Genomic DNA, 54,354 nt, shown 5'->3' on the forward strand with positions numbered 1-54,354 from the left:
GCGTCTCCGGCGACGGCCCGGTACTGGTTGTAAGCGGCGTCCTTGGCCCGTAGCAGCTGGCAGGCATCGGCCAGTTGGGTGCGTTCGTCCTTGGTGCCGTCCTTGCGGTAGACGATGACCGGGACCTTCACATGCCCGTCGGCGATGGCTTCCCCGAGGGTGTATTGGAAGACGATCTTGGGGATGTCGGTCGCATCCGGGGTCGCGGTCAGACCCACCAGAGCCACCGGGTGCAGGGCACGAATGGCTTGGGAGAAGGCTTTGGCCTTCTCGTGGTAGATGTGATGCTCATCGGCGATGACGAACAGGTCCTCGGTGTTCTCCAGGTAGGCATAAAGCGCATTGCCGAGGGTCTCGTCGTCCTCCCGCACCCGGCGGCTGACCTTGTCGCTGGGGCGGATCAATTGCTGGACGTTGAAGACGAACACCTTCAGCCGCTCCGGATCCCGCAGCACGGTCCCGACCTCGGCGCGCTGGAAGTTCTCCGGGGTGATGACGAACGGGACGGTCTCCGCCCCGGCGACGTACTTGGCCGAGGCCTCATCGAAGTTGGCCAGGGTCTTGGTCTGGATCGTGCTGTTGGGGGTCACCACCAGGACGTGGCGCACTCCTTGGGCGGCGAGGTAGTCGATGAGCGAGGACATCAGGAACGTCTTGCCGACTCCGGTCGCCAGATCGGCCACCATCTCGGTGAAGGACCCGTCGGCGGCCACGATGGCCTGCACGACCTCGGCCAAGGCCAACCGGTTGGGTTCGCGCAGGTCGAAGCGGGCGGCGATCTCCAGCAGCAGGGCTTCGTCGTAGGTGATCTCGAACATCACTTCACCGTTGCCTTCGGGAACAGGTCTTCGGGGGCCTTGCGCAATCGGGAACCGGGGGACAATTCGCTCAACAACTGCTCGGCCTCCGGCAGCACTCCCTTGGCCACGACCACCGCTTTCTCCCCGTCACCGAGGTGTTCCACCACGGTGCGGACCACCTGCTCATCGGCCACCCCGTCCACGACCGCCAGACGCAACCGGCGCTTGACCCCACAGAACACCGGGTGATCCGGGGTCAAGGAGAACCGCAGCTGGCCGGCCACGGCCTGGGAGAACGCACCATTGGTCGCCGCCTCGGACAGGTACACCTCCCCGTCCTCGTCGTCGACCTCATACATGGACGGGCCCATCCGGGCCACGGTGAACCCGCCCCCGCCAGTCCACTGCGCCGTGGTCTCTTCCCTGGTGCGGGTAGCTGTTCGAAGTGCCTTGACCGTCTGCGGATCAAGACCGCTCATGGACTTGGTCACCCGGCCGAGCAGAGTGGTGAAGAGCTGGGCGTCTTCTGGGGTCATGCCTTCCGGCAAACCGGCAACGTCCACTCGTTCTTTCTGGATGGTGATGCCTCCGGTGTCTTCTCCTCGGACCACCTTGTTCAGGCGTGGCTGGATGAACTTCTCTACCGTGCTCTGCAGAAGTTCGACCGTCACCCACCGACGTCCCATCTTGTGCGCGACTGCTGCAGTAGTGCCTGATCCACCGAAGCAGTCCAACACAAGGTCACCTGGCTGCGTAGCGACTTGGATGATGCGGGAGAGCAACCGCTCCGGCTTGGGGGTGTCAAAAGCAGATTGTCCAGGGAACAGGGCTTTGATCTCCGCCTTGGCTTCCCGGTTGTGGCCGACCATCTCGTTGCTCCACCAGGTGGAGACGGCCAGGCCGGTGGAAGGGACGTAGGACTTCCGGCCCAATCCACCGGTCCCTCCGGAGCGGAGGATAACCATCGGCCAGTCGCCTTGTTCATACCGTTGCCGGGCGATGCCTTGCGCCTCCTCCAAAGGAATGGCCAGCATCACCGCCTGGACACCTTGCCGTACCGCATCTGCAGGCACCCCGCAGAGGGTCGCTCGAGCAGAAGCGTCCTCGATGTCGCGCAACTCATAGGGGGCGTAACCGTTCATTTCACGCAGGATGGTCGCCTGCTCGGTCCACCAGCACCGGCCCCGTGCGGGGTAGTGCAGTTCTCCCGTGATGGGGTGTTGAATCGCGTAGACCATGCCCTGATGCGTCTTGGCGCCTGGTGCGGTGGGGTCACCGTCAAACCAAGGTTTGGCGTCGCCGTCGGGGGAGGAGAACCGGGCGTCTGACTTGGCAGTGCGGGGCAGCCGATTTGGCGCCCACGCTGCGCTGCGGCGGTAGACCAAGATGAAATCCTGGTCGATGGACAGTCCCTTGGCATCGTTCCGGGTGGAATCGGCCTTTTGCCAGACCACTTCGCCAACGAAGTTCTCCGCGCCGAACTCTTCATCCAATAGGCCGCGCATGCGGTGGACCTCTGCATCGTCAAGGTGCACCCAAATGGAGGCATCACCGGACATGAGCGGCTTGAGGTGACGAATCCGGTCGCGCATCATCGTCAGCCACACGGAGTGCTCCAGCGCATCGGCGTAGTGCTCGAACGCCTGATCAGTGTTGAAAGGCGGATCGATGTAGACCAGCTTCACCTTGCCCCGGTACTTCTGCGACCACTCCGGCACGGTGCCCAAAGACCGCAGGGCATCTGCGGATTCCCCCGCGATGAGAAGGTTCTCGCCGGCCCCGGTGGGTCCCTCGAGCTCTCCTACCGTGTCGGTGACCTGGAGGCTCTTGACCTCGCGGGCGCGCGGGTCACTGCGGTCCACCCACTGGTAGTCGTACTTCCCGTGCTCCGCAGGAATTAAGGCTAGATCTTTGCCCATCCACGTCAGCTCAAGACGACCCTTCGGTGACTTCATGCCCACCCTTCAACTCAAACCAATCCCTGACGCGGCATTGGGCCGCGCAAGGGCCACGTTGGAGCAACGTGACCCTCAAATGCTGTAACTGTCTGGTAGTCAGCTTTTCACAAGACCGCTGGCCTCCTGCACGGACCCGGACAGCCCGCTCAGATGCGGGCAGAGAGGTCGGTAAGCACCTCCATGAGGTGCTTGGGATGCATCGGGTCCAACAAGGTCACTCTGGTGCCCTTACCCTCAGTTGTCGGCCTGCAGGCCTGTGCGACGAAGGTGGGAAGGCCGAATCAAGTTGCGGCCTCCTGCCGCCTCATGAGAAGACCGGGCATCGCAGCTCTAAGGTCAAAGACAAATTGACCTCCGGTGACCGTGACTAGTGCGATTCCATGGGCCTAGAGGAATTCAAGATATCCCGCTGGAAGAAGAAACGGTCATCCCTTTCTGGGCGCCTGGGCTCTACACCTTCTGGTGGGGAACTTGAGTATCTCATGCTTGATTTTTCAAATTCGCACAAAAATCAAAATAGTGCACTGACATATTGCACTGACGGGCTTACGGCAAGCATTATGCCGCCAATAATAACCAGGGCTAATCTTGCTTCAGTATGTTTGTCAGCTTGCTCAGGATTAAAGTCTTTAAAAAGGTGAGTAGCTAGGTCTGGAAAGGCGCTTGAAGCAACTAGAAGAGCTCCCAGTGCAGAAGTCCCTAAAAGCCCCATTTCGAGCCCGGAATCCATGGCAAAGGTAAATAGTGTCGCTCCTACCGCGGCCACGGCAGCAAGTGCTGTTGCCAGCATAACCAACCGAAATATCAGGGCTCGACGTTTACTTGTGCCGTTCTCAGGACGGTCAGGAAGTAATGCTTGTTCAATGATTTTCGAGCTATCTGCCGAAGGGTGTCCCAATGGGCTATGCAGGTATTCCGTGTATATGTCCGCTCTTGCTCTTTGCCCCGCGGAATTATTATGCATTCGGGTCATGAAAGACAGGCCAAAGACGATGACGGCTAATGCACTCAGCCACATCAGCGCCTGCACCCCCGGTGCGAAGCTTGATATGGATCCACCCAATGCTGCCAGGAGGGCTAGGGAGGCTACACCCATCGGTGCCAAGTCGGGTAGGTTGCCGATTTCCGCTCGTCGACGCAGGCTGCCTAGTAGTTCGATGCGATCCGCCTCTGTCATCATTCTAAAGCGGACTATGTCTTCGTGTGTTACTGGCCCGGAGCTGTTGTGTCGTTCCCAAGAGTTCAGCGATCCTAGAGTCCTACTGTTTGTGCTCATCCTGCAAATGATATGACAACTTGCAAGAGGTATGGATTCTCGGGGAAGTATTTGGGGCGGGTGCCGGAACGAGGGGCCGTCGTCGTCCCAATAGGCGGTCGGTGGGTACGATCGCCGACCTTAGTCGACTAGCTTCAGGCTCACTAGCGGCATGCTCGCCGATCTTAGGCCCAGAATGTCTCTTGGTCCCAGTCCTTGGGCATCCCCATGGCGTTGCAGGCGTCCATAAATTTGATATTGGCAAACTTGCGGAGTTGTGTTTTTACCGACTTTAGCCATTGTGATTGAGGATCGATGTGCTTTATGAGGTAGGCCATGAGCAAGACGCGGTAGTACAAACCTCGCGCCGCTTCATGGTGATTTACCTCAGGAAGGGGGTTTAGTAGAAAGTGAGGCGCAATGGTCGGGACGTCGTGGGAGTAGCGTCGATTCCATAATCGGGCGTGGTGTGCAGCATGATTCCGTACCGGCTTTATGTGGATTAGCCATCTCTCAAGCTCACCACCACCCTTGATGCCAAGCTCAGATGCCACCTGATTCTGGTCTGATTTGTCCATAAGCTGATACAGGTCTGCCAGTGCGCCGAAGTCCAGCACCTCCGCTGCTACCCAAATCGGCAGAGCACCTTGATGCTTTTGCCTGTAATGGACAATAAAATCCTCTGTTTTGGCAGCGCGGTCCACTAGGGCATTGAACCGCTGCTTCCACGATTCGTGCCTGGTGGGCCCGGGTCGGCGCGTGCCATCGATGTCAGTGACATCAGGCCGGTACAAAATCTTCCGCGGGTGCAGATTCGATCCGTTTAGGTATCCGTACGGGTCAGTCCGACCGAGTGTGTAGGACACCTTAGTCCGGAGCGCCACTTCGATCAGTTCCACTCCCTCCAGAAGAATAGTCCGCAGCTTCCGATCCAAGTCGTAAAGCAGAACTACGTTTTCGAAGTGAGCGCCCTCTTGGAACTGGGCGCTCCGGTACTCGCGAACTGACCCGTGACTTGCACCATCCGGGTGCGGGATGCGGAACGGGTACGTGTAGGCGGAGAAACGGTAGTAGTTGACAATTCGCAAACGCTGCTGGGCTGCGGCCTTGTCAGGGATGGCCATGCCCCGTTCTTCCATGATGTCCACCAGTTCGGCGTACGTTTTGTACGGCTTTTGAGGCGTCATGGCGGGGGGCTCCATCACATCGACTTAAAAGAAATCCGGCCCTTGTGGCACCCCTCCGTTATGCGGAAGGGGAGAACAGTGGGGCCGGCGTTTGTGCGTTAACCATAGCGCATCGAACGTTGCGCACCGACAAGATGACACGCCGGGGGATCCGGTACGTCACCCACGACGAAGGCTACCCACCACTTCCATCCACCTACTCCGTTGACGCTGGGCCGCATGGCGCGTCTCGCATCCCAAGGGATGCGAGACGTCTCGTCCGGGAAATTTGCGCCCGCATGTTTCCGCGGTTCCGCGCGTCTCGCATCTATGTGCTTTATCCGTACCCCTAGAATCGGATACTCAACGTTAGTTGCGAGACAGATGAGGTAGACATGGGGAAGCTCATCGGGTACGCCCGAGTGTCGACGCGGCAGCAGGACGCCGACCGCCAAGTGCATGACCTGCGGAATGCGGGCGTGCGGCGCGATGACCTCTACGTCGATCATGGAGTGTCTGGAGGCCGTGCTTCGCGTCCGCAGTTCGACAAGGCCGTGGCGGCGCTCGAGGAGGGGGACACATTGGTGATCACCACGCTGGACCGGTTGGGGCGGTCGACGCAGAACATGCTGGCCTTCGCCGAGGCGTTGCGGGGCAGAGGTGCCGGGCTGCGGGTACTCAACTTGGGTGGGGGAGACGTGGATACCCACACCCCGATGGGCTCGATGGTCTTCACTGTGATGGCCGCCCTGGCGCAGATGGAGCTGGAGATCAAGCGTGAGCGGATCACCGACTCCGTGGCCAAGCGCCGGGCCGCCGGCAAGGACCTCGGTGGTCGCCGCCAGACCTTCACCGACTCCCAGATCCGCAACGCTCTCCGGCTCATCGAGTCCGGGGAGCCAGTCACCCAGGTCGCCCGAGACCTCGGGATGTCCAGGGCCACCTTCTACCGGCGGATCCGGGAACTGCCGACAGCTCTCCCCAGCTGAGCCAGGTCTGGGGTTCTCCTGCGCTTCGATGAGCGTCCATGAGTGCTTGAACCGGTCACGATGAGGTGTGAGGGTCACCGGTGGGAAGTGCCCCCATGCCTGCCATCGCTGAAAGATTCTGGCGGGGAGTGAGTTGTCCGCTACCTATTGCCGATACTTCTTCAACTGGACGATCATTTGGGCCAGGAAGGCTGTCGGGCGTCTCCGCTATGTCTGTTGCGGCACCAATTGCCAGTCTTGGCCGTGGGTCAATGGATTTCGCGCAGCGAGCCGTCGGTGACGTCGTAGACGAATCCGCGCACGCTGTCCTGGTGCGCGATGAAGGGGTTGGCGGCGATCCGTGCCATCGACTGGCGGACGTCGTCGTCGGGATCGGCGAAGGACTCCGGTGACCACGGCGGGCGGATCCCGGTGTCGGCCTCGATCTGGGCCTTGAAGGCGTCGTCGGTGAAGGTGAGCATGCCGCAGTCGGTGTGGTGGATCAGGATGATCTCCCGGGTGCCCAGCAGCCGCTGGCTGATCACCAGGGAGCGGATCTCGTCGTCGGTGATCACCCCACCGGCGTTGCGGATGACGTGGGCGTCGCCTTCGCTCAATCCGAGCAGTCCGTAGGGGTTGAGCCGGGCGTCCATGCAGGCCACCACCGCTACCGGCAGGGCCGGGGGCATGGGCAGATCGCCCTTGGTGAAGCCGGCGGCATAGGCCTCGGCGTGGTGCAGAAGGTCATCGGTGACGCTCATGGCAGAGGCCTTTCCTCGACGGCTGTGGCGGACTGCATGTCGGCTGTGGTGGGCTGCATGTCGGTGATGGGCTTCGGCTCCAGTGTTCTGGGGTGCTGCGGTCGAACATCTCCGGACCCGCCTGGTCCGTTTTTCAGCCCAGGACCGGCCGTCGCCCGTGAACACCCTTCCCGTCGTTCGGCGTCACCCTCCGTGTCTGGGAAAGCGAGAACAGGTCGCTCTGGAGACACCTACTGATGCAGCAGTCCAGGGCGCCGTCGAGGGTGGTTTCGACCTGGGTTTCTGTGCCGGCGAAGAAGTTGCTCATGGTGGCCTCCGCCTCGCTCACTGTCTCGCCGCTGTCGTCGCGGATCGTGAGGTCCCCGGCCGGTTCCACGTGGGCGTTGCCGGTGTTGGTGATCCCCACCTGAACCACCGAACGGCCGGCCGTGTCGATGTGGCCGGCTCGACCGAACTCGAAGGCCGGTTCGAGCGGCCCGGGGACTTGGACGGTGACGGGCAGGGCTTGGCGGACGATCTGGTTCAGGGCGACCTCCCCGGAGCCTTCCACGGGCTCGGCGCTCTCCAGCACCAGGCTGGTGATGTACTGGCCCGGCTGTGTCTCCTGCGGCACGCTCACGGTCATGGTGCGCTCATTGGCCTGGCCTGCCGGCAATGACAGTTCCTGCGCGGGATAGTCCAGCCAGGTGGTCGTGCCCGTGGGCTTGGTGCCGCTCTCCTTCGCCGCGAAGCCGCCGTTGATGATGGTGTAGGCATCGGCCGGGTAGGTGCTCACGTCCATGGCGGCATCACCGTTGGTGCCCAGCGCCACCGTCAGGTCGCGGCCTTCGCCCGGTTCCATGGTGAGGTCGAAGTAGGACCCGGGGTGGTCCACGGGACGGAGGCTGAGGTTGACCGGCTGCTCGGCCTCTGCGGTGGTGGCGGTGGCACCGGTCGTGGGGGCCAGGATCAGGCCGAGGGCCGCCAGCAGGGGGATGAGACTGCGGCGCAGGGGGGCGGGCATCGATGGACATCCATCGGGGGGACTCGACGGCACGGGTGCCGGAGCGTGGGGCAGTGCGTGAGCACGCCGTGTCCGCCTCCGCCCGGAGACGATCGGTGGGTTCGGGGGTTCGTCTCCGGGGGTAGGTGGCGTGGTGTTCTTCTAGCGCTTGTTCGTGGACATGTCTTCGTAGCGGTCACCGGCGGGGTCCTGGGCCTCGGCGTCGTCGGGGTCGTCGGCAGTGATGAGGATGTTGCCTTCGGAGATCGCCTCCGCGTTGACGTCGTGCTCGATGGTCGTGGCCAGCGGCTTTTCTTTCACGAAGCACAGCAGTACGGCTGCGGCCAGTGCCAGTGGTGTGATCCAGATGAACACCGGGGTCAGGGCGTCGTTGTAGGAGGAGATGATCGGGTTCCTGAGGGCCTCGGGCAGGGAAGCGACCACGGCCGGGGTCAGTGAGTTGGCTCCGCCCGAGGCGTTTTCCAGGGCGGCTGCCGGCAGGCGTTCGGTGAGCAGGTCGGTCAGGCGGGCGGCGAAGACGCTGCCCACGACGGCCGAGCCCAGAGTGGCCCCGATCTGACGGAAGAAGTTGTTCGAGGCGGTGGCGGTGCCGACCTGTCGCAGGGGGAAGGTGTTCTGGACGATCAGGACGAGGATCTGCATGGACAGCCCCAGTCCCAGGCCCATGACCGCGATGTAGGTGCAGACCTGCCACAGCGAGACCTGCGGGGTGAGGGTGGAGAGCAGCCCCAGGCCGGCGGCGACGATGATGCTGCCGGTGACCGGCATCCACTTGTACCGGCCGGTGCGGCTGACCAGTTGCCCGGAGATGACCGAGGCGATGAGCAGAGAACCCATCATGGGGATCATCAGCAGCCCGGACTCGGTGGCGTCGACACCGAAGGCCATCTGCAGGTAGGTGGGCAGGTAGCCGATCGCCCCGAACATCGCGACCCCGATGAACAACCCGGCCACAGTGGTGAGCACAAAGTTCGGCTCGGCGAACAGGCGCATCGGGATGATCGGCTCGGCGGTGCGGCGTTCCTGCGCCACGAACGCGGCCCCGGCCACGACGGTCCCGGCGATCAGCGCGAGGATCACCGGGTCGGTCCAGGCGTATTTGCCGCCGCCCCAGGTGGCGAACAGGACCAGGCAGGTGGTGGCCACAGCCAGCAGGATCATGCCGGGCACGTCCACGCGCGGGCGGCCGGGGTGGCGGGGCAGTTTCAGGAAGAAGAACGCCCCGGCCAGGGCCAGCAGCCCCAGGGGGATGTTGATCCAGAACACCCACCGCCAGCCGGGTCCCTCGGTGAACCAGCCGCCCAGCAGCGGCCCGGCCACGGAAGCGACGGCGAACACCCCGCCCATCACACCCATGTACTTCCCGCGCTCCCGCGCCGGGACGACGTCGGCGATGGCCGCCTGGGAGAGAATCATCAGCCCGCCACCGCCCAGGCCCTGGACCACGCGGGCGGCGATGAGGACTTCGATGGTGCCGGCCAGGGCCCCGATCACGGAGCCGATCATGAACAGCACGATGGCGGCCATCAGCAGGGCCTTGCGGCCCATCAGGTCCCCGAGCTTGCCGTAGACCGGCATCATGATGGTTGAGGCCAGGATGAAGGCGGTGATCACCCAGAGCATCTCGTTGACGCCGTTGAGCTCACCCACGATCGTGGGCAGGGCCGTGCTGAGCACGGTCTGGTTCAGGGCGGCCAGCAGCATGGAGAGCATCAGCCCGATGAACAGCAGCACGATGTGCTGCTTCCCCTCGGCCGGTTCCGGGCGGTGGGCGTCGGTGGGTTCTGCCCGGTGGGCAGGGGCGGGGGTCATGAGAGCTTCCTCTGGACATGGTGGAAAAGGGTGAGGGCCGAAGTCAGGTTCTCGGGTGTTACACCGGAGTCGGTGTCGTAGGCCGGGGAGGCCAGGGCGAAGCGGATCGGGACGCCGGCGATCATGACGAGCATCCGGGCCAGTTCCTGCGCGTCGCATCCTGGGACCTGGGCGGAGCACTGCGGGTCCGCAGCCAGGAGGCCGGCCAGGGCCTGGCGCACGAGCTCTTCGGCCTCGAGCATGTATTCCTTGTGCCGCTGACCCAGATGGGGGTACCTCCGCAGCAGGGCCCGGCGCCGCACGGGGTCACCGGTGGCATCAGCGCTGCGAGCCACCGCGAGCAGCAACCGTGAGGTCTGGCCCAGCAGGTCGCCCTCGGCGGTGAAGCCTTTCAGCAGAGTCGGGTCCAGGGCCGGGGCGCGCAGGCCCAGCACCGCGTCCTCCTTGGTGCGGAAGTAGTTGAAGAACGTCCGTGGGGACACCCCGGCGCTCTGGGTGATGGCGTCCACGGTGGTGCCCTCGATCCCGTGGTCCAGGACCAGCGCGGCGGCCGCCTCGTGGATGGCTGCCCAGGTGTCGGCTCTTCTCCGCTGGCGTAGCGAGGAACTGGATGTCGTACTCACACCCCCCATCATTGCACAACTGCAGAACATGCATTGATGCATCGCAGGGGAAGGGGGGGCGTCGAGACCGCGAGGTGAGTGGCTCGGATCCGCCTTCCGGGAGAGACTCAGAGGCGTGCCACCGTTTCCGGTGGTGCCGGGAGCGGGGGCGTACCCTGTCTGCTGTCAGTAGGCTGAGCCGTTCTCGGGTGGAAGAGGCGGGGAGGAGAAGATCCTCAGGGAGCCATGGGTGCAGATCCGGGACTTCCGGAGGGCCTTCGGGGACACCACCGTGATTGAGGAGGTGTCCTTCGGCGCGGTCGCGGGGCAGACCGTCGGGTCAGAGTCAACGGCAGTCGGGGTGGTCCCCATTGCCTCCACGGGCGGGTCCACAGACCCGGGCCCTGCCGGGCTCGGGGTCCCCGAGCAGAACGGAACAGGAATGGACGGATACACCATGAAGCACGTCACTTTGGGCACCGCAGGACTCGAGGTCTCCCGCCTGGGTCTGGGGTGCATGGGCATGTCGGCGTTCTACACCGGCAGCGGCGCCAACGAGTCCGAGTCGATCGCCACGATCCACCGGGCCCTGGATCTGGGGGTCACGTTCTTCGACACCGCGGAGATGTACGGCCCCTACGCCAACGAGGAACTGCTGGGCAGGGCCTTGGGCTCCCGTCGTTCGGAGGTGGTGGTCGCCACCAAGTTCGGCACTATCTCCCACCGCGCCGGCGACACCCCGGGGTTGGACGGCAGCGCGGAGAACGTGCGGCTGTCGGTGGAGGGCTCCCTGAAGCGGTTGAACACCGACTACATCGACCTGTACTACCAGCACCGCATGGACCCGGACACACCCATCGAGGAGACCATGGGCGCGTTGGCTGAGCTGGTCCAGGAGGGCAAAATCCGTCACATCGGGCTCTCCGAAGCGGCCCCGGCCACGATCCGCCGGGCACACGCGGTGCACCCGGTGACCGCGCTACAGACCGAGTACTCCCTGTGGTCCCGGGACCCGGAACAGGAGATCCTGCCCACGGTGCGGGAACTGGGCATCGGTTTCGTACCGTACTCCCCGCTGGGACGAGGCTTCCTCACCGGCACCATCCGCTCCATCGAGCAGCTGGACGAGGACGACTTCCGCCGCAACAACCCCCGCTTCGCCGGGGAGAACCTCCAGCACAACATCGGGATCGTGGAGCAGGTGGACGCGGTGGCCGCCGAGCTGGGCGCCAAGCCCGGGCAGGTGGCCCTGGCGTGGCTGCTGGCCCAGGGCGATGACATCGCCCCGATCCCCGGCACCAAGCGGGTGAGCTACCTGGAGGAGAACGCCGCCGCGGACGCCCTCGAGCTCACCGACGAGCACCTGGCCGCCCTCGACCAGGTCGCCGCCCCGGCCGGGGACCGCTACGAGGACATGTCCACGATCAACCGGTAGAAATCCGCACGGCTGCACCCGGAGACGCTTCCCGCCGAGTCCCCGGATCGTCTCCGGGTGCAGCCGACGTGTCCATGCCTGGTCGCATGCTCTAGGGCCGGGTTGGGCCTGCAACACCGCATTACCGGTGGGCGGCGGCCTCCTACGGATCGAGAGCGGCGCGTATATGGCCCACGGTGGGTGGGGCGGGTGTGGCGATTCCTGGTCCGGCAGGGTCTGGGAAGAGCTCGATCGAGTCAGCCAGCGGCGGGGCAGATCACCCCGGTGAGCCGCTCGGGCTCTTCCTGCAGCTGCGGGGCCGCCACGTCATCGGACGTCGTTGCGGATCGCTCGAGCCTCTTCAGGATGCCGCGCAGCGTGTGTGGATCACGGAGGTGGATCTCCACGTCGTCCTCCTTCGAAGGGCACGAACTGACGCTCAGGAGCCCCCACCGCTGCGCGATCGCCGGATACCGCGGGCCTACTCGGCCTCGACCTGAAGGGAACCGGTCTGCCGCCGCGGCCTCGGACGAGGCGGTGTCGACGGGTTTGAGCGCCGTGACGATCCCGTCGCGGTGCCGGCGGCTGGCGTAGCGGAAGGAGTTGCGGATCAGGTGCACGACGCACTGCTGCGCCACCGTCGGTTGCCCGGTGATCGTGATGGCCTCCGGCAGGCCCTTGCGCCCGTCGCCGGCTTCCGGTGAGCGTGTCCTGGACACCACGGGTCTTCAGCTGAAGAGGAGACCTGCAGCCAGAACCGGGCGCCCTCGCCCGCCGTCGCCGGCCCAGTTCCCGAGGCTGTCGCGTTCCCCGTGGGTGGTCACGCCCAGGACGACGTAGAAGGGCGTGGTGCGCATCTGCCTGTCGCGGATCAACACCAGCGATCACGTCGACGAAGAGCACCGGATAGAGCGGGTCCAGCGGAGGAGAGGACCATTCGGCCAGTTCGCCGGCGACTTTCCGAAGTGATCCGGTTCAGGGTGTCCTGAGAGAGCTTCGCCCGGCAGATCTCCTCGAAGTGCGCGGCGATCTCCCCGTGATCAATCCGCTGGCCGAGAACGTGGAGCACGATCTGGTCGATCCCGTCCAGGCGCCGCTTGCGCTGGGGCGCGATCACCGGTGTGAGTGTCCCGTCCGGTCCGAAGGGAACCTCGATCTCGACCGGGCCGATCTCGCTCAGCACGGTCATCACCCGGGTCTCGTTGCGCATGTTCGCCGCGATCGGTGTCTGCCCGTGGTCATGACCGGGGTGCTCGGGCAGTTCGGCTTCCCGGGCGGCCTCCAGCACGTTTTTCGTGAGCTGGTTCAGCAGCCCCGCCGGGCTCGATCAGGCTCACGCCCCGCTCCTTCGCGTGGGCGAGAGGCCGTTCGACGAGGTCCTTCTGATTGATGATCTTTCCGGTCACGGGATCGATGCGTGCCCGTCGTCTCGGTCGTGGACTCTGACACGGCCGTCTTCTTTCGGATCAGGCCGGACCCTCACACACCGTTTTCTTGCAGTGTCTCGCCGCCGGCATGTCCTTCCGAACTTCAGCAACCCGCGTCGCGGCTGGTTCCACCCGATCTCGGTCCTTGACGGTGAGCCTCAATACGGTCCTGCCCAGGACCGCCTTATCCCGCGGTCCGGCCGGGTTGGTCGGCGTTGCCCGCCCTCGGCCGTCCCGGAGAGACTGTGCTTACAGCATGGAAGGAGGTGCATGGTGTCTGATGTGGATCGCGATCTGCCGTGGACGGGGTTGCCGCCCGCCCTCGCTCCGCTGCTGAGCGTGCATCTGCCAGTGATCACCGAGCAGCTGCTGGCGGGGGTGCATCACGATGTCCCGGTCTACGCCGCTTTCATGGATGGCGCGCTGGGCCAGGAGATCCGGCACGGGGTCCAGGACGCCCTGGCCAGGTTCCTGGATCTGGCCGGCACCGACCAGCCGGCCCTGCTCGAGGTGGACCAGGTCGTCTACGAGGGGCTGGGCCGGGCCGAGGTGCATCAGGGCCGGCCCATGGACGCCTTGTTCACCGCCTACCGCTCCGGGGGGCGCACGACCCTGCGGGCGATGTCGAAGGTGGCCATGGAAGCCGGGTTCGAGGCCTCGGTGCTGATCGTGTTGGCGGAGTCGGTGTTCGCCTACATCGAGGAGCTCTCCGCGGCCAGCGCCCAGGGCTACGCTGCCGAGCAGTCCGAGCGTGCCGGGGAACGCGACCGGTTGCTGGACATGGTGGCGGAGATGCTCATCCGCGGTCACGCCGAGGAGGAGTCCGTGCGTGCCGCGGTGCTCGCGGCAGGTTGGGTCCTGCCCGAACGGGTCGTGGTGGTGCTCCTGCCCGCCGAGCGGCGCTCGGGGCTGCGGTCCCGGCTGGGACCGGGGGCGCTGCTCACCTCCCGCCCCGGGGACGTCGTGGCGGTCCTCCCCGAACCGCCCACGCCTGCGGCCCGGCGGGAGCTGGGGCGGTCCCTGACCGGGCGGACCGCGGTGGTGGGCCCGGGACGACCCTGGCGGGCGGCCCCGGACTCCCTGCGCCTGGCCGTGGCCGCCCGGGACCTGCTGGAGCACGATGGTGAGGAACCACTGTGGGTCTGCCAGCACCTCACCCGGCTGCTGCTGCACAGCGACCGCGCCCTGGTCGAAGACCTCGCCACCCAGCGGCTGGCCCCGCTGGAGCATCTCCGCCCGGCCCAACAGCAACGACTGGTCTCCACCTTGCTGTCCTGGCTCAAACACCATGGGCAACGCGCGGCGATGGCCGCCGAGCTGGAGATCCACGAGCAGACGGTCGGCTACCGGGTCAATCAGCTGCGCGAGGTCTTTGGGGAGGCGCTCCACGACCCGCAGGCCCGCTTCGAGCTCGAGCTCCTCCTGCGCGCCCGCGCCGACCAGGACCGCGCGTGAGCGAGGACCGTTGAAGCCCCGCCCCTGGGCGGTGATCGGCCGCCGGCGGCGCCGAAGGACCAGGACAGCGACCCGGGATCCGGGGCCGGTCCAGTTTTCAGTGGAACCACTGCAGCAGCCCTGGCACCACGCCAAGCAGTGAACCACTACCGGGCGTTCGGCCATGCCCGCTCAACGCGGCTGTAGTGCTCAGAACCAGCGCACACCCAACCCCGGGAACGCCCAGTGACTCGCGCGGCAGCTGATTCCAGCAGATCCCGGTCTTGAGCACGAACACGACCCCTGTCAGAACCGCGGGGTCATCTGCGCGCCGGCGCCCTGGGTGGCGGTACCGCCGAGGTGGGCATGCTGGTAGCAACGGCTCGGCTCGCTCCCACAGCGAATCCGGCACGGGATTCCCCATCATGCTCACGAGGGTCGCCGAGCACCCCGGGCGCCATCAAGATCTACGGCCAACTCCTGCTGAAATGACCTCTTACGCCCCGCGTAGCGGTTTCAGGGCCTGCGCCCAGGCCACCACCTGATCGAAGAGTGCCTGCAGGGCGCCGGTAGCGCCCTCGGTGGGCTGGAAGGAGAAGTCCTCTCCGAACTCCGAGCCGAAGGGCAGGAACACCTGGGCGCGGACGTCGGCCATCTGCACCTCGGCGGCGATCAGCCGCCAGGCCTCCACGGCGCGGGTGCCCCCGGCGCTGCCGTAGCTGACGAAGCCGATGGCCTTGTTGTTCCACTCCGCGTAGAGGTAGTCCACGGCGTTCTTCAGCGCCGCGGGCACGGAGTGGTTGTACTCGGGGGTGACGAAGACGAAGCCGTCGTAGGAGGCGATCTTCGCCGACCATGCCTTCGTGTGCTCGTTTTTGTACTGGCCCAGGGACGGGGGGAGGGGTTCGTCGAGCAGGGGCAGGTGCTGGTCGGCGATGTCCACGAGCTCGAACCGGGCGTCGGTGCGCGCCGAGGCGTGCTCGTGCACCCAGTCCGCCACGTCCGCGGCGTTGCGGTTCGGGCGGGTGCTGCCGACGACGATCGCGATGCGCACCATAAGAATCTCCTGGGGTCTTGAGGGTTGGTACCACTGCGGCGTCGGTCCCGGGAACCCGCGGAACGACACCCTCCCGTTGAGGCTACCGATTCCCAGCCGGAAGAGAACCCCTCCCGGCTCTGCGCCGCCGAGGTCTTCACCGATGCGCCATGAGTTCGGGGGCCCGCCATGCTGGTCCAGTAGCCACAGGATTCCCGTGTTGTGGTGGGATTCTACGGCGGAGGCGGAATCCTGGTCAGCAGAAGCTTGCAGGCGGAGGCCACCTCGTCGGCGCCCCTGGAGGACAATCCGCGGCGACCGCGGACGCCGTCCCGCGTGGGCCGATGGCCTCGACGATTCACCGACTCCGATCGAGGCCGCCCGCCTGGCGCTCCATGGGGCTCTGGCTGGCGATACCTGAGCCCCCGGTGCAGAGGACTCCGGGCATCTGAGCAGCGGGCTTCAGAACCTGACAGCAACGTTGCCTTTTTACACCTGGGCCCGATGACCCCGGCGTGTGCGTCGTTCGAGTGCATAGCCGAGGCCGGTCAGCCCCAGCATTCCCGCGCTGGCGAACCGCTCGTCGATCCACACTCCTCGAACCCGGGGCACCAGGTGGGGAAATTCCGCTTGGAGGCCCTGGGTGCCGGGAAAGGCGAAGGCCGCGCTCATGGAGGTCCAGAAGACCGCCGGCAACAGGGCGCCCATGGTGGTGTCCCGGTCCGGGTCCGGCCCCTTGCGGTTCAACGCATACAGTCCCCCAGCCCCCAGCAGCGCGGCCACGGCGATGGTCATCGCATCGTGGAACCGGGCATGCGCAGGCCAGTTCGGATTGAACAGGTGCGTGCGGTTCCAGTCCGCGGCGAATCCTCCCACCGTGGTGGCCCCAGCAACGACATTCAGGATTGTGCGCCCTGCTGACATGGCGACACTCTATCGGACCCGTGTCATCTTCCCCGCGTCGCGGGAGGATCCTCAGGCACCGAGGCACCAAGGACTCGCGCCGCGGCAGAGCCGGCCCCGCCCGCCGGTGAGTCGTGGTCGCCGCTGCGGTACCGCTGCGAAGAACTGAGGGAAAACCAGCCCAGTGGAGTGAGGGGGCGTGGGGGTGCCACGAGCAGCGGAGCCGGCCGGATCCGCTCCCTCGGCCTGGAGCGCACCGAGGGCCGGGGCTGCCTGATCCGATGTCACCTCTCGCGCTACCGGCTTGCCCTCGGTGGACTGCAGCTTGGGAGTACGGGGCGAGGCGAAGACCGGTCTGCCCGTTGGGCAATTTTGCTTATTGGGCAGTGTGGTTCACACTATGGGCATGGATCGTGGGTTGCGGGACCTCAAGCGCGAGGCGACGGGGCAGGCGCTGGCCGAGGCGGCATTCGAGCTGACGCGTGAGCGCGGGCTGTCCGGGTTTGTCACCGCGGATGTGGTGGAGCGGGCGGGGTACTCCCGACGCACCTTCGCGAACCACTTCTCCTGCAAGGAGGAGGCAGTCGCTTCGGTCGCCTTCGGTGGTGTCGACGACGCCAGCGCGATTCTGGCCGGCCTGCCCGCCGATCTGCCCCTGCTCGATGCCTTGTTGGCCGTGATGAGGGCGCAGTTCACCGAGGACACGTTGGTCAAGATGCGCGAGCTGATGGCGATGGCACAGCAGTACCCGACCCTGGAGCCCCACGTCCTGCGGGTTCAGCAACGCATGCGCCATACCGCCCAAGAGGTCTTCGGGTCGGTGGCGGGGGACCGGTACCCGGCCATCTACGTGCCGCTGTTGTTCGGTGCCGTGTACGGGGCCGTGATGGCCGCCCTGGAGGGGACCCTCGACGTGCGCTTCGGCGGGGAGAGCGACCTCAGTTCCGCGTCGATGGACTACAACTCGTTCCTCGACATGACCTTCGACTACCTGCGCCGCGGCCTCTAGACGCCGCCGCTTTCGCCCTCAAGGAGAACCAGACCCATGTCCACTTTCTTGTACCGGCTCGGACGAACCGCGTTCGGCAGGCCGTGGCTGTTCATCGCCGGCTGGCTGACAGTCCTCGCGGTGGTCATCGGCACTGTGGCCGTCAACGGGGTGAGCGTGAGCTCCGACATGAAGATCGAGGGCACCGAGGCCCAGAGCGTGCTCGACCGCGTATCCACTGAGCTCCCCGAGGCCTCGGGGGGTCAGGCCAGTGTGGTCTTCACCGTCCCGGACGGTGAGCGTCTGGACACAGCGGAGCGACTGGCAGCGATCAGCGACACCGTCAACGACGTCTACGCCCTCGAAAAGGTCGTCAACCCCCTCGACCTCGCCCCGGCTGCCCCCGGGGAGGGCGCTGCCGGTGCTGGGCAGCAGAACGCCCCGGGCGCCCCTGGGGAAGGTGCTGCCGGTGCTGGGCAGCAGAACGCCCCGGGCACTCCCGCGGCTGGGCCGGAGCAGGGGCAGGCGCCTCCCTACCAGCCGCTGGTGGTGGACGGGGCGCCGGTGCCTGGCGTGCTGGTGTCCTCTGACGGGCAGGTCGCGCTGTTCCAGTTCCAGTTCACGGTCGCTTCGACCTCGTTGACCGACGAGGACGTGACCTCGGTGGTCGAGGTGGTGGAGCGCGCCGAGGAGGGAACGGAGATCTCTGCGCTGCCCAGTGACTCGCTCAAAGCCCTGGAGGTCCCGGTCGGTATGGGCGAGGTGATCGGTCTCGCCGTCGCCGCCCTGGTACTGGTGCTCACGTTGGGCTCGCTGATCGCGGCCGGCCTGCCCCTGATCACCGCGCTGATCGGTGTCGGCATCGGCGTGGGCGGGGCGTACGCGCTCTCGACGGTGGTGGAGATGAACTCCGCCACCCCCGTCCTGGGTTTGATGGTCGGGCTGGCCGTGGGCATCGACTACGCGCTGTTCGTCGTCAACCGGCAGCGACGGCTGATCCTCGACCGGGGACTCACCGCTCAGGAGGCAGCCGGCAGAGCGGTCGGCACCGCGGGCAGCGCCGTCTTCTTCGCCGGGCTGACCGTCATTATCGCCCTGACGGCACTGACCGTCATCGGCATCGCCATGCTGTCCACGATGGCGCTGGTCGCGGCGTCCACGGTGGCCCTGGCCGTGCTCATCGCCCTGACCCTGCTGCCGGCGCTGTTAGGGCTGGTCGGGGAACGGATCTGCTCGGACAAGGCCCGAGCCCGAAGCCGCGCCAAGGTGGAAGCGGAATCACACAGTGTGGCTGACCACTGGGTGAAGGGTGTGATCAGGTTCAGGTGGCCCGTCATCGCGGGCGTGGTCGCGCTGCTGGGCGTGATGGCGATCCCCGCGGCCGACATGAACCTGGGGATCCCTTCCGGGGCGACCGCGAACCAGGACACCGCCGCCCGGCAGAGCTACGAGGCGGTCTCCCAAGGCTTTGGTGAAGGATTCAACGGCCCGCTGCTGGTCACCGCAGAACCCACCGACACCGCAGGCGGCGTCACGCCCGAGCTGACCGCGAAACTGATCGGGGAGTTCCAGGACCGGGACGACATCGTGCTGGCCGCCCCCGTGGGCGTCAACGAGGCCGGAGATCTGGCGGTGTTCAGCGTCATTCCCACCTCCGGCCCCAGCGACGAGGCCACCAGGGACCTGGTGAAGTCCCTGCGCGAGCCCGACAACGCGATCGCCCAGAACAATCAGGTGCAGCTGGGCGTGACCGGGTTCACCGCCATCGGCATCGACATGTCCGACAAGCTCGCCAGCGTCCTTCCGCTCTACCTCGGCATCATCATCGTCCTGTCCGTGCTGATCCTGCTGCTGGTCTTCCGCTCGGTGATCGTTCCGATCAAGGCCACGGCCGGGTTCCTGCTCAGCATCCTGGCCACCTTCGGAGCCACCACCGCCGTCTTCCAGTGGGGCTGGCTCAGCGGCCTCTTCGGGGTCGACACCGGCGGTCCGCTGATGAGCTTCATGCCGATCATGGTGACCGGCATCCTCTACGGACTCGCCATGGACTACGAGGTCTTCCTGGTCTCCTCGATGCGCGAGGCCCACATCCACGGCCAGGAAGCCCGGCAGAGCGTCGTCCACGGCTTCGACCAGGCCAGCCGGGTCGTCGTCGCAGCCGCCATCATCATGATCTCGGTGTTCTCCGGCTTCATCTTCAGCCACGACGTCATGATCAAGCAGATCGGCTTCGCCCTCGCCGTCGGTATCCTCATCGACGCCTTCATCGTCCGGCTGACCCTCGTCCCGGCCCTCATGGCCGTCTTCGGCGAACGAGCATGGTGGTTGCCCCGCTGGCTCGATCGCCTGCTGCCGGACCTCGACATCGAGGGCGACAAGCTGCTGGCCATGCTCAACCAGCAGCCCGAGGCCACCGATCGAGACAAGATCGAGGTCCGCACCTGAGGGAACGGAAACATCCCGAGCCCAACGTCCGGGGCAGGCTCCGGTGCCTCCACCGGACCCACCGGCTCGGCCGGCACTGTCGAACGCGAGCGACCCTCCACCCCAGGGCCTCGGTCACCGAGGATCCCGGCGGTCATCAGACCGGTGCGCCAGTATTCCCTGCGTCTCACCACGCCGCAACGCGATGACCGCTGTTGCCTCGGTCAACCGGTGGCCACTACCACCTTCGCATGGGCTCACTGCCCGTGCAGCAGTGGGCGGATGCCCTGGGGGGGGGGGCGACTTCCAGCGACAGCCCCGCAATGGAGCGCGGATTCTCGGTGAGTCGTGTAAGTCCGGGAATATGAGACGGCTCATGAAGGGCGTGTGTTATCACCGCCGAAGTGCTCCAGAGTTTGTCCAAGAGAGACCTTGCGGGCGTCCCTGGCGGCTTTTTGCTTGTCCTTGGTCTTCTGGTAGTAGCGGTGTTGAGCAGCTTTCGCGCAGGCCTTGCATCGTGGTGGACCGCCAGGTGTGTGCGGAGGATAAGAGTTCTCCTCGGTGATCTGGTGGATACCGCGGTCAAGCCCCCGGCACGCGGCAAAGCGTTTATTCCGGCGCGAGGAGACCCGGTGGACCGGTCTCGCAGATAGGTCCGTCACGGAGTGATCCCGACAAGGCGACCGTTCGGGGGCGCCGTCGGCCCGCGGTACGTCTGGCGCCCGTGGCGGCTGGCAGACCCGGGCGAGCCCGGCGACGTCGCGGGCTACCCGGTTCAACCTGACGGTGCAGGCGTCGTCCCACGGCTCGGCGTCGACGGTGCTAGGGCTCGTTGCACATGATCGGCGAAGCGCCGCCACTGGGCGGGGTCTTGTTGCCGTGCGTGGTCGAGGCCGGTGGCGCAGCCGGTGACGAGGATGGTCACGTCGTCCACGTTGACGTCGGGGCGCAGCGCTCCGACCTCGCGCATCCGAGATACGAGAGCGCCCATCGCCGCGCGAACCTCGACCTCGGCCGTGCCCAGACCTGGAATGAGCTCTCCGCACAAAAGGCTCAGGGTCATGCGGTCCGTCCGGAGCCGCTCGAACAGGTCTTCCAGGAAAGCAGGCCAGGCCGCGGCGCCGTGCTGGGTCGCGTCCGCCATGGCCTCGGCGATCCGCTGGGAGACCCAGCTGAGCAGATCCTGACCCACCGCGGCGAGCAGGCCCGACTTGGAGCCGAAAGCCCGGTAGACGGTGGCGTTCCCGACTCCTGCCCGCTGGGCTATCTCGGGAATGGTGGCACTCGCACCCCGGTCGGCGAACACCGCACGCGCGGAGAGCAGGACGGCTTCGGTGTTGCGTGCCGCGTCCGACCGTCCTCGTGCCCCCGTCGCAGGAGGCGCTGGGTTGGGCTCGACGTCCATCAACGGGCCTCGCCAGGGGCCGGCAGATCCGGGTAGGTCACTCCCGTCAGGTCCTCACTGACCTGCCAGAGCCGGGCGGCAACGGCGTCGTCGTATGCAGCACGGGAGCGGCTGACGAGCACCGGGGCCCCGCGCCCCTGGCCGAGGCCGCCAGGCCCGTAGTACTGGCCGCCGCGGACGTCGGGCATCGTCGCAGCGCGCAGGGACGGCAGGGCCGCCGCGGCGGCGGGCTGCGAAATGCGCGACTGCAGGGCACGCACCACCGTGCGCATCGGGCCCGCAGGACCAATGAATCCGCTGGAGAGGTTGGTGTTGGCAACACCTGGGTGCGCCGCGACGACGGTCACCGTGTCGGCCGCCGCCTGCAGTCGCTGATCCAGCTCGTGGACGAACAGCAGGTTCGCGAGCTTGCTTTGCCCATACCGCGCCCACCGCCGGTAGCTGCTCACACCGTGCAGGTCGTCGAAGTCGATGCGCCCAAACCAGTGCGCGTTGCTGGAGACGACCACGACCCTGCCCGCCTCCGCTTGGCGCAGGGCCGGCAACAGCAACCCGGTGAGGGCGAAGTGGCCGAGGTGGTTGGTGCCCAGCTGGCGCTCGAAGCCGTCAGCCGTCCGGCCCTGGGGGACGGCCATGATGCCGGCGTTGGCCACCAGCAGGTCCAACGGTCCATCCCACGCCGAGGCGAACGCACGCACCGAGGAGAGGTCGGCCAGGTCCAGCTGTCCGAGCCTGGCGGTGCTCGACCCCGTCTCCTCGACCAGCTGAGCCAGAGCCCGCTCACCACGCCGCGGATCGCGGCAGGCCAGGGTCACCACCGCGCCCCGACGGTCCAGCTCGATCGCGGTGCGCAACCCGATGCCGCTGTTCGCGCCGGTGACCACGGCCGTGCGCCCGTCCAGAGAGGGGATGTCGGCCAGCGACCAGGCCGGAGATGTCGTCGTGTTCGTCATGACCAGACCATAGCCGAAACGGACTGAAAGTGTCCGTTTCGGGGCGGCGCCGCACCGTCGGGGTCGCATCTGGTGACCACCTGAGCATCGGTATGCCCCTGACCGATACAACTATCGGATCGGTCAGAGACCGGTCCACCGGAACGAAACTGGTCCGGGGTTTCCAACTACCGACGGACCGCCGGCCGTCCCGCTCCGAAGCCTCACCAGGGTGCTTGTCCTGAAGCCTCTTCGCCGACACTCTGGGTGCAGCATCGCTCACCCTCGTCACCACCTGGCTCGGGGCATCGATGCCTGTACTGCTCCCGGTGGACAAGCGGGAATCCGCAACCGGGTCGCCCTGGAGGACATTTTCGCCGTACTGCCCCAGGCCTCCGGCGGCGGGATCGCCCTTGGCATCGACTACGAAAGCGGCAAGAGGCCGGTATCTGGGATCACCGGCCCCAGACGGTGCCCCCTGAACACTCCGATGCGCAGGCACCGGAGTGTTCACGCCCCAGCATCAACCCGGTGCTCGTGCACGCCAAAGAAGGGGGCGAGAACAGACCGGGCCCATCCCGTTACCTTCGTCGTAGCTTCCCCGTCCAGCAGGATGGAGGGGGAAGCTACGACGAAGGTAACGGGGACTATGAGGTTGTGCGGTATGAGCAGTTTCCCAGTGTCGAGGGCCTCGTCGGCGATCTCGGCGGGCTTGCGGTGGCAGTCCTTGCCGGCCTTGACCAGCCGATCGAAGATCTGCTGTCTGGTAGAGGCCCGAAGCGCCCCATCAGCGCCCCAGTGAGGCCTCGCGATCGGACGAGATCAGGGGTTTACTGTCCTGGGGCAGGACATCCCCAGCGGGCTAGGAGCGTCCGGCAGGGTGCTCGTTTACGGGTCCGTCCCGGAAAGGGACACGTCGATTAGTGTTATTGAGTGATCACTGTCGAGCGTCTCGAAGATATCAGCCGGTTCCATGACCTATTGCGGGACGCACTAGCAGAAAGCACCCAGCCCTTGACGCAGATCCAGCGGCAGGTCGTGGTGGACATGATGGGGGAGCTGATCGTGCACGCAACAGAAACCATCAGGCCATAACGAAAGCGCCCCACCCGACAGAGGATTAGGGCATTCCGGCGCTCGATCGGGGAGATCGGGTACGGGGCCCTCAGGCTAGGGACCCGCATATAACATCAGCCGCCCGGGGATGCTCTTATAGCCTGTCAAGCCGGACTGGGCTGGTTCTCGAGCAGCGGATTGCCGCGTCAGTAGGTCAGATGAGGCGTCATGCCGCAAGGGTCACGAAAAAGGGCCGCTTTACATATGGCCCGGTTTTCGGACATCTGCGGGAAGTGCGGTGACTGTTTGTCTCCGGACATGCGGATTGGTTAGCGGCGGCAATGGCCCGAGGTCTCTCTAGCATTGGCATATGCGCCTGCGAGAGACCCGCCCAGCGGATCTGGACATCATCTTGAGCTGGGTGACCTCAGAGGCGGACATGGTGCTCTGGTCTGGCCGCACCTTCACCTGGCCTTTGGACCGAGGACAGTTGGAGACCTATCTGCACAACGATCGGCGCCGGTATTGGACCGGGCTCCACCCCAATTCCGGGGAGCCGGTCGGCCACGCGTCGTTGCTCGTAGACGACGAGGCACGCATGATGCGACTCGGGTGCATCCTCCTCGACCCCACTGCTCGAGGACGCGGCTTGGGTAGGGATTTGATCACCGCAGCAGTACGCGTGGGTTTTGCAGCGACGGAGCTACCGGCCATGAGGTTGGGGGTCTACGCGCATAACGTCTCGGCTCGACGTGTGTACGAGAGCCTGGGTTTTCAAACGACCGGTCGAGTGCGTAGCACCGAGGTGAGTGGCAAGCCCTGGCATGCCGTGGAGATGGAACGACCGCGACTCGGCTGAGCCACAAATGAGCGTCGGATCAGCCCGCTGCAAGCTCTCCAATCCCATAGGCTGACGCTCACAGCAATCTAAGGAGAACGGGGCGGCCGTGCAGGGGTGTGCGTTCTGTCGGATCGTGAATCGGGAGACTCCCGCGGAGGTCGTCTACGAGACGAAGTCCACGCTGGCGTTCTTCCCGTTGGAGCCGGCCACCCGGGGGCACACCATGGTGATTCCAAAGCGGCACATAGAGACCTTTCTCGACGCTGAAGAAGCGGATGTGCCCGAATTGGGGTCCACTGTCCTCACCGTGGGGCGTGCGCTACGGGCCGTTCTGGCGCCGGAGGGTATGAACATGATTTCCTCTGCCGGAGTGGCTGCCAGCCAGTCGGTGATGCATCTGCACGTGCACCTAGTGCCGCGTTGGGCCGGGGATGCAATCGGGGAAATTTGGCCGCCAAAAGTTCCGACTTCGGAGGCACTCCTAGAAGATGTTGCGGATGCATTGCGCCAGTTCTGCCGTACCAGCGGCCTGGAAGAGCGCAACCCCCAGTAGAACCAGCCCCACGGCGACGATCATGCTGTGTAGCAACAACCATGAGGGGGAGCGGAGCACGCCCGTCTTGCCCCAATAGCGGCATGACGGGAAAGCTTCCTTGTTGGTGTAGCAACGGGTGTCCATCTCAAACATGGGCACCGGCGTGTACTCCTGGCTCACGCCCCGGTATAGCGCCCGGAATAGGCGTTCCTGCCGCAGATAGAAAGCGTCCAGCCCGGCGAACGCCACTGCAGGCAGAAGGGCGACAAGGGCCATCCACCAAGTCAGATGAGCTGCTGCATAGGCATAGATCACTGCTGCCACTGTCAGTGACCACCCCTTCACCGCGAAGGAGTGAGAGGCCTGTCGCGTGATCGTGTTCTGGATGAACTCCAGATGTTTGATCCGCTCAGGCGACACACTCACCACTGCTTGCGGACGGCGATGGCGTTTTCGACCCACGACTCGAGGTTATTTGCGATCGTGCCGTACACGTTGGTGCTGGTGCTCCCCGCGGGATCGTAGACCGGAACAACCGAGTCGAACGGCACCTTGCCGTTGTTCAGAGTGAACCCAGCGAAGGGATTTGCGCCCTTAGTGCCAGAGCGACCGTCGTGATCGAGGAGCTTGTGGATGTGAATGCCGAGCACGCCTTTGCCGCTGCCCCAGGCCTTCGTGAACTCGTAGTTCACCCACTTCCGTCCTGCAGTCTGGCTGCCGATGAGTACCACGTTGCAGCTCTTGCCGCCCATCTCTGCGTCGATCCACTTCTGGATCGCGGCCTCACCGCCGGCGGCTACGTCCTCCCAATGGTTGGAGCTCAGCAAGGGTTGGCCTTCGAGGAGTCCCATGTTCCGAATCTGGGACACGCGCCAGGCGTCGAGCTGGTAATGAAAGCTAAAGAACACCTTGCGAGCCATGAGTCATCCTTTCGGGGCGCCACACCGGGGGATGTGGGTTGCTTATGAGAATACTGGTGCGATCGGACACCTTTGGGCGCGGGACGGTGAGCCAGAAGCGGAAAACACTGTCTAGACCACCAGCTGATGGGGCAGCGGAAGTTCATGCGGTTGGCAATGCTGCCGGCAGGGAACGGGATTGGTCCTGCAGGCATGAAGTGAGGAGCTACCAGCTCCTTCAAAAAGTTGACATATCAACAAACTCGATATTAGCTGGTGCGTGTTCTCGAGGAAGGCTTGGGAGCGGCTGGGTAGCGTGTGTGAGAGCTTCCCGATCGCACTCAGGAGACCCCCCATGGCCCGAGCCCGCAAGAGGAAACAAGTCGAGGGGCAGTTGAGCATTGATGCCTTTCTCTTCCCGGAACCCGAGGAGGTTCGTGATGAATACGTACGGCAAGTTCGCTCAGGAAGCGTGGAGGACGACCGCGCCCGAGGAGTACGCCCAGATCCCGGATCCGGACGCGTGGTTCGAGAGACTGGGAGAGGAAGCGACCCAGCGGGTGGGCGAGTTGATGATGGAGTTGGCCGGCCCGGATCCGGTGGGGGAGACCTACTTGGAGAAGGTGGGGCGGTTGAACGCGTCGAAGATGCAGGCCGAGGAGATCGTGCGGGCCGAGATGCTGACCCCGGATCCGTCGGTGCAGCAGGAGCCGGAGGAGGACGAGGAGGAGACCGGGGTGGCTCAGATGCTGCGGGTCGTGGAGCAGCTGAACCGGGAGGACCGCCAGTACTGGGACGAGGTGGCCCGGAAGGACGCCGAACAGGCGTAATCCCGGCTGAGTCTGAAGGTTCGGGGCGTTTCGTCCCCCGCGCCCAGGACGAGCTGGCCCCCTCTGGAGCCCAGGCACGCTTCCGGGCCAACCTCGCCGCGCTGCGCGTGCTGCGCACTCTCCAAGCCGAGGAGCGGGCCGCTACCGATGCTGAGCGCGCCACGCTGGCCCGCTGGGGGTCCTGGGGTGCGACCGGGGTCGCGGAAATCTTCGACGAGTCCCGTCCCGAGTACGAGGCCGACCGGGCGGAGCTGCACGAGCTGCTGGATGAGACCGAGTACGCGGCCGCGCGCCGGACGGTCATCAACGCCCACTACACCGACCCGGCGATCGCCAGCGAGGTCTGGGGCGCCCTCACTGCCCTGGGTTTCCAGGGCGGGCGGGTGCTGGAGCCCGGCTCCGGTGCCGGCACCTTTATCGGGTTGGCCCCGGAGGGGGCGCAGATGACCGGGGTGGAGCTGGACCCGGTCACCGCGGCGATCTCCCAGGCCCTCTATCCGGACGCCACGATCCGCACGGAGTCGTTCGCGGACACCAGGATGCCCGGTGGGGTCTTCGACGCGGCGGTGGGCAACGTCCCCTTCTCCCGGAACACCCTGCACGATGCGCGGCACAACGCGGGCGGGCACTCGATGCACAACCACTTCATCCTCAAGTCTTTGGCGCTGACGAGGCCCGGTGGGGTGGTCGGGGTGCTCTCCAGCGCCTTCACCCTGGATGCGCAGAACCCCGCAGCGCGCCGGGAGATGGCCCAAAGCGCTGATCTGCTTGGGGCGGTCCGTCTCCCCACCGGCGCCCACCGTCGAGCCGCCGGCACGGACGCGCTGACCGACGTGCTGATCTTCCGCCGCCGACTGCCCGGCGAGGAACCGTTGGATCAGGAGTGGGTGGAGACCGCCCCGATCGAACTGAATGGGGCGCAGGGGCGGATGAACGCCTACTTCATCGACCACCCCGAACGTGTGCTCGGGGAGCCGATGATCGGCAACGGGATGTACGGGGCCGCTACTTTGACCGTGCGCGCGGAGGATCTGGCGGCCACGGGGGACCGGCTGCGCGAGCAGCTGGCGGGCATCACCGAGCGGGCCGTGGCGGCTGGGCGCGGGATGGCCGAACGTAGTGGCGAGCAGGAGCTCGAGGTCGCTGCCTTGATCCCGGCGGGGGAGCAGGAGCAGATCGGGCACATCACCGATCGCGGTGCGGAAGGCTTCACCCAGGTCACGATCGAGAAGGTGCACGCGCCGCTGAAGGTGGCACGTACCCGGCACGGTGAGCTGCGGGCATTGCTGGGCCTGCGAGACGAAGCCCGTGCCGTGCTGACCTTGGAGGCCGCCAACGTCGATGACACCCCGGAGCTGGACGCTTTGAGGGCTCAACTGGCGGCCAGCTACCGGGCCTATGCGGATCGCTACGGGCCGATCAACCGTTTCACCGAACGCCGCACCGGGCGCACCAACGAGGCCGGTGAGGAGATCCTGGCCCGCATCACCCCACCGGCGGTGGCTCTGCTGGGGGATGATCCGTTCGGGCCGCTCGTGCTGGCCCTGGAGCACTTCGACGAGGGCACCGGCACGGCGGCTCCGGCTGGTCTGCTGTCGCAGCGGCAGGTGCAGCCGCGCAAGCCCGTGCTCGGGGTGGACACCGCCGATGAGGCCCTGGCCGTCACCCTGGACACGGTCGGCACCGTGGACCTGGCCCATGTCGCGGCCCTGCTGGGCACCGATGAGGCCGGGGCGCGGGAGTCCCTGGGAGGACTGGTCTATGAGGTGCCCGGAGAGGAGGGGGTCTATGAGACCCGTGCGGAGTATCTCAGTGGTGATGTGCGCGAGAAGCTGGACACGGCCCGCGCCGCCTCAGTCGCCGATGAGCGGTTCCAAGCCAACGTCGCGGCACTGGAAGCAGCGCTGCCGGCCCCGCTGGGAGCCGATGAGATCGAGGCCCGGATCGGGGCGGTGTGGGTCTCCCCTCAGATCCACGAGCAGTTCCTGCGCCACATCATCAAGGACCCAGCCGCCCGGGTGGACCGGATCAGTGGCGCGAACTGGGACGTGAAAGCCAGCCGCCATGTCTTCGCCGCCCGCAACGACTGGGGCACCGACCGAATGGCCGCCGGCGACATCTTCAAGAACCTGGCCGAGCAGCGCCGGGTGCAGGTCACCGACCCGGACCCGACCGACCCCGAGGGTAATCGCCGGGTGGTCAACGCCACCGAGACCACCGCCGCCCAGGAGAAGGCGGCACTGATGCAGGAGCGGTTCAGCGAGTGGGTGTGGGAGGACCCGGCCCGGGCGGCCGGGCTGGTGGATGAGTACAACCGGCGGTTCAACTCCATCGTGCTGCGCGACTACACCGTGGAAGGGGAGAGACTGAGCTTCCCGGGGCTGGTCAAGGACTTCACCCCACGCGGCCACCAGCGAGCGGCGGTGGCGCGGATGCTCTCGGAGCCCTCGGTGGGGCTCTTCCACGAGGTGGGGGCGGGCAAAACCGCCGAGATGGTGATGGGCGCGATGGAACTGCGCCGACTGGGGATGGCCCGCAAACCGGTCGTGGTGGTGCCCAACCACATGCTCGAGCAGTTCACCCGGGAGTGGCTGCAGCTCTACCCCCAGGCGCAGATCCTCGCCGCCTCCTCGGCTGATCTGAAAGGCGAGAAGCGGCGGGTGTTCGTCGCCCGCGCCGCAGCGAGTGACTGGGACGGGATCATCATGACCCGCACCGCGTTCGAGCGCATCGAGCTCTCGGAAGAGTCGAAAAGCGCCTACAACCTCTCAGAAATCGGACGTCAGCGAGCCGAGCTGGAAGCCGCCAATGAACGGGCAGCCGCCAGCGGGGCGGACACCATGTCGATCAAGCGCATGGAAGCCCGGTTGCAAGCGAAAGAAGAAAAGCTGAAGGAGAAGATGGACCGGGTCACCGATCCAGGGATCACCTTCGAGCAGACCGGCATCGACTACCTCGTGGTGGACGAGCTCCACGACTTCAAGAACCTCTCCACGCCGTCGAACATCCAAGACGCGGCCATTGACCCGGGATCCGGCAGAGCCACTGACCTGCACATGAAGGTCGAGTACCTGCGGGCCAAGCACGGAGACCGCGTGATGACCGGTGCAACCGCAACCCCGATCGCCAACTCGGTCACCGAGATGTACGTGATGCAGCGCTACCTGGGCCCGGAGCTGTTGGAGCGGGCCGGGATCCACGACTTCGACACCTGGGCGGCGACCTTCGGTCAGGTGGTGACCGAGATGGAACTGTCGGTGGCCGGCGGGGACCACTTCAAGCTGAAAGAGCGGTTCGCGAAGTTCCAGAACGTGCCCGAGCTGCTGAAAATGTTCCACACCTTCGCCGACGTGAAGACCGCCGAGGACCTGCAACTGCCCACCCCGGATCTGGTGAAGAGAGACGACGGGGCGCGCCTGCCACGCATGGTCCCGGTAGAGGCATCGGCGGAGCTCGAGGCGTATATCGAGGAGATCGGCCGTCGCGCTGAGGCCATCCAGGCCCGGATGGTGGACCGGACCGAGGACAACATGCTCAAGGTCAGCTCGGACGGCCGCAAAGCGGCCCTGGACGTGCGCCTGGTGGATCCCGAGCTGGGATCGATCGTGGCGGAGAACAAGGTCAGCGTGACCGCGGACCTGATCGCCCGGGTGCACCAGGAGCACCAGGACGACGTGTTCCTGGATCCGGCCAGCGGCGAGGAACACCCGACCCGGGGTGCGTTGCAGATCGTGTTCTGCGATCAGAGCACCCCGTCGACGGAGAAGTGGAACGTCTACGACGAGCTGAAGGATCAGCTGGTCCAGCGGGGCATTCCGGCGGAGAAGATCCGGTTCATGCACGAGGCCAAGAACGATGCCGAGAAGGGCCGGCTGTTCTCCGCTGCCCGCTCGGGAGACATCGCCGTGCTGATGGGCTCGACCCAGAGGATGGGGGTGGGCACCAACATCCAGGCGAGGGCGGTGCACCTGGTGGACCTGGACGCCCCGTGGCGTCCGGCGGACATCGCACAGCGGCACGGGCGCATCATCCGACAGGGCAATCAGAACCCGGAAGTCGCGATCTCCCAGGTGGTCACGAAGGGTTCGTTCGACACCTTCATGTGGCAGACGCTGGAGCGGAAGTCGAAGTTCATCGACCAGATCATGCGCGGGCGGTTGGACGTGCGGGAGATCGAGGACGTCGGGGACAACACGTTGTCCTTCGCGGAGGTCAAGGCGATCTCCAGTGGCAATCCGCTGATCCTGGAGAAGTCGAAAGCCGACCAGGAACTGGCCCGGTTGGAGCGGCTGAACCGGGCCTGGCACCGCAATCAGTCCTCGTTGGTGTTCCGCAAGGACGCGGCTTCCTCGCGGGCGGAGGCACTGGAGCGTGAGCTGCCGGTGCTGCGTGCGGCCGCGCAGCGCACCACCGATGAGTTGGGCGGGGAGAAGTTCCGCATGACCATCGACGGAGCCACCGTGGAGAAGCGCACTGAGGCCGCCGAGGCGTGGCAACGGTGGGCGGGGGTGCACGCGACCGCGCGGCCGCCCCGTGCTGGGGAGGTCGACCTGGGGGTCGCGGCGCGGATCGGTGGTCACGACATTCGGGTGGTGCAGCGGTCTGGGAACCTGGCTGATCTGAGTGCCTCCCCGGTGGAGTTGCGCATTGATGATGCCCCCGGGGTGGCGGTGGAAGTCACGAGGGCGACGTCGTTGAATCCGAGTGTGGGCATGATTCAGCGGTTGGAGAACCAGGTGCTGAAGCTGCCCGAGGAAGTGACCAAGAGGGAGGCCCGGTTGGCGGCCGCGCATCAGGAAGTCGTCGACGCCCGGGCGGCACTGGAGGTGCCGTTCAAGCACCAGGAGGCCCTGGATGCTGCCCGGTGGGAGGTGGAGCGCATCGACCGTGCGATGCGCGGAGAGGAGACACCGCAACCGACTTTGGACCCGGAGTTGGAGGCGTTGAAGAAGCGGATGCGGATCAACTACCCCGGAGCTCCCACCACCGGCCGTAGTGCTCCCGGGCGTGGAACTTCCACGGCCGACCGCTCACTGGAGACAGCTCGTATGTCTTATGACCAGCGCCCCACGGAGGAGGGCCTGGGGCTGTAGCCGCTGCCCCGCTGGCCTTACGACGACGAACGGTGCCCGCTCCCCGATGGGGAACGGGCACCGTTTCTTGTGCGGTGACTACAGGGGCAGGAAGCCGTCCACAGTCGGCGGTTACGGATCTGGAACGGTCGTGCGTGAGGTGACCTGCCGGCTGTGGGCGGGTGGTCGGTGGGGGTCCCTGTGTCCATCATGGGTGCGGGAAAAGCCGCGGAGCGATGGAGCTTTTGCCGTGCCCATGTGGGCACGGGGTCAGGAACTCAGCCACGGTAATCCATGTTGCGGTCTGCACGACCCTGGCGTGCTTCACGCCAAAGCATGAGCAACGCAACGACCAAAAGAAGACCAGTCAGCCATCCAATTACTGAGCCTTGGAGTACTAGGACGATGGAGACAATGAGCAGCACTACGTAGCTTGCGGCAAGGATCCAGCCGCCGGTCTTCACTGCTCCGACTCGGTGCCGCCACCGTTCTGCGCGGATGAGTTGGGGGCGTCTGGGGTGGACTGAGCGGCCTTCCGTCGACGCTGCACGCGCTGCATCTTCTCGGGTGCGGAGAGTCCGATTTTGCGCAGCTCGTCCTCGGTCCAGCCGCCGTTATTGACGGCGGCCTGGAAGGCTTGGGTGTCGTTTTTCTCCGCTTCCTTGAGAGCTTCGCGGGCCTCGTCGAGGGCGCCACGTGCCGTGATCGCCCGGCGGACGTAGTCCATCCGGTCGTTGAGCAGCCGCTGCGCGGCTTCCTCTGCCTGCTGAGGGTCAGTGAGCTTAGCCATGCCCCCACCTTAACGGACGCACACTGTGCGTTCCAGAGTCCACGGGCGCTCCGCCGGCGTTTCGCACCCGTGGTGCCCCGGCGGAGCAAAGCTATCTTTTATGTGCCATAAAAGGGCACCGCTGCTGGCCTCGCGGCCTTTGCGGTGGCACACTGGTCGTGTGGGGCCCACAAGGTGGGGGCGCTGCGCTGGGCCGTAAAGAGAGGAGGTGCTGTGGTGGAGCAGGAGAATCCGCGCCACGTGTGGAAGTCGAGGCGCAAGCGGATCGAGGGCAAGACCCAGTACGTCCGGGTGTCCATGTCGGAGTCCGAGCGTGCTCAGTTGATGGTGCTGGAGCAGCAGACCGGGCTGTCGCCCTCGGCGCTGATGGTCGAGGCGGTGTTCGGTTCGGCGGATCCGGTGGCAGTGCAGTTGCGGCGGAATCAGCTGGCCGAGCTGATCCAGATGCGGCACCTGATGGCCACGATCGCGAACAACGTGAACCAGATTGCTCGGCACGCCAACAGCACCGGGGAGGTGCTGCCCGAAACGGTCGATACCTTGCAGGAAGCTCGCCGCTTTGGGGCGGACGTGCTGGCCAAGATCGAAGAGTTGATCCCGTGATCCCGAACATCACCAAGGGCGACAAGCCGGTCGGGCTGATGAAGTACCTCGTGGGTCCGGGACGGGCCAACGAGCACACCGACCCGCACCTGGTGGGCGGCTCCCCGCTCATCATGGCCTGGCACGACGACGTGCAGCTCAACGAGGAAGCCGCGGTGTCCATCGCCCGCGAGATCGACCTGAACCGGCGGTCCTTCGGGGTGGACGCTGACGCCAAGCACATCTGGCACTGCTCGTTGTCGATTCCGTACCAGGACCGGGAGGTCACCGATCAGGAATGGTCGGACATCGCGAGTAAGTTCATGGACGAGATGGACTTCACCGACGCTGGGGCCAAGGCTCCGTGCCAGTGGGTTGCGGTGCACCATGGGCGCTCCACCAAGGGCAACGACCACATCCACATCGTGGCCTCCACCATCCGTGGGGACGGCACCAAATGGAACTGGGGTAACGACTTCTCCCGGGCGCAGAAGGCTGCGCGTGGGATCGAGAAGGACTTCAACCTGATCCAGCTCGGAAACCACTCCGAACGGTGGTTGCAGCAGGGCGAGATCGCTCGGGACAGCACTAGGGAGCCGACCCGGTTCGCGTTGGAGCGCACCGTGCGGGCGCGCGCGGTGGCCGCCGAATCGGAGGCGCAGTTCGTGCGGCAGATGCGCCGGGCGAACATGCTCGTGCACCCACGGTTCGCCGCCGGCACCGACTCGGTGGTGACCGGGTACTCGGTGGCGGAGCGTCCGCCGAAGGGCATGCGGCCGTTGTGGTTCGGGGGCGGCAAGCTCGCCCAGGATCTCACGCTGCCGTCCCTGCGGACCCGTTGGCCGGACACCCCCGAGTCTGCCCAAGAGGCGTCGGAGGAGTGGATGGCGGCCAAGCGGCACCGCCGCATCGTGCATCCCGACGCCCCCGGTGCGGCCCTGGACGAGGTGACCGCTAGGCGGTTGGCGGATGAACTGAAAGAGGTTCGCCGGCGCCTGGTGAAGCTCGCCCCGGACGACCATCAGGCGTGGGCGCACGCGGCTCGGGAAGCTTCTGGGGTGTTCGCGGCGTGGTCGCACGCGACCGAGGACGGGCAAGGACCCTTGGGGCGCACCGCGAGGACGCTGGCTCGCTCGGCGCACCGGTCGGGGCTGAAGATCACCACCCCGTTGGAAGCCCCACTGCGTACCAGTGGCACCACGGCGTTCCTGCTGGCGGTCACGAAAGCGCCCTCCCCGATGGCCCAGGCATTGATCATGAACCAGATGCTGCGGATGACCCGAGCGTTCCAGGACATGCATCAGGCCAACAAAGAACTGCGCGAGACCCAGTTGATCGTGGACACCTTCCGGCAGCACCTCTCGGTGGTGGCAGAGCCGCTACCGGAAGTCGAGCCTTCTTCTCCTAAGCGCAGTGCCTCCCACGCCGGACCCGCCCGTGCCCGTGGTGCGCTGCGCGAGACCCAGGGGCCCACGGTTGAGCACCCTTACGTAGATCACACCCCCCGCACGGACTACGGAATGGAGTTGTAGAGATGAGCACACAACCCGATGGCGTGAACGATCTGATCGGCCGTGACCTCCAGGCGGTGATGGCTGTGGCCGGGCGCTGGGGCGAGATGATGGCCCGTCAGCGCGCCGAGCAAGTGCGTCAACGCCTGATGGAGCAGCAGCAGCGGCGACGGGAGCTGGAAGACCGGTTCGAAGCCGAACGAGCAGTGATGCGCACCGAGCTCGCCCCGGTGGACCAGGACCGTTTCTGGGAGTCCGCCAAGCCGGAAGACATCGCTGCCCACTACGGGCTGGCCCGGCAGTGGGAGCAGCACGACGAGGTCGCCCGCACCGCGCGAGGACGGATCGAGTCTCAGGTAAAGGACCGCTACGGACTGGCCGTGGAGGACTACCTGGAAGAGCGCACCCCGCAGCAACAGCGCACTAAGACCGTCGAGCAGGGAACCGCGGCCCACGAAGCCGTGGACGCCCAACGTGACCACGCCGAGGCCGCCCTCAACGCCGCAGAGGCCAGCCGGGGGGATCTGCAAACCGACGCCGACACCCGCCACTCGGCTGCCGAAGCCGAGGAACTCTGGGACTCCGGAGACCGGCGGGCGAACCTGGCCAAGAACCTCATGGCGGCCTTTGGCGGCACCGAGGAGGGCCGCGATGGGGTACGGGCACGCCTGGCTGCTGACCGGGACCAGGGCACGCCTCCCATAGAGGCTGTGCGCTCCACCAAGCGTGGCCCCAAGGCCCGCAAGAACACCGGGCGCCCAGCAGGACGAGAAAGAGGCTTGGAACTCGGCTGATGCCATGAGGGCAGCAGCGAAAGGGGCGCAACCCGTGACGGGTTGCGCCCCTTTTGCCGTGAGGTTCAGTCGAACAGGCCCTCTGGAGGTGGCTCCAAAGTCAGTGGAACTCCCTTGGGGCGGTGCTCCCTGGGAGTGCAGCCGTGGAAAGGACCCTTCTCCTCAAAGAGGACCCGCATGGTCGGGTCGGCGTAGTTCTGCCACCACACCGCCAGCCCGGTAGTGGGGTCCAGGCGCAGGTTTTCCCACGCCCTCCACAGCCCCGTCAGACGGCTCACGGCTTCATCATGCCGCCACCACTGGGCGCACCAGGTGAACGTGTTTGAGCGACCGGCTGGGTCCAGCTGACGCCGGTACATCGGCGCCAACATCTCGGTGACGAACTCCACCACGTTCGCGTAGACCAGCTCCGCAGGAGGCTGCTCTTCCACGTCCTCGTTACCCTCACTGGACGATTTTTCTTCCCAGTCCATGGCCTACTCCTTCACCAGCGCCGCCCACCGGTTCCCGGCAGGCTCAGGCACCACTGGCTCGGCGGCCGGCGCTGTGGGCTCGTGATCGACGGTGTCCACTGTGGGGCGGTTGTGGGCCTCTTCGGAGGCCCTGGAGGCTTCCGCGTAGGGGCGGTGGTCAATCGGGATGGTGCGCAGCAGCACGGCCCTCGCCCCGGAGCCGAACATCACGGCCCGACCCTTGGGCAGGGCGGACAGGTCAGCCACCGACATGATGTCGTCGGTGGCGTCCTGGCGGGAGGTGGACCCGGAGTCCTTCTGCCTCGAGGAGGAGACGGAGGTGTAGGTGTACTTGCCGATCAGCTCGGAGAGCATCTTCAAGTAGCCCTCCTCCTTGACGTTGCCGCCGTAGGTGACGACGTTGGCCGTGGAGAACAGCTTGCGCATCCCGGACTCCCCCCACACGTCCACGCCCTGGGACCAGGACTGCAAGAACGTGGAGACCACGATGCCGCGAGACCCGTAGTGGCTGTAGAGGTTGGGCAGGTTCATCCAGCGGCAGACGTTGGCGGCCTCGTCCAGCACGCAGAGCATGGGGGTCGCCAGTCGGCCCCCGGCCTGGGTGACGGCGTGCTCCTCGGCGGCGGTCACGGTGGCCACGGTCAGGGCGGTCACCAGGGGCCCGGCGGTGCCGGCCCCTTCCTTGGACAGGGCGTAGAGGGTGTGCTTGCCGGCCACGAACGCCTCCGGCTTGAACTGCGGGCGATCGTCGTCCGGACGCAAAGGGTTGACCCAGGCGGCGATCTTCTCGTTCTTCAGGCAGGCGGCCATCTGCAGGGCGGTGGAGTAGACGCTGCCTCGGTACTTCTCGGGTTGGCGGATTGTGCTGGCCACCGAGTCGGCTTCCTTGGTCCACCCGTGCTCATCGAGCAGTAGTGCCGGGGTCTCATCGGTGGATCGGGTCAGCCAGTAGTGCACCCGCTCGATGGGCTCCCCGCCCACGGCGGCCGCGAGCAGCAGCCCGGCCAAGAGGTCCTTGCCCGCGGAGTCGAAGTGACCATCGCCCTTGGCGCCGACGTCTCGGGAGCCAGCGGCGAAGTTGTTTGCCATCTCGGCGGCGCGCTCACTGTCGGTGACGTAGGTCAGCGGGTTCCACCACCAGGTCGGTTTCTCCCCGGCCACACCTTGGGGGTCGAAGACCCAGACGTCGCCGTTGGCGGCGCGGAGGTCGCGGGTGAGGTCGGAGAGGTCGCGTTTGTTGGAGGTGGCGATCACCGGGCCCGGGGCCTCGATGATGGACGGGGCGGCCTGGGAGGTGGTCTTGCCGGTGCGGGTGCCCCAGATGTGCAGGAGGGTGTCCTCCCAGGAGGCGTAAAGAGTATGGCCACCGCGGACCATCTTGCCGAGCATCACCCCCGGGACCTCCACGCCGAAGCGAGCGGCCTTGGCGCGCGCCTGCTTCTCGGTGAAGGGGGCGACGTCGCGCACCGAGGCCATGCGCGGTGCGGCGCGGTCGTGCTTGACGACCTTCTTGGCCTTCTGGTGGCGCTTGAAGCCCCACAGCACGAACAACCCCGTCACGACCAATGCAGCCGTAGCGGCCAGGACAACCTCCGTGGTGCGCCACGGGGCCGCCCCGGTGAAGGTGCCCAACGACCGTTCCCAGTACCCATCCGGCAAGGACCCCACACGCGGAGTGAGGGCCTGTCCGGCGGTGTTCACCGCGTAGAGGAGCGCAGGGATACCGACCAGGACGAAGATCAACACCAACAGCAGAGCAACCTCCCCGCCACCGGTCTTGTACTTGCGGTCCAGGGAGCTCATCGTTCGCCCCTCTCCTGAGCGGCGCGGAACTTGGCCTCGTGCCACTTCTTCTCGGTGTCGTGAACCTGGCTCCGGCGTTCGGTGGGGGTGAACTCCATCGAGAACGGAATCCCCGCCCTGGCACCGACCTTGATGAAGAACTTCCCCTGGCCCGGCGGCGGGGAGGTGGTGCGATCGTCGAAGTACCACTCCCGGTTCTCCGGGTCTTCCAGCCAGGCCCGCAGCTCGACGTCGTTGACCGTGAGCTCGTCGGTGGAGGCAAATACGTCGTCGTTGGTGTACTCCATCGCCTCGTCCCCGCGTCGGTTCCAGGCGGGCGGGTCCTGCCAGGCGGCGAGCTGTTCCTGCTCGCGCATCGACAGCGGCACGGACTCGGTCAGCAGCGGCATCTCGGATTTGGCCAGCCCGCCGAGGATCTTGATCCCGCAGCGGTCCATGATGCCCTTGGCCTTGGCGCGATCCTCTTCGCCACGCACGGCCATGAGGTCGGAGGGGGTGTGGGAGGCCATGATCTGCCCGACCCCCATCTCCCGGTTCAGGCGGGTCAGGGCGTTGACCTGATCGACGATACCGGGCCCGGCCGCCAGGGTGTTCCACAGCTCATCAAGGATGAGCAGGAACCGCTGCCGGGCGATCACCCCGTCATCGGCCAGCATGTTGGAGGTCCGCACCGTTCCGGTGCCAATGGACCAGCACGCCAACAGTGTCGCCGCCCGCAGATCGGACTCGGACTGGGAGATCCGCGACAGGTCGAAGACCATCGGCCGGGAAGCGTCGATTTTGTTGGTGGAGGGGCGAGCGAACATCTGCCCGAAGGCCCCGGAGCCGCACAAGGAGTTCAGCGAGGACTCCAGGGGCTCTGTGATCTCGTCATAGCGGGCATCGTTGCCGCGATCCAGAGCAACCTCACGCACCTCCTGGGGGCGGTCTTTGAGCACCTGGCGCAAATCCGCCATGACCGGGACCGTGCCGGACTCGGCGTGGCGGGCTTCCAGGACAGTGAGGCACCGATCCAGGATCTGATCCTCGCGCTCGTCCAGCGGCTTCTTGCGCAGAATCGAGATCAATGACCGGATCAGGTCGAACCGCCGGGTGTGCAGATCGGCCAGCAGCTCCTCCGCCTTCGCAGCAGAGAGCAGCTTGGCCGCGGCGACCGCGCCGGCATCATCGAGGGGGTTGATGTGGCCGACCCCGCGGCCCAGCGGCAGCACTGCCCCGCCGAGGGCTTCGATCATGGCGACGTGTTCGCCCTTGATGTCTCCGAGGACCATCGGCCACACCCCGAAGGCGGCCAGTCCGATGGCCATCCGCCGCAGCAGGGAGGACTTGCCCAGCCCCGGGTTGGCCATGATGAAGGCCGAGGGGTTGGCGATCACCCGCAGCTTCTGGAACCAGGAGATCGGGTCACAGCACACCGGCTCCCCCGAGAGCAGGTTGCGCCCCAGCGGGACCCCCTCCAACGGGGAACCCCCGCCCATAGGGAAGGGATAGAGTCCGCACACCTGGTAGTTAGTGCCGCGCATTTCCCGGATCGGGTGCAGCAGCTGCGCCTCGCCCAGACCCCGGCCCTTGTGGCCCCGCGGGCCCGGACGGCGGGCGGAGGCGGCAGTGACCGAGGTGCTGCCGGTGCGCTTGGGCTTGGCGAAGATCTTGCCGCCCTTGACGCGGGCGAAGGCCCGGTCCAGGACGGTAGTGCCGGCCGCGCCCCGGGAGGCGGGGAGGATGATCTGGTTGCGTTTCGTGGTGGCCATTAGAGGGCGTTCCTCACGGTCGAGGGCAGGGCCAGGTGGTCCGGGATGACCACACCCAGGGGGAGGCCGGCGGCGAAGGTGGAGTCCTGGGCGCCGTAGGCCTCCTCCAGGCGGATCCTCGCCGAGGTGCCGAGGTTCTCGATGATGGCTTCGGCCTCATCCAACTCCGCTTTGGAACGGACGGTGGCAGTGACAACGAGCCCGAAGTTCAGCAGCCCCGCCCCGTCGGCTTCCTCAGCCGCGGTGGCCTGGGCCGCGCGGGTCTCGCGGGTGTCCCGGGCGGTGGCGCGGTTGCGGGAGGAGGCGTTGAAGGTGGCGGTGTTGATATCCGTTTCCACCATCTGCGCGGCCCTCGCGGGGTCGATGGGGCGGTAGAGCAGCGTGACGCGCTTGCGCACCAGCTCCGGGTTCGGGGCGATGAGGGCCTGGAGCACGTTGGCCTGAATAGTCGAGCGCGGGGGCACCGACATCGCCCAGGACTTCGACCAGGAGTTGTTGTGGTGATAGCAGTCCCAGAAGGTGTCGGCGGCCTGGGGGCCGACCTCACTCCAGTCCAGTTCCGGGGCCACCCCCTGGGAATGCGCTCGGTCGAAGAGCACCGCCTCGGCCGGATCGTAGGCCACCCGGATGACCTCACACAGCTGCTGAGCGGTCAGCGGGGCGGCCACCCCGGCCCCGGTGTCGTTGAGCGATAGCGTGAGGTTGGGCAGCCGCGCCGCCAGGTCATCGGCGACCTCTTGGGCGTTGCGGATGCGCCCGCCGGCCCGCACGGAGGCTTTGAAGGTCACTGCGATGTAGGCCCGGGTGACGGTGGCCCCGGTGGGCAGCATCTGCACGGTCTCGTTGATGACGTCGCGGGCAAACGCCGGGGCGTCCTCGTGCATGCGGGCCTCGATCTTGCGGGCCAGCCGGTATCCGGAGTCCGGGGCGGTCTCGATCGTCACCGAGGCGGCGGTCAGTCCCGGTTCGTCGGTGAGCATGCCCAGCCAGTGCGCCCAGCGGTCCACCCACCGGTTGATGTGCTCCTGATCAACCATGCCCCCGCCATCGGGCTCGGAGGAGAACACCACGGTGTAGTGGTGCTTCTGCGGGACCTCGAGCAGCGCGAAGGGGCGGCCGTAGCCGTCGACGTGCTCGGTGATCCTGGACCGGGCCGAGACCCCGGGCAACTTCGTGGTGCCCTCCGGCACCCGGGACACCGGCCCGGCCCGGTAGACGTTGGCCCCGGTGTAGCGGGCGTTGGCCCACCCGGCCCGGCGCAGGATCCGCTCGATGAGGGTGCGCCCATGCTTGTTCTTCTGCATCGACAGCGCGATCAGCGTCAGGATTACCGCCTCAAACCCCAGGGCCACCAGCCACATATCGAGCATCATCAGCAGGATCCCGCCGACCACACCACCGATCAGCAGCACGGTGCCGGCGGTCGAGAGTCCGGCCAGGCCCTTGGAAGTGGGGGTGCGGAAGTTGCCGTACACCCGCGGACGGTTCTCGGTTTTAGCTTCGGTCTGCGCCATCAGGGCGGCCCTCGTTTCCGGTCTCGTTGGCGATCTGCGCCTTGAACGCACGTGCCTGTTGCTGGACGGCCTTCGCCGCCTGTCCCGCGCCGGTGGGGCCCGTGGGCCGCGCACCGGCACTCGGAGCAGGCCGGGCGCCCGTGCGTGGCGCGGCCCCTGCTGCTCCGCTGCTTGGAGTGGGTTGGGCCCCAGTGCCACGGCCCGGAGTGGGGTGGGCCCCAGTGCCGGTGGAGGGTTTTCCGGTGCCATCTTGGCCCGGTGCACCGGTAGAAGTTGCTCCTGCCGGTGCGGTGCTGGAGGTGGGGCCTCCAGCGCTGGAGACACCACCATGCGCGCTGGATTCGGTGGCCTCGGAGACGGCTTCTCCGGTCTTTTGCACTGCGTTGGCAGCGGCCATGCCAGCCGCCACTGGGGCAGTAGCCGCGCCGGCGGCTGCTGTGCTTGCCGTGCTAGCGGTGCTTGCTGTGGTGGTCCCAGTAGAGCCAGCACCACCAGCGGTCCCACTGGGGGCGGATACCGGCCCAGCAGGCGATGAGCTCGCCCCGCCCTTGGACGAGGCAGAGGACTGGGACGGTGTTGTGGAGGAAGAGTCGGAGCCGAACCCGCGCCCAGACCGGGACAGGTGGGCCGCGCCCTGGGGGATCGCAGCTCCCATCGCCGCGACGCCCAACGCCCCGCCGCCACCGCCTCCGCTGGAGGACATCGAGCCCAGCACGGGGCTGAGGAAGCCGACGAGTACGGGCAAGGCGAACACGGAGGCGGCGATCATCATCAGCCCGGCGGCGAACTGGATCAGCCCGTTGTCTCCGCCCTCCCACACCCCGGTGGTGGACATCTTGATCGCCAATGCGTAGATCAGGGCGGCAGCGGGCTTGTAGAAGGCGAAGGCCAGCGTCCAGGCGATGACCTTCTGGAAGAAGTTCTTCCCCGTTTCGGTGTTCAGGAAGGCGGCTGAGAGCGGCAGGATCCCGGCCATGAGGAACAGCATCCCGGTGCGCAGCACCATCAGCATCAACTGGATGATGTTCACGATGATCGCCACCACTCCGCCGACGATGATCATAATGACGTTACCCCCCAGCCAGACGGGGTCAGCGGCCCCAGCACTGGTGGCGTTGTCCAGGGCCAACAACTTGAGCACATCGGTCTGGAAGTCGTCGCCGATGGCGGAGTCGATGATCTGCACGGCCAGGGCATCGGTGCCCCGGACCAGGACGTTGAGGATGGTTACCCCGGAAGCCGTCACCACGGCCAAGGTAAGCAGTCCCTTGAGCAGGTCCCGAGCTGGTTCAGCACGCTGGGTCCAGGCCATCTGGGCCCCGGCGATCATCACGCTCAGCGCAGCCACCGCGAGGGTGAGGTAGAAGGTCTGGTCTTGGATAAACCCCACTGACCCGCTGAGGTTCATCGCCCGCGCGGGGACGAGGAAGCCGATCAGGCTGGTGGCCCCACCGATCAACGCCGCCCCGGAGGCCAGCACGGTGGCCGTGTTGACCAGGCCGGCTCCGTCACCGCGGCGGGCGTTGGTGGCCAACACGATGCTCAGGAACAACACCCCGAACACGCTCAGGCCCAATCCAATCCAGCTTGCGTAGCTCAGCAGCAGGTCAATCTGGTCGTTGAACTCTCCCCGAGCCGGAGCCTGAGTGCCGGCCCCGTTATCGCTGGTGAGGTTGGCGGTGCCAATGCGTGTCCACATGGATCCCAGAGAAGCGATGGTCTCAACCACGGCAGCGGTCACACCGTCCGCGATCTGATCCAGCGCATCCCCGGCCGCACCAGACAGCATGTTCTTAAAACCCTCGGTGCCCCTGCAGACAAGGTCGAACCCGCAGTCTTGTTCCTCAGCCATCCTGAGGCCCCCACGTGATGTATCCGCTCAAGTCGGAGACGTTCCCCGATACAGGTCCGGCATCCCCGTTGTCACGGAACGCAAAGCGCCAATCACCGTCCTGCCAGATGAGATCTGCGCTGTTGGTGATATACGCCTTTTCGGTCCCGTCATCCACCGCTGCTACGACCTCGACCGTGGCCTTGTCACCCGTGTAGGAGAGAAGTCGAAAACCTGCAATCTGCATCGGAACGGTAGATGCGCTGCCCTCTGCAATGCGCTGCTGGATGCGCCCACTGTTGATGTCCTTACCAGGCCCCTCCAAAATCAGGGCTTCGCTCGTATCCAGCAGAAGTTGGGGGTCATTGCTGGAAGTCAACATATTCGTGACGCTTAGAAGTGCTCCCTCGGGAGTGTGTGAGTAGCAAGACCGGACTCCGGTCTCAGGGTCTACCTTGCCGGGACCGTGCTTTTCGGAAGAGGGAGCGTAGAGCGCACCGAGAGCCTCCCACTCCACGTTGTCAGGGGCCTTGGTGAGGGTGGTGCCGCCGGTGGCGTCCAGGCCGCATGCAGATTCCTCGCTCGTAGTGACTTCAGTGGTGGCGATCGGTGTTGGCAGGGACTGCGCTTGTTCCTCCCCGTCGGGCCACAGCCACAGGACGAGTCCCAGCACGATCAGCAGCACAACGAGGACGGCTGAGATGAGGAAGCGGGGGGTTCTCCACCATGTGTTGTTGTCGTCTGTCTCGAAGTGATCCGTCACCTGCTGCTCCTTCTGGGTGGGGGGTAGTAGTCCTGTGGCTGTGGAGGGGTTATCCGCCGGAGATGAAGGAAAGGATCGAGGCGCCGCCAGAGATCAGGGCCACGGCAAGCACGATCTTGATGATCCCGGAGACCTCTTCGGTGGTCTCACCGCGGCGGGCGTCGAAGGCCATCTTTCCGCCGACCACCAGAAGGCCCAGCACAGCGATGCCCAGGGCAATCCACTTGCCCACTCCGACCATGCGGTTCCAGGTTTCACCAATGCCGGGAGGGGACAGCGGGTCCGAGTCGGGCAGGGCGGCGGGCAGAGCCAGCACGGTGTCGGAGGCTGCCAGTACGAGGTCAATCATTGGGGGGTCCTCTCGGGATTGATTTCTTCGACTGCCTCAGCCAGGGCGGTGAGGACTTTTCTCGGCTCACGGGCCAGGGACTCCCAGTCCACGGTCCCGGTGAGCCGGAGCTCTTCGATCCAGGGCACTACCCAGGTCCGCGGTACTCCGCCGGAGACCACCCGGGTTGCTGCGGCCAGGGGCTTCGGGGTTTTTCCCGGAGCATCGGCCATCAGTACGAGACCCTGGAGCTCCACATCGGGGTGGGTTCCGGAGGCCCAGTCGCGGGCGGCGCGGCTGGCCGCGTCGAGTCCCCGCCGGTTCTGACGGGCCACGAGAAAGATCGCGGCAGGGGCTTCCTGGCCTGCGTCGGCCGAGCGCATCGGCCATCGATGCTGGCAAACGGTGCCGCCGAGCAGTTCGGCCAGCACGGATTCTCCGGCCCCGCCATGAGCTCCCAACCAGAACACCCCATGGGTGTTGGTGAGGAAACGTCCTAAGCGGCCCTCGGACTCAGAGGGACCGACCATGCCCTGCTGGGGGCCTGGTGCTCCGCGTAGGACCGTCACGGTCTCCTCGGGGACGTCTTCGAAGACCGGGCGGACCTGTTCCTCAGTCAAGGGTGACACCAGCTCAGCCCAACGGTTGTCCATCACATCTCCTCAGTGGCAGGGCCTCACCTAGACTTGACCCTGTATCTATTAAACAGCTTTTGAGGGGGTTTAGCAACTGTCATGAATCATCAACCGTTATTAGAGATTGTCGTGTATTGTAGCAACTGTGAGAATGGAGATGGTCGTTGTGTCTGATGCGCTGGACAAGCTCTTCGAGGGCCTGCCCGAGCGGCTGGGCATCGATGACCTCACGCGGGTCCTCGGGCTTGCCGACCGCACGGTCACCTACCGGTGGTTGCGTGATGGGATCGTGCCGGCGATCAAGCTGGGGAAGACCTGGCTGATCTTGCGCGACGACGTCAAGGCCCACCTCCGCTCTCAATACAACGTCCCCCATTCCACCGACAATGACGGGGCGCAAGCTAACGACGAGTAGGGAGAGCATCATGGCGGAGGCACTGGAGCGGCCGGTTTGCACGGCCACCATCGCCGCGGACGACAGCGTGGAGGTCACTATCGACCAAGTTCCTTATGGGTTCTCCTCGATGACTGAGGCGATCAAGCATGTGGTCTCAGTGGCCGCTGACCTGGGGCGACCGATCAAGCTCACCGCGATCGATCCCAGCTCGGAGACCGAACCTGAGACGCATCTGATTGTCGATCCCGAAGGTTCGGTCGCTGCCGATCCCAGTGCCTCCGCCAAGAAGCGACCCGTCCGGCGCGGCTCTTCACGGGCCGTCACACTCGATGACTTCGCACCGACCACTCCCGCTACCAGCACCACCCCTGAGGGCGTAGATGCGGCCCCTGACAAGCCAGGAAACCTGGATATCGAGCGCGCACAGGGCGAAGAAACACGCCCAGTGGCCGACACCACAGGGGTCCCCGATGTGGAGGACACCCCGGTGCCGCGCCAGGACACCATCCTGGGGGCACCTACCGCGCAGCCTTCGGACGTGACCACGCTGCGCCCAGCCCAGAAGACAACCTCGCTGGATTCCGGACCCACCGCTGGCGCTGCGCCTTCTTCCCGGACCCCTGCATCGCCTGTACTGGTGGCCGCACCAGGTGATCCGCGCCTGCATCTGCGGCGGGAGGAGAACACTGACCAGCCCGAAGCACCGGCACGGGGCGGGTGGCGCGGGTGGTGCAACCACACCCTGGGAATGTCACTGGCCGCTTCTGCCGCCGAACGTGCCACCAGAGCCCGCCGGCTACGCATCCAGCGCCCCTTGCAGACCCACTACACCGTTGCTGTCCTCCAGCTCAAAGGCGGAGGTGGGAAAACCACCACGGCCTACCACCTCGCCGCGACCTACGGTCGGGTGCGCGGGGGCAACATCCTGGCCGGGGAGTTCAACGAGAACCAGGGCACCCTGGCCGAACGCTCCCTCACTGCCGACCATGACCGCACCACCTTGGATCTGATCCGCAACCTGGAGACCGTCACCCGTCGCACCGCCGACCTCGTGCGCTACGTGCGCCCCCAGGGCGATGACCGGATCCACGTGCTGGCCTCCCCACCGGAGGGCACCGACCGCTCCCGGGTGGACGGGCGCTCCGTGCGCACCGCCCACGAGACCCTGAGCTCCCTCTACAGCCTGATCCTGCTCGACACCGGCAACTCCGCCCAGTCCTCCACCTGGCGCGCCGCCGTGGACGTGGCCGACTCGCTGGTGCTGGTCGCCCACAACCGCGAGGACGACGCCCGGCTGCTGGAAGCCACGGTCGAAGCCGTCACAGCCGAAGGCCACGGCGACAAGCTGGCCCGCTCCGTGCTGGTCGTCTCCAACACCGCCACCAACAACACCGAACGCATCAGTCGCCTGCGCGACTACGCGGAGGCGATCGGACTGGCCGGGTGCGTGGTCATCCCCTTCGACAAGTCCCTCCAAGAAGGACGCGCCTTCCACTACGACGCCCTCCACCCGGGAACCGTGCGGGCCTACGAGGAAGCCACCGCCACACTGACCGACCAGCTCTGACCCACACCCCTCCCATCCCCCCAGGAGGCTGTGATGTCCGCTGGATCCTCGCGCGCCCTCGGCGCCATCATGGCGCTGCTGCTTGTCTTCGCCATCGGCTCGATCGTGGCTCTCGCCGTGCTCGTGGCCACCCTGGCCGAAGACGAGGAGCAGACCTCGGCCACCTCCTGCGCCGTCACCGCCGTCACCACCGACGACGACCAGGAGCGTGCACCGAACATCCCCAACGGCTGGGCACCATTGGTGGAAGAAGCCGCCAAGACCGCAGGGCTGCCCGTGAGCGTGGTGGCCGCCCAGCTCAAGCAGGAATCCAACTGGGACGCAGGCGCCGGCAGCTCCGCCGGAGCCCAGGGCATCGCCCAGTTCATGCCCGCCACCTGGGCGACCTACGGCAACGGGGGCGAGGTCACCGACCCCGACGACGCGATACCGGCCTACGGCCGCTACATGGCCGCCCTGAAGAAGGACGTCGAACCACTGGCCGATGGGGACGCCGACCAGCTCGTGCGCCTCACCCTGGCCGCCTACAACGCCGGCCCCGGGGCCGTGCAGCAGTACAAGGGTGTGCCGCCCTATGAGGAAACCGAGAACTACGTCCGCACCATCCTTGACCTCGGCCAGAGCGAGTTCTCCGCCAACTGCGAGGTCCCCACCGGGGCGCAGGAATGGGACGGTGACCTAGGAGACGGTGAGTGGACCGTGCCGCTGCCCGGCGGGAAGTTCACCTCCGGCTACGGGCGGCGCAACGTCCCAGGACTGCCGGCCTGGGCACAAGAACACGTGGGCGTGGACATCGCCACCCCCGGTGCCGGCTCCGGCTCAGGAGGCCCAGTGATCGCCCCGACAGCCCTGCGCATCACCGGATTCAACAACACCGACGGGTGCGTGATCGCCAAGGAGAACGGCGACGACCCCGACTTCGGCTTCGCCTTCTGCCACCTGAACACCTACAGCGTGAAAAAGGGCGACACGCTCAAACGCGGCGACGTGATCGGCACCGAAGGCAACAAAGCCGGCCTGGGCGCGGTATCCACCCACCTGCATTTCGAGATCTACAAACCCGACGCCCCCGATGTGGTCTACCCCTACGAGGGCTTCAACATCGACCCCGAACCCATCCTCAAGCAGAAAGGAGCGTGGCCTAAATGACCCGCCACTCTCAGCTGGCCCTCACCCTCGCGCTGTGCGCTCTACCCCTGGCTGCCTGCGCCCCAGACGTAGCTGAACGGACCAGCGAACAGACCACCGCTACCGCGACGAGCACGCCCTCCCCCACCGCGACCACCCCCGGAGAGGGCACCTTCCTGGATCCGACTGATGTGGACCGCACCGATGTGGAAGCCACCGCCGAAGCTGCCGCGCTACTGATCCACTCCTGGGACACCGTCACCGACCGCACCCAAACCGCCGCCGCCATCCGCGCCAAGCCCTTGATGTCGGAAGAATGGGCCGCCAACCAGATCGAGCCCGAGCGCAACGGCAACCAGGCCGCCTGGCTGAAACCGTCCGAGCACCAGGCATACAGCGCACCCAGCATCACCCCCGCCGTGGGAGATGTCTCCCGCGACGTCGCCAACGACAAGGTCATCCGCGCTTACGACCTCACCTGGCGCTGGATCAGCCGCGACGGTCAAGAAATCGAGGCCACCGGGCGACGTCAGGTCGTCATCTACCTCGAGAAGCACAGCGGGCAGTGGGAAGTCGTCGGTCACCAATCCAGTGACCCCAACTAAGGCGCCCATGACTCCTGAAGATGATCAGCGCACGAAGCTCGCGGCGGCCCACATGCTTATGGCCCTCGCGGTCGTGACGTCTGCCGGCATTCTCTTCCAGCTCGCGATGCGGTTACCTGGAATAGACACTCCAAGCTGGAACACCTGGGCCGCGCTGGGGTTCAGCGTCGGAATCACCGCGGGGCTTCTCGTGGGAGCCTGGTGGCTGGTCCCGAAAGAGCTCATGGCGCTTCGGGTAGTGGGTGCCCGGGTGACTCGCTCGATAGGGCTCACCACCCCCCAGCTACCCGGCGTCAACGATCGTCAGCGCGCTGCCGTGGGCCTCGTCCTACTGCTGACCTTCACGATCTTGCTGGACAGCGCCGGGACCCGGTTGGTGACTGACGTCTTCAGCTCAAACCTGCCATTGATTGCGCTTCACGACGACTGGCGATATCTCGCCATTAAAGACGCTCCACCCATTTCCGTGGTCTTCATGAGCCTGCTTAGCGCACCGGTCGCAGAAGAAGTCTTCTTCCGTGGCCTGCCCCTAGCGCTCCTCACCTTGGTTTGGGCCACCCCGCGTCTACACCGATGGCAACCGCTCGTCAGCACGGGCATCGTCCTCGTAGGCGTCACCGCCTTCGCCTGGCATCACGAACCATCTGGCGCACTCAATATCGCTACCGCTGCGTGGTCGGGCAGCCTCTACATAGCCACCGCCATGCTCACCCGCAGCTTATGGATCCCCGTCGCTGCGCACTTCGTGCACAACCTTCTCGTGTTCGCTCAGTGGCTCGACTGGTGGCAGATGTGAGCCGACACGAAGTGCGACACACCCTTCAACCCCTGGCACATATAAACCCACTCTGTCAGGATGTGACCGTGAGCGAATACAAGACGCCAGCCCTGTACGGCAGCAAGGTGCCGTTCAGCTTCCGGATGTACCCGGAAGAGCACCGGCTGGCAGCCGAGAAGGCTGAGGCCAACAACATCTCCATGGCCCGGTACATCGGTGCGCTCATCCGGCGTGACGCGGGACTCCCCAACGAGCTCGACAACCCCAAGTCCAACGAGAAAAATCAACTACCTCTTGACCCTTAAATGACTGACGGCCCGCCGTGCAGGGCGGGCCGTCGAAGTCAATCAGCTGTCAGAAGTTTGGCGACCGAGACAGCTGGTTCAACAGCTAACTGAATGAGACCTATCAATGAACCCATCACCAGGGGACTGTTGTGCCCCCTAGTGTAGCCGAGACGCGTCACCATGTGGAGTCCTCCCGGCTCCGTGCTGCCGACGTGACGTTGGCCGCTGACCAGGACGAGCACCCGTCCGTCCACAAGTTCCCCTCTCACGCCCGTCGTGTGCGGGTGGAGCAGGAGCGTTCCAGGGCCGTCGTGCTGCGGGCGGTGCCCACGGGGTGCCAGCTCGCCAAGCACGTCGCCGCCTGGCGCCGGGCCGTGCTGGAGCACCCCAGCCTGGAGTTGATCCGTGCCGATGCCCGGGCGAACCTGTTGGCCGTGGTGGAGATCATCTGCCGCCAGCAGGACCCTGCCTCGCGCACCTGGCGCACGACCTGGGACTGGGTCGCGGAGAAGATCGACCGCTCCCGCTCCACCGTGGCCCGAGTGATCCGTCACCTGCGCGAGGCCGGGCTGCTGGCCGTGGTGGCCACCGGCCGCAGCGCCGCCCGCACCCCGGCCGCCACCGGCCGCACCCGCGGCGAGGCCCCCGTCTACGCCCTCATCCACAACACCGTCCAGCCGGCAGTTGAGCCTGTGGAGATAACTGACACCCCGGTCCCCACGAAGTGGGAGAGTCTTTCCCCGCACGCGCGCGAAGAGCTTTCCCCGAAGGACGCGGCTGCGCCGCGACCCACTCGAAAGCGCGCCGCGCAGCGGCGCGAGGTGGTCGCCGCCCTGAGTCGTCGTACAGCCCCGCTGTGGCCCCGTCATGCGACGACGGAGCCTTTGACAGGGCGGGTGACCCGTCGGGCGCGGAAAGAGACTCAGCGGGCGGCTGCCCTGGAGCTCCAGCACGAGGCCATCGTCCTGCGCCAGCTCACCACCGCCCACGTCGCCAGCGTGTGCCGCCCGTTCTTCGAAGCCGGATGGACCATCGCCGACGTGCTCACCGCCCTGGACTGGACCCCGGAGAACACCCGCTACGGCTTCCTCACCGTGGAAGGCATCGACAACCCCGCCGCCTGGCTTGCTACCCGGATGCGCGCCTGGACCCACCCCGACGGCACCCCCCTGCGATCCCGGGACCAACGGGTCGCCGCCGAGGCCGCCCAGCGCCGCGCGGCAGCACGCGCGGCCGCCGAACGCTACGCGACCCGCATCGCCGCCGCCGCGACTGTCCCCGCGTCGGCCCCCGAGCCTGGTCCCCGCCGGCCGTTCCGGCAACGCTGGGCCGCCCAGATCGCCGCCGGCCAAAACCAAGCCGCCGGCGCCGCCTCGGCTCCGTAGCCGGGCCCTTGGCGTGTCCGGTCGGGACGGGAGAATCCGCACCATCGACACTAACCAAACCGTATCTTTGTACGGGTCTATTGTGTTTATGGGCTGAGCTTTAGAGTATGTGTTCTATCCTGGCGGCATGAGACACCCAGTACCGCTCACCATTGACCGCCCCGTGCTGGTCTCTGCGGTCCTGGTCCGAGTCCCGGCTGGCTTCCCCTCCCCTGCCCAGGACAGCTTCGACGACGGCCGGATCGACCTCAACGAGGTCCTGATCAGAGACGTGACGTCCACCTACCTCTTCCGCGTCACCGGAGACTCCATGGAAGGCATCGGGATCTACCACGGCGACGAAGTCCTCGTGGACCGCTCCCTGACCCCCAGGCACGGCGATGTCGTGATCGCCGTGCTCGACGGGGACTTCACCATCAAGACCCTCCACGTCCACCCCCACCGGGTCGTGCTGCACCCGGAGAACCCGGCCTACCCGGACGTGGAGGTCCCGTCGCTGTCGACCCTGCACATCTGGGGTGTCGTGGTATACGGCATCCGCCACCTCAACCAGCGGAAGCTGCACTAGGACGGTGGTCTGCGGTGATCGCCCTGGTCGACGTGAACAACTTCTACGCCTCCTGCGAGGCCCTCTTCGAGCCCTCCCTGGCCGGCAAACCCCTGGTGGTGCTCTCCAACAACGACGGGTGCGTGGTCGCCCGCAGCGCTGAGGCCAAGGCCCTGGGGATCAAGATGGGCGACCCCTGGTTCCAGCTGCGCGCCGACGCGAAACGCTGGGGACTGATCAAACGTTCCTCCAACTACCAGCTCTACGCCGACCTGTCCGAACGCGTGATGCTGCTGCTGGCCCGCCACGCGATGGGCCAGGAGGTGTACTCCATCGACGAGTGCTTCCTGCTCCCACCCGAGGGCACCCCGGTTGAGCAGGTGCGATGGGCCCGCCGGCTGAAAGCCACCGTGGCCCGCAACGTCGGACTACCGGTGAGCATCGGGATCGCCAGCTCGAAGACGCGGGCGAAGATCGCCACCGAGGCCGCGAAGAAGCTGCCTGCCACCGGTGGGGTGGTGCACTGGGACCAGGCCCCGGACGGGTACTGGGAGCGGCTCCTGGCGGCCCTGCCCGTCACCGAGGTCTGGGGCATCGCCGGGCGGCTGGCCAAGCGGCTGGAGGCGATGGGCATCGAGACCATCGCCGATCTGCGCGATGCCGACCCGGTGGCCATCCGGCACAAGTTCTCCGTGGTGCAGATGCGCACCGTGCTCGAGCTCAACGGCTTCCCCGCCATCCCCGTCGAAGACGAGGTGGCCACCAAGGCCCAGATCCTGGTCTCCCGATCCTTCCCGGACCCCATCTGGGACCCGGAGATCGTGGGACAAGCCGTAGCCGAGTTCGCCCAACGCGCCTCCCGCCGGCTGCGGAAGGAAGGCGAGGTCACCGGGCGCTGCACCGTCTTCGCCACCACCTCACCGCACCGGCCCGGACCCACCCACAATGTCTCCGCGCACGTGCGTCTGGCTGTGCCCACCAACGAGCCCGGACCCTTGGTGGCCGCGGCACGGGCGGCCCTGGTGCCCAAGCTCATGCACGGGATGCAGTACATGCGGGCTGGCATCCTCTGCACGGACCTCGCCCCCGAGGGCTCGGTGCCCGTCCTGCCCGGGGTGCTCGAGCCGCCCGCCCCGATCGGGGAGCTCATCGACGCGGTCAACCGCCGTTTCGGCACCGGCACCCTGGCGCTGGGCCGGCTTGGAACCCGCTCCCCCGCTACCTGGCGAAACCGGCAAGCTGACCTGTCACCCCGGTATACGACCGACTGGGCGGAACTACGCACCGTCAGCTGACCCAAGACACAGGAGGGGCTGCCGCACATTTCCTCGGCCCCGGAGGGCCTCCGAAACGCTTGCCTAAGAAGATTGGGGAACCTAAGTGCCACTTCCCTGCCCCCACATCTGGGAAGACGCGTCACCTTTGACGTCAGTGTGCCTTGAGGTCGACCGCATCACTGGGGGTAGCTGATCCTTGATCAGCTTCCCTGTATGAGATTGGTGCTACGCCTGGCCAGGATGTTGGAGGTATTAGTTCCAACTACGTATTGTTAGTTCCAACGGAGCTAACTGTGATAGGCATGATTTGGCATCACTTCCCCGAGCCCCAAGGAGCCCCCGTGGACATCGTCGCTGTCGCCGCCCAGAAGGGCGGGGTCGGGAAAACAACCACCACGTACCACCTGACCCGAGCCGCCGCCCGCGCAGGCCTGCGCGTGCTGGCCGTCGACGCTGATCCGCAGGGCAACCTGACTTCCGCACTGGCTGCTGAGCCCCCACAGCCGGAAGCCCTTGGGGTTGCTGACACGCTCAATCCGGATGCGGAGCACCGCTACGCGCTCGACGACGTGATCGTCCCCGCTGTTTGGGAAGGCGTGGACCTTGCTCCAACTTCCGGTGAGGCGCTGACCTACATCGAGGACGAGCTCACCCAAAAACCCAAAACGCCAGAGAACTCCTCGCGGCTGAAAGCCAACCTGGCCACGATGGCCGACCGCTACGACTTGGTGATCATCGACTGCCCACCTAACCGTGGGGCTCTGACTGTCAATGCCCTGGTGGCCGCCACGCAGGTGCTGGTGGTGACCATGCCAGCACTGTATGCCGCCAACGGAGTCGCCCATATCTTCAGCTCCATCCAGGAAGTTCAAAAGGAACTGAACCCGGAGCTGAAAAACCGTGGGGTGCTACTCAATCTATGGGAACCCTCCACCATCGCCTCGCGAGAATGGCGCTTGTGGCTGGCTGAAACCTACGGGGACCAGCTCCTGGAGCCCTATATCCCCAAGCGCGAAGCTGTGAAAACTGCGCAGGAGGCCGGAATGGGATTGGACGAGTTGCCCAAGACGGAGGAACTGGTTCGTTTCTACGATGCTCACCTCCAACGCCTGCTGCCCAGCCGAGTCGGAAGGAACTGACCAATGCCCGCACGCCCAGCACGCCGACAGGCCTTGACGCCTCCGCTGCCAGCCTCGGACCGTCCCATATCCCCTATCGCCGGACGATCCACCTTGCCCTCACGCAACACGCCAGCGCCAGCCTCAGAGCCCGAGGCCAACGCCGGCCCCAAGCGTCCCAAGGCAAACCTGCGAAAGACGCGCGTCCAGCCCTACGTGGAGCCCGAAATCGACGTCAGGCTGAGGGCGGCCTACAACGCTCTGGCTCCACGGGACGATTCATTCAGTGACTTCCTCGAACAGATGCTCGTGGACCGATTGCAGGATCTGGAGTCCACCCACAACGGCGGCAAGCCTTTCCCTCCCATCACCAAGCGTCTGCGCACGGGCCCGCGGATGAAGATGCGCGAGACAGAGTGAACTTGTAGCTACCAACGCGCCTCCGCCATCGTGGCCCGGTGCTTGCTCGAGCGTCCGCAAGGCGTTCGAGCAATGTGTGCCTTTCTCACAACTGCATCGAGCAGAAAAAGAATAACGGAGTAACCTTGACGCTTCTCTGCAGGAACTGCAGGTCATTTGGAGATGTTAGTTCTAACAGTTCCAACAGAACGAACTCACGCCAACCACTGAACCTGTCGGAGTGCAAAGCTTCAGGCGCAGCCCTTACACGCAATAGCGTCCCTCGTTAGAGCTGTTGGTTCCAACTTCCCCCACTTAGGTTCTGGCTCTGTGGGTCGCCCCCATTTTTGCGTGACAGGCTAGGTAGGGAGTGGCGGCATAAGCTCCAATGTCACCCCGTCAAGGTTGCAGGCCAATAATGTTAGAGCGGTTAGCTCTAACCGCCCTAACATTATTGGCTCTTCGGTCATTGAGTGGGGATCAGGGGATGAGCCCGCCGGCCGCCAGGAGCATACGGAGCCGGTAGTTGTCCCGGTTGCGGTAACCGCGGGCCAGGCGGCGATGGAGCTC

The 54,354-nt window shown here is 66.0% G+C and carries 47 protein-coding genes and 2 pseudogenes; 24 read left to right on the forward strand and 25 right to left on the reverse strand.

Annotated features, from left to right (window positions below; genetic code table 11):
• The 4 genes from PU704_RS17950 to PU704_RS17965 all read right to left on the reverse strand — a co-directional run.
• On the reverse strand, positions 1 to 818 hold an 818-nt coding region (locus PU704_RS17950; protein ID WP_277552234.1), incomplete at its 3' end, for a DEAD/DEAH box helicase.
• Positions 818 to 2,755 carry a site-specific DNA-methyltransferase gene (locus PU704_RS17955; protein WP_277552236.1) on the reverse strand — a complete coding sequence of 646 codons (1,938 nt, stop codon included), beginning with the start codon at positions 2,753 to 2,755 and terminating at the stop codon, positions 818 to 820. The genes PU704_RS17950 and PU704_RS17955, both read right to left, overlap by 1 nt.
• 514 nt (positions 2,756 to 3,269) lie before the next feature.
• Positions 3,270 to 4,034 carry a hypothetical protein gene (locus PU704_RS17960; protein ID WP_277552238.1) on the reverse strand — a complete coding sequence of 255 codons (765 nt, stop codon included), beginning with the start codon at positions 4,032 to 4,034 and terminating at the stop codon, positions 3,270 to 3,272.
• Between the two features lie 164 nt (positions 4,035 to 4,198).
• Positions 4,199 to 5,200, reverse strand: a complete 1,002-nt coding sequence (locus PU704_RS17965) for an Abi family protein (protein WP_277552240.1) — start codon at positions 5,198 to 5,200, stop codon at positions 4,199 to 4,201.
• A 374-nt stretch (positions 5,201 to 5,574) separates the two neighbouring features.
• Here PU704_RS17965 and PU704_RS17970 point away from each other — a divergent pair, with 374 nt between their 5' ends.
• Positions 5,575 to 6,168, forward strand: coding sequence for a recombinase family protein (locus PU704_RS17970; RefSeq protein WP_075871023.1), 594 nt, complete (start codon positions 5,575 to 5,577; stop codon positions 6,166 to 6,168).
• Positions 6,169 to 6,416: 248 nt separating this feature from the next.
• Here PU704_RS17970 and PU704_RS17975 read toward each other — a convergent pair whose 3' ends face one another.
• The 4 genes from PU704_RS17975 to PU704_RS17990 form a co-directional block, all read right to left on the reverse strand.
• Complete coding sequence (locus PU704_RS17975; protein ID WP_277552243.1) at positions 6,417 to 6,908, reverse strand: beta-class carbonic anhydrase; 492 nt, start codon at positions 6,906 to 6,908, stop codon at positions 6,417 to 6,419.
• A 133-nt stretch (positions 6,909 to 7,041) separates the two neighbouring features.
• Complete coding sequence (locus PU704_RS17980) at positions 7,042 to 7,911, reverse strand: WxL protein peptidoglycan domain-containing protein (protein WP_277552245.1); 870 nt, start codon at positions 7,909 to 7,911, stop codon at positions 7,042 to 7,044.
• A gap of 141 nt (positions 7,912 to 8,052) precedes the next feature.
• Complete coding sequence (locus PU704_RS17985) at positions 8,053 to 9,723, reverse strand: MDR family MFS transporter (RefSeq protein ID WP_277552249.1); 1,671 nt, start codon at positions 9,721 to 9,723, stop codon at positions 8,053 to 8,055.
• Positions 9,720 to 10,346 (reverse strand): TetR/AcrR family transcriptional regulator, encoded by a 627-nt coding sequence (locus PU704_RS17990; RefSeq protein ID WP_277552251.1) that lies wholly within the window; start codon positions 10,344 to 10,346, stop codon positions 9,720 to 9,722. The genes PU704_RS17985 and PU704_RS17990 overlap by 4 nt, the downstream gene beginning before the upstream one ends.
• Positions 10,347 to 10,782: 436 nt before the next feature.
• Here PU704_RS17990 and PU704_RS17995 point away from each other — a divergent pair, with 436 nt between their 5' ends.
• Complete coding sequence (locus PU704_RS17995) at positions 10,783 to 11,760, forward strand: aldo/keto reductase (RefSeq protein ID WP_277552322.1); 978 nt, start codon at positions 10,783 to 10,785, stop codon at positions 11,758 to 11,760.
• A 377-nt stretch (positions 11,761 to 12,137) separates the two neighbouring features.
• Here the strand turns inward: PU704_RS17995 and PU704_RS20105 are convergent.
• Positions 12,138 to 13,188 (reverse strand): annotated as a pseudogene (locus tag PU704_RS20105) (IS256 family transposase); the annotation flags it as partial.
• 248 nt (positions 13,189 to 13,436) lie between these two features.
• Between PU704_RS20105 and PU704_RS18010 the strand changes: the two are divergent.
• Positions 13,437 to 14,621 (forward strand): PucR-like N-terminal domain-containing protein, encoded by a 1,185-nt coding sequence (locus tag PU704_RS18010; RefSeq protein ID WP_380114007.1) that lies wholly within the window; start codon positions 13,437 to 13,439, stop codon positions 14,619 to 14,621.
• Positions 14,622 to 14,718: 97 nt separating this feature from the next.
• On the opposite strand, the gene PU704_RS18015 is transcribed toward PU704_RS18010, so the two are convergent.
• From PU704_RS18015 to PU704_RS18025, 3 genes are all read right to left on the reverse strand, one after another.
• Positions 14,719 to 15,027, reverse strand: coding sequence for a transposase (locus PU704_RS18015; RefSeq protein ID WP_277552259.1), 309 nt, complete (start codon positions 15,025 to 15,027; stop codon positions 14,719 to 14,721).
• A 69-nt stretch (positions 15,028 to 15,096) separates the two neighbouring features.
• Positions 15,097 to 15,657, reverse strand: coding sequence for an NADPH-dependent FMN reductase (locus PU704_RS18020; protein ID WP_277552261.1), 561 nt, complete (start codon positions 15,655 to 15,657; stop codon positions 15,097 to 15,099).
• A gap of 468 nt (positions 15,658 to 16,125) precedes the next feature.
• Complete coding sequence (locus PU704_RS18025; protein WP_139318418.1) at positions 16,126 to 16,560, reverse strand: DUF6640 family protein; 435 nt, start codon at positions 16,558 to 16,560, stop codon at positions 16,126 to 16,128.
• Between the two features lie 385 nt (positions 16,561 to 16,945).
• On the opposite strand from PU704_RS18025, the gene PU704_RS18030 reads away from it, so the two are divergent.
• Together PU704_RS18030 and PU704_RS18035 are read left to right on the forward strand one after the other, a co-directional pair.
• A complete protein-coding gene (locus tag PU704_RS18030) occupies positions 16,946 to 17,548 on the forward strand; it encodes a TetR/AcrR family transcriptional regulator (protein ID WP_277552264.1) in 603 nt (200 codons plus the stop codon).
• Positions 17,549 to 17,584: 36 nt separating this feature from the next.
• On the forward strand, positions 17,585 to 19,972 hold the full coding sequence (locus PU704_RS18035; RefSeq protein WP_277552266.1) for an MMPL family transporter: 2,388 nt from the start codon (positions 17,585 to 17,587) through the stop codon (positions 19,970 to 19,972).
• A gap of 754 nt (positions 19,973 to 20,726) precedes the next feature.
• On the opposite strand, the gene PU704_RS18040 is transcribed toward PU704_RS18035, so the two are convergent.
• Together PU704_RS18040 and PU704_RS18045 are read right to left on the reverse strand one after the other, a co-directional pair.
• Entirely contained in the window at positions 20,727 to 21,356 is a 630-nt protein-coding gene (locus PU704_RS18040; protein WP_075873123.1) for a TetR/AcrR family transcriptional regulator, read from the reverse strand.
• The gene (locus PU704_RS18045; protein WP_277552269.1) at positions 21,356 to 22,309 is read right to left on the reverse strand and encodes an oxidoreductase; all 954 of its coding nucleotides are present in this window, start codon (positions 22,307 to 22,309) and stop codon (positions 21,356 to 21,358) included. The genes PU704_RS18040 and PU704_RS18045 overlap by 1 nt, the downstream gene beginning before the upstream one ends.
• Before the next feature lie 912 nt (positions 22,310 to 23,221).
• Between PU704_RS18045 and PU704_RS18050 the strand changes: the two genes are divergently transcribed.
• The 3 genes and pseudogenes from PU704_RS18050 to PU704_RS20115 form a co-directional block, all read left to right on the forward strand.
• Positions 23,222 to 23,383, forward strand: a complete 162-nt coding sequence (locus tag PU704_RS18050; protein ID WP_158041337.1) for a hypothetical protein — start codon at positions 23,222 to 23,224, stop codon at positions 23,381 to 23,383.
• A gap of 331 nt (positions 23,384 to 23,714) precedes the next feature.
• Positions 23,715 to 24,203 carry a GNAT family N-acetyltransferase gene (locus tag PU704_RS20110; RefSeq protein ID WP_075873121.1) on the forward strand — a complete coding sequence of 163 codons (489 nt, stop codon included), beginning with the start codon at positions 23,715 to 23,717 and terminating at the stop codon, positions 24,201 to 24,203.
• 76 nt (positions 24,204 to 24,279) lie between these two features.
• Positions 24,280 to 24,738, forward strand: a pseudogene (locus PU704_RS20115) (HIT family protein); the annotation flags it as partial.
• Here PU704_RS20115 and PU704_RS18055 read toward each other — a convergent pair.
• Together PU704_RS18055 and PU704_RS18060 are read right to left on the reverse strand one after the other, a co-directional pair.
• Positions 24,667 to 25,182, reverse strand: a complete 516-nt coding sequence (locus PU704_RS18055) for a hypothetical protein (protein WP_277552272.1) — start codon at positions 25,180 to 25,182, stop codon at positions 24,667 to 24,669. The pseudogene PU704_RS20115 and the gene PU704_RS18055 overlap by 72 nt on opposite strands.
• Entirely contained in the window at positions 25,143 to 25,640 is a 498-nt protein-coding gene (locus PU704_RS18060) for a TIR domain-containing protein (protein WP_075873119.1), read from the reverse strand. The genes PU704_RS18055 and PU704_RS18060 overlap by 40 nt, the downstream gene beginning before the upstream one ends.
• Before the next feature lie 419 nt (positions 25,641 to 26,059).
• Here PU704_RS18060 and PU704_RS18065 point away from each other — a divergent pair, with 419 nt between their 5' ends.
• Positions 26,060 to 26,449, forward strand: coding sequence for a TnpV protein (locus tag PU704_RS18065; RefSeq protein WP_075873118.1), 390 nt, complete (start codon positions 26,060 to 26,062; stop codon positions 26,447 to 26,449).
• Between the two features lie 107 nt (positions 26,450 to 26,556).
• Positions 26,557 to 31,542: a helicase-related protein gene (locus PU704_RS18070; RefSeq protein ID WP_277552276.1), complete on the forward strand. Its 4,986-nt coding sequence runs from the start codon at positions 26,557 to 26,559 to the stop codon at positions 31,540 to 31,542.
• A 439-nt stretch (positions 31,543 to 31,981) separates the two neighbouring features.
• On the opposite strand, the gene PU704_RS18075 is transcribed toward PU704_RS18070, so the two are convergent.
• Positions 31,982 to 32,311 carry a hypothetical protein gene (locus PU704_RS18075; RefSeq protein WP_101853275.1) on the reverse strand — a complete coding sequence of 110 codons (330 nt, stop codon included), beginning with the start codon at positions 32,309 to 32,311 and terminating at the stop codon, positions 31,982 to 31,984.
• Positions 32,312 to 32,524: 213 nt separating this feature from the next.
• On the opposite strand from PU704_RS18075, the gene mobC reads away from it, so the two are divergent.
• From mobC to PU704_RS18090, 3 genes are read left to right on the forward strand one after another with little or no spacing between them, the layout of a single operon-like run.
• Entirely contained in the window at positions 32,525 to 32,914 is a 390-nt protein-coding gene (gene mobC / locus PU704_RS18080) for a plasmid mobilization relaxosome protein MobC (protein WP_277552279.1), read from the forward strand.
• The gene (locus PU704_RS18085) at positions 32,911 to 34,425 is read left to right on the forward strand and encodes a relaxase/mobilization nuclease domain-containing protein (protein ID WP_277552281.1); all 1,515 of its coding nucleotides are present in this window, start codon (positions 32,911 to 32,913) and stop codon (positions 34,423 to 34,425) included. The genes mobC and PU704_RS18085 overlap by 4 nt, the downstream gene beginning before the upstream one ends.
• A 2-nt stretch (positions 34,426 to 34,427) precedes the next feature.
• On the forward strand, positions 34,428 to 35,198 hold the full coding sequence (locus PU704_RS18090; protein ID WP_277552285.1) for a hypothetical protein: 771 nt from the start codon (positions 34,428 to 34,430) through the stop codon (positions 35,196 to 35,198).
• Positions 35,199 to 35,263: 65 nt separating this feature from the next.
• Here the strand turns inward: PU704_RS18090 and PU704_RS18095 are convergent, their stop codons facing one another.
• The 8 genes from PU704_RS18095 to PU704_RS18130 are packed head-to-tail and all read right to left on the reverse strand — an operon-like array spanning position 35,264 to position 44,314.
• A complete protein-coding gene (locus PU704_RS18095) occupies positions 35,264 to 35,671 on the reverse strand; it encodes a DUF4913 domain-containing protein (protein WP_062737336.1) in 408 nt (135 codons plus the stop codon).
• 3 nt (positions 35,672 to 35,674) lie between these two features.
• Positions 35,675 to 37,474 (reverse strand): type IV secretory system conjugative DNA transfer family protein, encoded by a 1,800-nt coding sequence (locus PU704_RS18100; protein ID WP_277552289.1) that lies wholly within the window; start codon positions 37,472 to 37,474, stop codon positions 35,675 to 35,677.
• Complete coding sequence (locus PU704_RS18105; protein ID WP_277552291.1) at positions 37,471 to 39,225, reverse strand: ATP/GTP-binding protein; 1,755 nt, start codon at positions 39,223 to 39,225, stop codon at positions 37,471 to 37,473. Before PU704_RS18105 ends, PU704_RS18100 begins: the two co-directional genes overlap by 4 nt.
• Positions 39,225 to 40,739, reverse strand: coding sequence for an SCO6880 family protein (locus PU704_RS18110; RefSeq protein ID WP_277552293.1), 1,515 nt, complete (start codon positions 40,737 to 40,739; stop codon positions 39,225 to 39,227). The genes PU704_RS18105 and PU704_RS18110 overlap by 1 nt, the downstream gene beginning before the upstream one ends.
• Positions 40,720 to 42,591, reverse strand: coding sequence for a type IV secretion system protein (locus PU704_RS18115; protein WP_277552295.1), 1,872 nt, complete (start codon positions 42,589 to 42,591; stop codon positions 40,720 to 40,722). Before PU704_RS18115 ends, PU704_RS18110 begins: the two co-directional genes overlap by 20 nt.
• Positions 42,584 to 43,333: a DUF8175 domain-containg protein gene (locus tag PU704_RS18120; RefSeq protein WP_277552297.1), complete on the reverse strand. Its 750-nt coding sequence runs from the start codon at positions 43,331 to 43,333 to the stop codon at positions 42,584 to 42,586. Before PU704_RS18120 ends, PU704_RS18115 begins: the two co-directional genes overlap by 8 nt.
• Before the next feature lie 49 nt (positions 43,334 to 43,382).
• On the reverse strand, positions 43,383 to 43,682 hold the full coding sequence (locus PU704_RS18125) for a hypothetical protein (RefSeq protein WP_075871223.1): 300 nt from the start codon (positions 43,680 to 43,682) through the stop codon (positions 43,383 to 43,385).
• Positions 43,679 to 44,314 (reverse strand): DUF6668 family protein, encoded by a 636-nt coding sequence (locus PU704_RS18130; RefSeq protein ID WP_277552300.1) that lies wholly within the window; start codon positions 44,312 to 44,314, stop codon positions 43,679 to 43,681. Before PU704_RS18130 ends, PU704_RS18125 begins: the two co-directional genes overlap by 4 nt.
• 133 nt (positions 44,315 to 44,447) lie before the next feature.
• On the opposite strand from PU704_RS18130, the gene PU704_RS18135 reads away from it, so the two are divergent.
• From PU704_RS18135 to PU704_RS18185, 11 genes are all read left to right on the forward strand, one after another.
• Complete coding sequence (locus PU704_RS18135) at positions 44,448 to 44,711, forward strand: helix-turn-helix domain-containing protein (protein ID WP_075871063.1); 264 nt, start codon at positions 44,448 to 44,450, stop codon at positions 44,709 to 44,711.
• Between the two features lie 796 nt (positions 44,712 to 45,507).
• Positions 45,508 to 46,260, forward strand: coding sequence for a MinD/ParA family ATP-binding protein (locus PU704_RS18140; RefSeq protein ID WP_139318380.1), 753 nt, complete (start codon positions 45,508 to 45,510; stop codon positions 46,258 to 46,260).
• A 33-nt stretch (positions 46,261 to 46,293) separates the two neighbouring features.
• Positions 46,294 to 47,409: a transglycosylase SLT domain-containing protein gene (locus PU704_RS18145; RefSeq protein WP_277552305.1), complete on the forward strand. Its 1,116-nt coding sequence runs from the start codon at positions 46,294 to 46,296 to the stop codon at positions 47,407 to 47,409.
• Positions 47,406 to 47,993, forward strand: a complete 588-nt coding sequence (locus tag PU704_RS18150; RefSeq protein ID WP_075871061.1) for a hypothetical protein — start codon at positions 47,406 to 47,408, stop codon at positions 47,991 to 47,993. The genes PU704_RS18145 and PU704_RS18150 overlap by 4 nt, the downstream gene beginning before the upstream one ends.
• A 7-nt stretch (positions 47,994 to 48,000) precedes the next feature.
• The gene (locus PU704_RS18155) at positions 48,001 to 48,789 is read left to right on the forward strand and encodes a CPBP family intramembrane glutamic endopeptidase (RefSeq protein ID WP_277552309.1); all 789 of its coding nucleotides are present in this window, start codon (positions 48,001 to 48,003) and stop codon (positions 48,787 to 48,789) included.
• A gap of 68 nt (positions 48,790 to 48,857) precedes the next feature.
• The gene (locus PU704_RS18160) at positions 48,858 to 49,076 is read left to right on the forward strand and encodes a hypothetical protein (protein ID WP_075871177.1); all 219 of its coding nucleotides are present in this window, start codon (positions 48,858 to 48,860) and stop codon (positions 49,074 to 49,076) included.
• 194 nt (positions 49,077 to 49,270) lie between these two features.
• Positions 49,271 to 50,443 (forward strand): hypothetical protein, encoded by a 1,173-nt coding sequence (locus PU704_RS18165; protein ID WP_277552312.1) that lies wholly within the window; start codon positions 49,271 to 49,273, stop codon positions 50,441 to 50,443.
• Positions 50,444 to 50,570: 127 nt separating this feature from the next.
• Positions 50,571 to 51,011 carry a LexA family protein gene (locus tag PU704_RS18170; protein WP_277552314.1) on the forward strand — a complete coding sequence of 147 codons (441 nt, stop codon included), beginning with the start codon at positions 50,571 to 50,573 and terminating at the stop codon, positions 51,009 to 51,011.
• Positions 51,012 to 51,025: 14 nt separating this feature from the next.
• A complete protein-coding gene (locus tag PU704_RS18175; RefSeq protein WP_277552316.1) occupies positions 51,026 to 52,285 on the forward strand; it encodes a Y-family DNA polymerase in 1,260 nt (419 codons plus the stop codon).
• A 323-nt stretch (positions 52,286 to 52,608) separates the two neighbouring features.
• A complete protein-coding gene (locus PU704_RS18180; RefSeq protein ID WP_277552318.1) occupies positions 52,609 to 53,406 on the forward strand; it encodes a ParA family protein in 798 nt (265 codons plus the stop codon).
• 93 nt (positions 53,407 to 53,499) lie between these two features.
• A complete protein-coding gene (locus PU704_RS18185; RefSeq protein ID WP_277552320.1) occupies positions 53,500 to 53,805 on the forward strand; it encodes a hypothetical protein in 306 nt (101 codons plus the stop codon).
• Positions 53,806 to 54,354 lie beyond the last annotated feature (549 nt).

Source organism: Kocuria oceani (assembly GCF_029524215.1).
GTDB classification, from domain to species: Bacteria; Actinomycetota; Actinomycetes; order Actinomycetales; family Micrococcaceae; genus Kocuria; species Kocuria oceani.

Bases quoted from the DNA above. Each gene is read 5' to 3' on its own strand.
- PU704_RS17955 (WP_277552236.1), bottom strand. From the start codon at position 2,755: ATGAAGTCACCGAAGGGTCGTCTTGAGCTGACGTGGATGGGCAAAGAT.
- PU704_RS17960 (WP_277552238.1), bottom strand. From the start codon at position 4,034: ATGAGCACAAACAGTAGGACTCTAGGATCGCTGAACTCTTGGGAACGA.
- PU704_RS17965 (WP_277552240.1), bottom strand. From the start codon at position 5,200: ATGACGCCTCAAAAGCCGTACAAAACGTACGCCGAACTGGTGGACATC.
- PU704_RS17970 (WP_075871023.1), top strand. From the start codon at position 5,575: ATGGGGAAGCTCATCGGGTACGCCCGAGTGTCGACGCGGCAGCAGGAC.
- PU704_RS17975 (WP_277552243.1), bottom strand. From the start codon at position 6,908: ATGAGCGTCACCGATGACCTTCTGCACCACGCCGAGGCCTATGCCGCC.
- PU704_RS17980 (WP_277552245.1), bottom strand. From the start codon at position 7,911: ATGCCCGCCCCCCTGCGCCGCAGTCTCATCCCCCTGCTGGCGGCCCTC.
- PU704_RS17985 (WP_277552249.1), bottom strand. From the start codon at position 9,723: ATGACCCCCGCCCCTGCCCACCGGGCAGAACCCACCGACGCCCACCGC.
- PU704_RS17995 (WP_277552322.1), top strand. From the start codon at position 10,783: ATGAAGCACGTCACTTTGGGCACCGCAGGACTCGAGGTCTCCCGCCTG.
- PU704_RS18010 (WP_380114007.1), top strand. From the start codon at position 13,437: ATGGTGTCTGATGTGGATCGCGATCTGCCGTGGACGGGGTTGCCGCCC.
- PU704_RS18015 (WP_277552259.1), bottom strand. From the start codon at position 15,027: ATGATGGGGAATCCCGTGCCGGATTCGCTGTGGGAGCGAGCCGAGCCG.
- PU704_RS18020 (WP_277552261.1), bottom strand. From the start codon at position 15,657: ATGGTGCGCATCGCGATCGTCGTCGGCAGCACCCGCCCGAACCGCAAC.
- PU704_RS18025 (WP_139318418.1), bottom strand. From the start codon at position 16,560: ATGTCAGCAGGGCGCACAATCCTGAATGTCGTTGCTGGGGCCACCACG.
- PU704_RS18030 (WP_277552264.1), top strand. From the start codon at position 16,946: ATGGATCGTGGGTTGCGGGACCTCAAGCGCGAGGCGACGGGGCAGGCG.
- PU704_RS18035 (WP_277552266.1), top strand. From the start codon at position 17,585: ATGTCCACTTTCTTGTACCGGCTCGGACGAACCGCGTTCGGCAGGCCG.
- PU704_RS18040 (WP_075873123.1), bottom strand. From the start codon at position 21,356: ATGGACGTCGAGCCCAACCCAGCGCCTCCTGCGACGGGGGCACGAGGA.
- PU704_RS18045 (WP_277552269.1), bottom strand. From the start codon at position 22,309: ATGACGAACACGACGACATCTCCGGCCTGGTCGCTGGCCGACATCCCC.
- PU704_RS20110 (WP_075873121.1), top strand. From the start codon at position 23,715: ATGCGCCTGCGAGAGACCCGCCCAGCGGATCTGGACATCATCTTGAGC.
- PU704_RS18060 (WP_075873119.1), bottom strand. From the start codon at position 25,640: ATGGCTCGCAAGGTGTTCTTTAGCTTTCATTACCAGCTCGACGCCTGG.
- PU704_RS18065 (WP_075873118.1), top strand. From the start codon at position 26,060: ATGAATACGTACGGCAAGTTCGCTCAGGAAGCGTGGAGGACGACCGCG.
- PU704_RS18075 (WP_101853275.1), bottom strand. From the start codon at position 32,311: ATGGCTAAGCTCACTGACCCTCAGCAGGCAGAGGAAGCCGCGCAGCGG.
- PU704_RS18090 (WP_277552285.1), top strand. From the start codon at position 34,428: ATGAGCACACAACCCGATGGCGTGAACGATCTGATCGGCCGTGACCTC.
- PU704_RS18095 (WP_062737336.1), bottom strand. From the start codon at position 35,671: ATGGACTGGGAAGAAAAATCGTCCAGTGAGGGTAACGAGGACGTGGAA.
- PU704_RS18100 (WP_277552289.1), bottom strand. From the start codon at position 37,474: ATGAGCTCCCTGGACCGCAAGTACAAGACCGGTGGCGGGGAGGTTGCT.
- PU704_RS18105 (WP_277552291.1), bottom strand. From the start codon at position 39,225: ATGGCCACCACGAAACGCAACCAGATCATCCTCCCCGCCTCCCGGGGC.
- PU704_RS18110 (WP_277552293.1), bottom strand. From the start codon at position 40,739: ATGGCGCAGACCGAAGCTAAAACCGAGAACCGTCCGCGGGTGTACGGC.
- PU704_RS18115 (WP_277552295.1), bottom strand. From the start codon at position 42,591: ATGGCTGAGGAACAAGACTGCGGGTTCGACCTTGTCTGCAGGGGCACC.
- PU704_RS18125 (WP_075871223.1), bottom strand. From the start codon at position 43,682: ATGATTGACCTCGTACTGGCAGCCTCCGACACCGTGCTGGCTCTGCCC.
- PU704_RS18130 (WP_277552300.1), bottom strand. From the start codon at position 44,314: ATGGACAACCGTTGGGCTGAGCTGGTGTCACCCTTGACTGAGGAACAG.
- PU704_RS18135 (WP_075871063.1), top strand. From the start codon at position 44,448: ATGGAGATGGTCGTTGTGTCTGATGCGCTGGACAAGCTCTTCGAGGGC.
- PU704_RS18145 (WP_277552305.1), top strand. From the start codon at position 46,294: ATGTCCGCTGGATCCTCGCGCGCCCTCGGCGCCATCATGGCGCTGCTG.
- PU704_RS18150 (WP_075871061.1), top strand. From the start codon at position 47,406: ATGACCCGCCACTCTCAGCTGGCCCTCACCCTCGCGCTGTGCGCTCTA.
- PU704_RS18155 (WP_277552309.1), top strand. From the start codon at position 48,001: ATGACTCCTGAAGATGATCAGCGCACGAAGCTCGCGGCGGCCCACATG.
- PU704_RS18170 (WP_277552314.1), top strand. From the start codon at position 50,571: ATGAGACACCCAGTACCGCTCACCATTGACCGCCCCGTGCTGGTCTCT.